Origin of the sequence: Rhodococcus sp. W8901 (genome assembly GCF_013348805.1) — a bacterium.
In the GTDB taxonomy this organism is placed as follows: domain Bacteria; phylum Actinomycetota; class Actinomycetes; order Mycobacteriales; family Mycobacteriaceae; genus Prescottella.
On record NZ_CP054690.1, the window covers coordinates 2,852,022 to 2,909,692 of the forward strand.

Consider the following 57,671-nt stretch of genomic DNA (forward strand, 5'->3'; position numbering starts at 1 on the left):
CGGGGACCAGGCCCTCGAACACCCCGACCCCGGTGGTCGCGGGCCCCTCGGCCCAGCCCGGGCCGGGAGGGCCGTCCGCCGTCAGGAGATCCATCGCGTCCTCGGCGGGCTGCGCGGCGCGGGCGGCCGCCTCCGCGGCCCGCACGACCTCGGCGACCGACCCGGCATCGACGGTGGACGACGTCACCGCACCCACCCGGGCGGACGTGCCGTCCCGGACGATCGCGATCGCCGTCCAGGACCGGGACGTCGAGACCCCGTTCGTGGTCATCGAATTGCCGGCCCAGCGCAGCGACGCCTCGCCCGCGTCGGTGACCAGCACCATCGCCTCGTCGACGGTCGAGAGCGCGAGCGCGCGCTCGACGAGTTCCTGCGCCGCGATCACCGCGGAGCCTCCGCTCGTCATCACTGTCCGCCCTCCGTCCGGGTGTTGAGCACGTTGACGCCGCGGAACAGCGCGGACGGGCAGCCGTGGCTCACGGCCGCGACCTGGCCGGGCTGCGCCTTGCCGCAGTTGAAGGCGCCGCCCAGCCGCCACGTCGAGGGCCCGCCGACCGCCTCCATCGATCCCCAGAAGTCGGTGGTGGTGGCCTGGTAGGCGACGTCGCGGAGCTGACCGTCCAACTCGCCGTTGCGGATCCGGAAGAAACGCTGGCCGGTGAACTGGAAGTTGTAGCGCTGCATGTCGATCGACCAGCTCTTGTCCCCGACGACGTAGATGCCGTCCTCGACCCGCGCGATGAGGTCGGCGGTGCCGGTGTCGGTGTCCGGATCGGGCTGGAGCGACACGTTCGCCATCCGCTGGATCGGCACGTGGTGGGCCGAATCCGCGTACGAGCAGCCGTTGGAGCGCTCCAGGCCGAGCCGCGGCGCGAACACCCGGTCGAGCTGGTAGCCGACGAGCGTGCCGTCGCGCACCAGATCCCAGCGCTGCGCGGCGACCGCGTCGTCGTCGAAGCCGACGCTCGCCAGACCGTGGGTCTCGGTGCGGTCGGCCGTCACGTGCATGATCGGGGTCCCATAGCGCAACGTGCCGAGCAGATCCGGGGTGGCGAACGACGTGCCCGCATACGCCGCCTCGTAGCCGATGGCCCGGTCGTATTCGGTCGCGTGCCCGATGGATTCGTGGATCGTCAGCCACAGGTTGGTGGGGTCGATCACCAGATCCGTGGCGCCTGCGCGCACGCTGGGTGCGGCGATCTTCGCCGCGAGCAGCGTCGGGATCTCGGCGAGTTCGGTGTCCCACTCCCAGCCGGCGTCGCCGCCGAGGTATTCCCAGCCGCGGGCGACCGGTGGTGCGAGGGTGCGCATCGTCTCGAAGGTCCCGGCGTCGGCGTCCACCGCGGTGGCCTCGAGTTCGGGATGCAGGCGCACCCGCTGCTGCGTGATGGTCGACCCGGCGAGGTCGGCGTAGAACGTCTGCTCCTTGACCTGCAGGCAGTTCGCGGTCACGTGGTCCACGCCGGGAGCCGCGAGCAGCCGGTGCGAGTAGTCGGCGAGCAGCGCGACCTTGTCCGCGGTGGCGACGCCGAACGGATCGGTCCGGTAGTCCGAGACCCACGTCGCGTCCGAATGCACCGGCTCCGGGGCAAGTTCGACGCGTTCCCGGTTGAGCGACCGCAGCGTTCGCGCCACCTGGACCGCCTCGATCGCGGTCGCCGCGGCGGTGGCCGGGGTCAGTTCGGCGTGCGAGGCGAACCCCCACGTCCCGTCGACCACGACGCGGACCGCGAAACCCGTCTCCACGCCGTCGTCGACGGACTGGACCTTGCCGTCGCGCAACCGCAGCGACTGCGTGACGAGACGGTGCACCCGCAGATCGGCGTGCTCGGCGCCCGCGGCACGGGCGACGGCCAGCGCGGCGTCCGCCAGCGCATGCAAAGGCAGGTTCGTGAACTCTGGGTCGACCGGATGGTCGGACGCGACTGCGCGCGGGACGGCGCCGTGGGTGACGATCACCGGCCCAGCCTAGTCGGCCCCCGGGCCACACCCTCGTGGCAAGCGTCGCGTTCGATCACTCCGGCCAGGCATTGTTCTGGATGATCTCGACGAAGTCCTTCCGCTGGAACGAGGGGTCGAAATGCGCCAGGACGTCGTCGTTCATGGTCCCGAACGTGGTGTCGGGACGATCGGCCATGCCGTGGTAGAACGCCTGCAGGATCCGGTTCTTGAAATCCGGGCGCGGATGCGCCGCCACGACTTCGGTGCGCTGCTGCTCGGTGATCTCGCCGAGATCGAGGCCGAGGACGTCGGTCTCCACACCCAGGGTCACCACCGCGACCTCCGGCGCGAGGTGCAGCGGCACCTCCGGAGTGGTGTGCAGCGCGATCGCCAACCAGACATTGCGGGAATCCTGCTCGGACCGGCCGTGCTCGAGCAGGAACGTTCGGGCAGCCTCGGCGCCGTCGAGCTCGAAGCGTCGATGCTTGGTGGCATAGGCCGATGTCAGGCCCAGATCGTGAAAGAGGCCACCCACGTAGGCGAGCTCGAGATCGACTTCGCGCCCGCGCGCGGCCGACTTCAACGCTCCCCAGAGGAACACTCGACGTGAGTGGTTGAAGATCGTGTCATCGGCCACGTCCCGGACCAGCGAAGTGGCCTCTCGAACCAGGTCGGTGTCGGGAATGGCGATACCTGCAATGACTTCAGGCATTGGTTGCCTCCAGAGTCGCGGATCACTTTGACGGATTCCACTGTTCCGAACTGTCCGGCGCGCACATGTCGGCCTCGGCGAACACCTGAGCCGGCCCCGCCACGTCGAGCATCTTCACGTCGTCGAACACGATGAAGACGGCTGCTCGACCATGCGCCATGGTCTCTGCCTCTCGTGTTTGTCGCTGCGATGAGTATGTCAGGAACGGTCGATGGCGAGCCGGTGTTCGTCCCGGCAGGCGCCGACCTCCTACGCTGCTCGCCATGCGGAGGTTCAGTCTGTGGCTGCGTGAACGGCCCATGGTGGCGGACTCGATGCTCGCCGGGTTGCTGTTCGCCCTCGAGATCGCGTCTGCGTTCGGCCGGACGGCGCCGGTGCTGTACGTGATCACCGGTGCGGGGCTGTGTCTGCCGCTCGTGTGCCGGCGCCGGCATCCTCGTGCGGCCGCGACCGTCGTGCTTGTCATGTCGATCGTGTGCACGATCACGCTCTACGCCACCGACGATCTCAACGCCGGCGAGAACTCGCACCCGGGCGTGTTCGCCCTCGCGATCTCGCTGTACACGCTCGTCGCCTACGTGGGCCGGCGGGCGGCCGCCTACTACGCAGTCGGTCTGGTGGTCGACACCACGGTGTCGATCCTGTTGCTGGACCAGGACGCGCTCCTGATCGGGATCTTCTCGGCGCTCGCGTACACGCTGTCCTGGATCCTCGCCGAGTTCCTCGGCGCCCGCCGCGCCTACGACGAGGAGGTCGCCGCGCGCCTGACGATCGCGGAGTTCGACCGGGACCGGCGCGCCGAGGACGCCGTCTACGCCGAACGCACCCGCATCGCCCGCGAGTTGCACGACGTCGTCGCGCACGCGGTGAGCGTGATGATCGTGCAGGCGGACGGTGCGTCGTACGCGCTGCACCGGGACCCGGAGAAGGCGGAGCGGGCGCTGTCGAACATCGCGGGCACCGGCAGGCAGGCGCTGTCCGAACTGCGCCGCACCGTCGCGTTGCTGCGCTCGCCCGCGACCCCCGACGAGATGCCGCAGCATGGCACCGCCGGCCTCGCCCGGGTGGTGGAGACGATGCGTGAGGCCGGGCTCGCCGTCGAACTGGTGCAGTCCGGCGCCATCGACGACGTCAGCCCGTCGGTCAGCCTGGGCGTGCACCGACTGGTGCAGGAGTCCCTGACGAACGTGCTCCGGCACTCGGGAGCGAACCCGAAGGCGTGGGTGCACGTCGCGCGCCGCGACTGCGACGTCCTCGTGGAGGTCGTCGACAACGGCAGTTCCCGGTACGGCAGCGCCGCGGCCCGCAAGCGGATCGTCGGCTCCGGCAACGGGCTGGTGGGCATGCGCGAACGCGTCGCGGTGCTCGGTGGCACCCTCGAGGCCGGACGCCGACCCGACGGCGGCTGGACCGTGCGCGCCGAGATCCCACTGGACCCCGACGAATGAGGATGCGACCGGGCACCGACACCCACTAGATTCGTCGGGTGCCCATCTCCGTGCTGCTCGTCGACGACCAGGAACTCATGCGCATGGGCTTGACGATGGTCCTCGACGCCCACGACGACATCGTCGTGGTGGGGGAGGCTGCCGACGGGGCGGGAGCCATCCAGGCCGCCGCGGATCTGCGGCCGGACGTGGTGTTGATGGACGTGCGGATGCCCGTGGTCGACGGGGTGACCGCCACCGCGCGGATCCTGGGGTCCGGCGGTCCCAGCCGGGTGCTGGTCATGACCACGTTCGACCTCGACGAGCACGCCCTGAGCGCGCTGCGCGCCGGGGCCAGCGGATTCCTCCTCAAGGACACACCGCCCGAGGACCTCGTCTCGGCGATCCGCAGCGTCGCCGCCGGCGACGCCGTCGTCTCGCCGCGCGTCACCCGGCGGTTGATCTCCCGGTTCCTGAACGACGACATCACGCCGTCCCGCGACCCGGCGGTGCTCGACGTGCTCACCGACCGCGAACGCGAGGTGCTGTGCCTCGTCGCCGGAGGCCTGTCGAACTCCGAGATCGCCGACAAGCTCTACCTGTCCGAGGCCACGATCAAGTCCCACATCGGCCGCGTGTTCGCCAAGCTCGGAGTGCGCGATCGCGTCCAGGCCGTCGTCCTGTCCTACGAGACTGGGCTGGTGCGGCCGGGTATGTGACAACGGGCACGGACGTCCTCATGGATGTTGCTGGTGGCGTGGCAGAGGGTGGTTGCGGGGTAGATCAGTGGTGGTCCTCCGATGAGGCATTGGACGTTGTCGACGGAGGCTTGGATGCCGTCTGTCGCGAGGTCTGCTGCGGCTTGGCTGCGGACGGCGTTCTCGATGTCCTTGGGGGCGAGTGCCCCTGTGTCGGGCCGGGGGGGCAACTGGGCGGTCGGTGGGGGTTGAAAACTGGCGGCTCACCATCCCGGACCTCCATCTCGTAGATGGGTTGGTCGGGTTCCGAGTCGCCGCACGAGGTCAGGGCCAGGGGCAGCAGGAGCGCGGCGAGGCAGACCGGTCCGAGATCGTCAGTGACAGTGCGGCATTCGACAGTGGGAAGCTCCGGCCGACGCTAGCAACGACATCGCGAGCACCGTCGCACCGACGCCGCACTGGCCGAGATCGCCGCGCCGCGCTACGATTGCGCCGATGACGACTCACTCTGATCCAAGATTGGGGGCCCAATTCGCACACGGTGAGTGCTGATGCACCATCCGACCGCGAACGGGACCAATCCCCGACTTTCCTTCTGGCTGCGCGTGCGCGAGTTCGCCGTGCCGCCGTCCATGATCGAGACCGCAACCAACCGACGCCTCGCAGATGACTGGTCCGGGGCCTGTGCCGCAGCGGGTTTCGACGACGACATCGACCTGCGGGCACTGACCCGCAGGCATGGCCGGGACATCGCGACACAGGTCCTGGCCGACCTGCGACACCTGGCACCTGACCTGCTGCGCTGGCATCTGCCGCGGGTGGCACCCGACGGACTGTTGCGCCCCGGACTGACTGTCGCGCTGGCGCGATATGGTCAGCCGGAACGCCGAAACAGTTGCAGCGAGCCCGGTTCGGTACAACTGGTGGCCCGCACCGCGCCTTCCTGGGCGGATGCCGGACAGCGGATCGTACTGACCCTGTGGGACAGCACGGGCTCCACCCACCACCCCCATCCCCGCCCCAACCGGCGGTACCGACTCGACCTCCATCGGTACCTGTGGGACGTGCGATGGGTCGGTGATCTACGAATTCGCTGCGGGACAGGGATATCACCGGCCCTCGCCGCGGCCGATCCCGCCCTGGCCGAGTCGGTACCGGAGGGCTGCGCCGTGGACCGCTGGGCGGCTGAAGCCGGAATCCTGCTCCGCGCGGACGGCCAGCGGGACGGACCCGTGCGGGTGCGGTGCGGGGGTCGGTACGACGTGGTGGTGGAGCCGATCGGCGGCGGCGCCGATCCCGCCGCGGTGCGGCTCGTGGACGACTACCCGCGAGGTCGGCTCGCCGCGCTCCCGGTGCTGCCCGATGCCGCGACCTGGGTGCTGCCCGATGTCGAGCTCCTTCGGTCGGGAGCGATCACCGCCGACCGGTTGCACCCGCTGGTTGCCGCCGCGCTGGAGCCGGGCTGGTCTCCGCCGGCTCCGTCCCGGACGCCGAATCGGGAGAACCGGATCAACTTGGTGGACTGCCGCGGTGAACGACACCGGATCGGACTGGCCGACGGTGCACTGACCGCACTCGATCACGACCCCGCCGAGGTCCGACGCGAGGAACTGCTCGTCGCACTGGGTGGCACCCCACTACCGTGCCTGCAGGCCATCGACCAGGCCCATCGCCGTCCGGACTGCCTGCCCGGCGTTCGTGAACGTCTGGAGCACGGAGACGCCGCCGGGGCGCTGGCCGTCGTCGAAGGACTGCTCGGCCCCGACGCAGTCCTTCGCGACGGCCCCCTGTTGGACGAACTCCGGGCGTCCGCGGATCGCCGGAGCACGTACGACAGGTTTCGCACCGAACCGGTGGAGACGCCGCCCGTATCGCGATCGCGGCGCTCCAGGCGGTCGCGGCGCGCCCGCTCACGCTGAGCCCTCCCTTCACATCCCCGAAATCCGCTGTCCCGCAATGCGGCCGGATGGCCGCCGTCTGCGACTCCCTCGACAACACAGGTGATGCACATGTCTTCCACGCTCCTTCCGAACCGGTCCGGGACCGAACTCGACAGTGCCGCAGCACTGTCGGCGATGCTCGGCGCGGTCACCACCGAACCCCGTCCCGACGACCAACTCGAGGCCCTCACCCTGGCCGTGTCCGCGGACCTGCCGGTACTGCTGTGGGGTGAACCGGGAATCGGCAAGACCGCCGCCCTGACCCAGCTCGCCGAGGCCGTGGACCTTCCGCTGACCACCGTCATCGCGAGCGTCCACGAGCCGTCGGACTTCTCGGGTCTGCCCGTCCTCGGGGACGACCCGGCAACACACGGTGTCCCGATGGCCCCGCCCGACTGGGCCGTCCGGCTCGTGCAGGCCGGGCGGGGGCTGCTGTTCCTGGACGAACTGTCGACGGCACCGCCCGCCGTGCAGGCAGCCCTGCTCCGGCTCGTCCTGGAAAGACGAATCGGGGCACTGCAACTCCCGCCCGGTGTCCGCATCGTGGCCGCCGCCAACCCACCGTCCTCGGCGGCGGACGGCTGGGAACTGAGCCCACCGTTGGCGAACCGCTTCGTGCACCTGCACTGGACCCACGACCACGAGGTGGTCGTCCGGGGCCTGGGCGGAACCTGGCCGCGCGCGACGTTGCCCCGTCTCGACCCGGCCAAGTTCTCCGACGCGGTGACCTTCGCCCGCCGCGCGGTCTGCGAGCTCCTCACCGCTCGCCCCGCTCTCGTGCATCAACTCCCGAACAGTCAGACCCGCCGCGGCGGCGCCTGGCCGTCCCCGCGGAGCTGGGACATGACCGTGCGGCTGATCGCCTTCGCCACCGCCGCCTCGTCGTCGACGGACGTGCTGTCCCTGCTGGTCCGGGGCAGCGTCGGCGACGGGCCCGGTTTCGAGCTGCTGGCCGCCATCGACCGCATGGACCTCCCGGACCCCGAGAGTCTGCTCGCCGATCCGACGGCCGCCGACCTCCCCGATCGCGGCGATCTGCGCCAGGCCGTGCTCGACGCGGTGGTCGCCGCAGTCCGCCGACGGCCGGAGAAATCCCGCTGGGACGCAGCGTGGATGCTCCTGGTCGCCGCGGTGCAGACCGGGCCACCGGACCTCGTGGTCGTCCCGGCGACCACACTGGCCGCCCTGCGCCGGGAGGACTGGGAGGTGCCGGCGGAGATCGACCAGCTCGCCGGGGTCGTGTCGGTGTCTCTGGCGGCGGACCGCGCCGCCGACCGCGCCTCGGCGCAGGCCCGTCGATGACGGCGGCGCAGGCGCTCGATCCGGACAAGATCTACGCCGCCCGGCTGCACGCCGCGCGCGCCCGGCCTTACCTGGCGACCGCCCTGTATGCGCTGCACATCGTCGCGTCGCCCCGGGTGCCGACAATGGGTGTGGACCGGCACTGGCGCTGCTACGCCTCGCCCGTCTTCGTCGCCCAGCGGCCGGCGGAGGAGCTGGCCTCGCACCTGGTCCACGGGGTGTCGCATCTGCTGCGCGATCACCACGGCCGCAGCGACCGCTACGCCCGCGCACACGACCTGACCGGTCGCGCGGAGCGGCTACGGATGAACCTGGCCGCCGACGCAGAGATCAACGACGACGCGTTCGGCGACGGATTGCTGATACCCGACGATGCCGTTCTGCCGTCGACCCTGGACTTGCCCGGCGGGCAGCTCATGGAGGACTACCTGCGCCAGTTCCGCCTCGGTCCCCGCACCGACGGTCTGACGTGGCTCGACTGCGGCAGCGGAGCCGACGGGCTGTGTCGGGAGTGGGAACTCGGTCCAGACGGGGCGAACGGGCTCAGCGACCAGCAGCGGGACGCTGTCCGATTCCGGGTGGCACACAGCATCGTCGGTCAGCCCGGAAATGCGCCCCGCGGATGGCAGCGGTGGGCGGAGGAAGCACTGCACCCGACACAGCCGTGGCGAGCCCTGCTGGGCGCGGCGATCCGCACGGCCACCTCGTCCTCCGGCACCGGAGAGAACTACACCTACCGTCGCCCGGCGCGGCGCTCCGCCGCCGTGCCCGGCGCGGTGCTGCCGAGCTTGCGGCGCACCCCACCCCGGGTGAGCGTGATCGTCGACACGTCGGGATCGGTCAGCGACGCCGACCTGGGCAGCGCACTGCTCGAGGTGGCCGCCATCACGCGGGCCGTGGGCGGGCGTCGCGACCTGGTCACGGTGCTGTCGTGTGACGCGGCGGCCCGGGTCGTGCACCCGCTGTGCCGGGCTGAGGACATTCCGCTGTTCGGCGGCGGTGGCACGGATCTGCGCGCCGGATTCACCAGAGCGCTACGCAGTCGGCCCCGCCCCGACGTGGTGGTCGTCCTCACCGACGGCCAGACCCCTTGGCCGAGCAGCCGACCAGGGTGTCGAACGGTGGTCGGTCTGTTCCCTCCGGCGGGTCCTCGAGGCCGGCCGGACCTCGACTCCGTTCCGGACCGGCCACCGGGATGGGCGCATGTGGTGGAGATCGGCACACCACGGGCCTGAGTGGCTCTGTGGTGCGTGTGACCCATGGGACCATGGTGGCGTGAGAGCACAGTCGGAGAGGGATCTGGCAGGGGACCGAGCCCGGACCCGCTCGGGAGGCGGGCATCCCGAGTCGTCCCGCAACGCGGAGACGGGACGATTGTCGCGCGGCGGCAGGGCGACAGGGTCGCCGCGGACTCGATTCAGGGTGTGGTCCGAGCGGCCGCTGTTCGACTTCCATGTGATCCTGAGCGTGACGGCGTTGCTCGTGACCGTCGGTCTGACGATGGTGTTGTCGTCGTCCAGCGTCGAGTCCTTCGTCTCGTCCGGCTCGCCGTATGCGCGATTCATCCCGCAGGCCATCTACGCCGCGATCGGTTTCGTCGCCTTCGTCGCCATCGTTCGGGTGAGCACCCGGACGATCCGCGCGCTGGCCCCGTGGTTGCTCGGGATCGCCGGTGTCCTCCTGGTCCTCGTGCTCATCCCCGGCATCGGTGTCGAGCAGATGGGTGCCCGCAGCTGGTTCGTGGTCGGCGGAATCTCGTTCCAGCCATCGGAGTTCGCGAAGGTCGCGCTGGCCATCTGGTGCGCGCATCTGCTCGCGACATACGTGTCGGCCGGTGTCGACGTCAACAAGGCACTCAAACCGCTGGCCCTGGTGAGCGTTCTCGTCATGGCGCTGGTCGTCCTCCAGCGCGACCTCGGCACGATGATCACCATCGGCATCATCTTGATGGCCATGCTCTGGTTCGGTGGATTCCGCACCAGCACCGTCGCCGCGATCACGATCTCCGGCGGCGTGGCGTCCCTTGTCCTCGGCCTGACCGCGGGATACCGGTCCGATCGGATCAAGGCGTTCATGAATCCGACCATGGACCCACAGGGCTTGAACTACCAGACCATCCAGGCCAAGTACGCCCTCGCGAGTGGCGGAGTGTTCGGCAAGGGGCTCGGCCAGTCGGACGCGAAGTGGAGCTACCTACCGCAGTCGCACAACGACTTCATCTTCGCGGTCATCGGGGAAGAACTCGGCTTCCTCGGAGCGTTCCTGATCATCGTGCTCTTCGCGATCGTGCTCCTGATCGGGATGCGTATCTCGCAGCGCTCGAGCGACCCGTTCCTGCGGATCCTCGCGGCCGCATCGACGACATGGATCGTGCTACAGGCCTTCATCAACATCGCCTACGTCGTCGGTCTGGTGCCGGTCACCGGTCTCCAGCTCCCGCTCATCTCCGCGGGCGGGACCTCGATGATCACCACGATGATGATGTTCGGTTTCATCGCGCACGCCGCGCTGCGCGAACCGGAAGCACTCGTCTCCCTGAACGGCGGCGGTAGCCGCTGGATGCGAACCGTGTTCGGTCGCCCCGTCGAACCGCCGAAGGCGCGGCCCGCTCGACGTGCCCGCGCCCCACGGACGCCCACCGACTCCGGCCGGACCACACGCCGGCCGTCCCAGGCACAGGCCCAGTCCGGGGCCCGGGCGCGGGACCGTGCCGACGACCAGCGACCCCGCGAACGATCGACGGCCCGCCGATCACGCAGGTAGAACCGCAACCGGATACCCCGACGTGCTGTTCGGGATCGGGAACTCGGTCCGCCTACGATCCGCGGAGGTCGGTACCCACGCAGGAGGTTGCTGTGATCAAGGTGAACCAGGTCGTCTCGCTCGCAGAGGCGGCGAAACTACGCGACGTCGATCTCGTGGGGATCTGCCTGGGCGATCCGGGGACGACCGACACGCGGGTGGTCGACGCGGGCACGTTCGTAGCCCTGCAGGAGACGGTCGGTCCTCGAACGTCGCTGTACGTCGACGCGTCGGCGGGCTACGCCCCGGACAGCGTCGTCGATGCCGTCGATTCGCTGCGGCCCACCTACTTCGAGTTCACTGCGGTGGATTCGGCCAAGATCTCGAAAGTCGACGAGCAACTGGATCTGTTGCAGCGGCTGACGGTGCCGAAGATCGCGAACGGCTTCTTCATCCTGAAGGACGACGTGTCCCTGATCGACGGTCTCGAGCATCTGGACCGGCTCGTCGACGCGGGCGTCGCCTACTTCCAGCTGGAGATCAACTCCTTGGTCGATGCCGGGTTCCGGATCTCGGCGTCGAACCGCAAACGGATGGTCACGATGTTCGCCCGATACCCGTGCATCGTCAGCGACGTCTGTGCCGCGGCTCCGGTGCCCCCGGAATTCGGTCATGCCGGGGTCTACTTCAATCTGGGGAACGGTCGGGTGCCCAGCTACGACTTCTCGGACAGGCAGAGCACTCTTCCGGGTGTCATCCGGGCACTCCGCTCGAGGTCGGGCGGCTGACCCGAAGGGCATCCGATCCGGTCCCGCCACATCGACCCATCGACATACGGCGGCCGTTACCGGGGCCAGGCTCCGTCAGCGGTGAAGGCTGGTTTGGCGAAGCGTTCCCCGATGAGGCGGTGGGTGGCGGCATCCGGGTGGAGTTGATCGGGCAGCGGCAGCTCCGCGTAGTCGGCGTCACCGTAGAGCTCGCACCCATCGAGGTAGTGCAGATGGGGGTCGTCCTCGGACCGCTGCGCAACGATGCGAACCAACTCGCTCCGAATGGCGCCGAGTGTCAGCTTCCCGGCCGCCCGTTCGGCGACACCAGCTTGGAGTTGAGCGGAGGGTTCAGTCACAGCGCTCCCGACTCTCAGGAGTCCTGGTCACGAATCCTGGACGCCCTGGACTCCCTGCTGGCCAACTGGCCCACGAACGACTCGGCTCGCTGATCTCGGGGGTGCCCCGCCGTCGGGAACGCGGTCGGTTGTGAACCGTGTTGACGGCATGTCCCGGCCGGCGGATCGGAAGTTCAGGGTGTTCCCCGATGCGTCCGCCTGCTGTGGGCGCGATGATCGGGCGATGAACATTGCCGGGTGGTGGACGCAGCTGAGCGGTGAGACGCGGGACTGGTTGGTCGAGCACAACGGGGAGCCGCTGACGCCGTCGGTCAGATCCGAAGTGGTCGCCGTGAACGACGGCGACCTCGATCCGAGCTGGTGGTCGGGGGAGTCCGTCGACGGGCAGTCGGAGCTGACCGATGAGGCAATCGACTGGATCGAGGCGCGGGCGAACGACGAAGTCCCCGGACCCTGACGATCGCCGACCACCGGATCGCGACTTCCGTCGTAGGTTGAACCTCGCACATGACGGACAGGAGGCTGAGGTGGCAGAGACGACGGTGGCCGAGGTGATGGCCGAGCTGGCCGCGCTCGAGGACCCGAAGATCCGCAAGGTGAACGAGAAGCACGGTGACGATCACGGGGTGAACCTCGGCAAACTACGCGCGCTCGCCAAGCGGCTGAAGAAGCAGCAGGAACTCGCGCGCCGGCTCTGGGGGACCGATGACACCGCGGCGAGGTTGCTGGCGATCCTGATCTGCCGCCCGAAGGCCTTCGAGCGTGACGAGTTGGACGTCATGCTCCGCGAGGCGCGCACCCCCAAGGTGCACGACTGGCTCGTGAACTATGTCGTCGAGAAGAATCCGCACGCCGAGGAGCTACGCGCGACCTGGTCGGCCGACCCCGATCCAGTGGTCGCGAGTGCCGGCTGGGCGCTGACCACCGAACGCGTGGCGAAGAAGCCGGAGGGCCTGGACCTCGCCGGACTGCTCGACGTCATCGAGGCGGAGATGAAGGACGCCCCGGACCGCCTGCAGTGGGCAATGAACCACTGTCTCGCTCAGATCGGGATCGAGCACGCCGAGTACCGCGACCGCGCCATCGACATCGGCGAGCGCCTGCGGGTGCTCGAGGACTACCCGACGCCGCCGTACTGCACATCTCCGTTCGCGCCAATCTGGATCACCGAGATGGTGCGGCGTCAGGGCGCGAAGTAGCTGGGCCCGACCGTGATCGGGCCCAGCTCGCGTTCGCCGTGCGAACTACCTTCGGCGTGATCGCACAGCGAGCCAGCCGCCGATACCGCCGACGGCGACCACAGCGGCAGCGACCGCGATCCAGACTCCGGAGAATGCGAGTCCGCTGGTCGTCGAATCCGAGTCGGCCGCGGCTGCCTCTGCCGCGGCATCGCCGTCCGCGGTGGCTTCCTCGGCGACCGTGCCACCGGCCGACGCGCCGGTGGCGGCCGAGCCCTCCCCGAAGATCCCGTCCGTGATCGCGGTCGAGTACGACGGGCCGGTCTCGGTGTCCCCACTGACGGTCAGGTCGAGTCGAATCGGCACCGGAAGGCCTGCGTCGCCGGACGGCGTCGAACCCACTTTCACCGCGATGTAGTACCAGCCCGGCACAGCCTCCTTGCGGATGGCGAGGTCCTCGGATGTGCGATTGCCGTATCGGATCGGCACCGTCGCGAACGCTGAGTCATTCGCCGGCAGTACGTACTCGGTGCCGGTGTAGGACCCGAAGTCCGAGTCGATCTCCTCGCGGGTGGGGGAGTACATGGTGGTCCGGACATTGGAGACGTTCTCCACACCGCGGCCACCGTTCGCGTCGTAGTGCACGCGGTACGCCAGCCCCTGGCCCCAGTCCAGCTTCACCCGGTAGAACACGAACTCGCCCGGCTGGAGAGTGTCGGTGTACCGGCCGCTGCCGTCGAGTTCGGTCGCGACGTTGAAGGATCCGCCTCCGGCCGCCGGGGTGCCCGATCCGACGGGTTCGACGAACGTGGTCGGCGACCCTACCGCCGCTGGGTCGGAGTCGGTTGCGGCGGGCTCGATCCCGACGAGCAGTTCGATCGGCAGCCGTTCCGGCGCCCCCTTGGAGGTCTTGTCCCAGCTGAGCGCGAAGTAGTAGCGCCCACCACCTCGGCACTTGTCGGCACCGGTGCCGTCGCCCGCGCGCTTCTCGGTCGCGCCGTCGAACGTCTCGGTAACCGTCAGCGCCGCACCGTCACTGGAGTAGACGAGCTGTTCGAATTCGTACTTGTTGCAGTCGCGGCCGTCCTCGCCGTACACGCGCATGCTCAGGACGTTCGTGTCCTCGACTCCTGGGATGCCGGGTACGCGGGGATACGACATGGTTCCGCTGACGTAGGCGGTGGCACCGTCCGGGATATCGACGGCGTAGTAGCGCGATTCCTTCTGCCCGAGGGTGTCCAGGTACTGGCCCGGTTCCGCGAGCGGCGCGGTCTCGTAGGTGGGCGCGCCAGTGATCGACGTGCCGGCGGCCTTGTAGTTGCGCAGTGCTGCGGCAGTGACCCGTGGCAAGGTCCGCTCCAGCGCCGGCCCGTCCGCGACATCGGTGTAGGTGCCGCCGGTGGCCTGTGCCATGCATGTCAGCTGAGCACGGGCCTTGTCATCGACTCCGAAGCCGATCGCGTGCATCACCAGATCGACACCCTGTGTCTTCAACTCCCTGGCGACCTCGCATGGTTCGGGCGGCGCACAGGTGTCCTCGCCGTCGGAAACCAGCACGATCGAACGCGGACCCGAGTTCGGCAGTTCCGCGGCGGCCTGGCGCAATGCGTTACCCATCGGCGTCCAACCGCTCGCTGCGATACCGTCGACCGCACTGTTCAGAGCGGCCCTGTCGAGAGTCTCCGGCTGGTGCAACACTCGGACGTCACGACAGCCGGCAGCCCTCTCGGCGTCATCACTTCCCGTGCCGGTGCCGTACACCGTCAGTCCCACCTTCGAATCTGTGGGCGCGCCGTCGACGAAGGCGTGGACGGCGTTCTTGGCGGCATCCATCATCGTGCCCGCCGGATCGGGCCGCTGCATGGAGCCGGACGCATCCAGAACGAGCATGGTCGGCGCGTATTGCGGGGCGGATTCCCCGCTCTCCTGCGCCTGAGCGGGCACTCCCGCCAAGGTCAGGCCGACAAGCCCGGCCGCAAGCCCCGCAGTAAAAGTGGTCAGTCGAACTGCAATCCTCGGCATTGTCCCCCGCCTGATTTGTGACCTCTGCTTCGATTTCGGTGCCCGACACTACAGAACCTTCGACATTGCTGACGGCCGTTGTCGCAGAACCGGTCCGACGTCGCGCCGTCCACCGCAGTCCGTTCCGGAACCCGCTCACACTCCCGACGTGGGCTCCGCTCACAGGATGCGAACGGCTTACGGCCTGAGGCGTAGACGCCCGAATCGCAGAATGAATCCATTCTGGAGAATGCTCGGGACGTTCGTGGCAGTCTGCACATCCCGGCGAGCTGCACGGCTCCGAATGTGATTGTGTGAGCACAGTTCAGGTCGTACGTCCGGTAACGAAGGGAGACGGTTCGCGATATGTCCAGAGCGCGGCGACGTCTCGGTTCCCGCGGTCTCGGATCCAGGGGAGTGATCATGAGCGGACATTTGATTCGTCGCGGCGGTGCAGCGGCGCTCGCAGCAGTCGGACTCAGCACTGCGGTGGCGGCCGGCGGAGGCGCAGTCGCGAACGCCCAGCCTGCCCCGCCCACGTCGACGACCATGACGTGCGGAAGCGCGAATCCTCTCTTTTGGGCCCCGGCGTTCACGTGGACCATCAATGCCGCGTCGGGAGAGTCGCTCCGTCCCGGTGGGGCCGCGCTGGAGCCGTCGATCCTGCTCAGCGGCGGCAACGAACTGCCCGCGCCTCCCGCCGGCCTGCTGCCGAGCTTCGGCGTCAACTGGTACGGCACACGGGTGTTGGTCGACTGGCACAACACCACGACCGGAGAGTCCGGCCGCAGCGTCAGCGACGAGGCCGCCTGGCAGCAGAATCCCGGAATCCCGGTCAACCGAACCTGGACCGGGACTGGGACGGTGGACTTCACCGTCACCGTCGAGACCGGCGCGGGATGGCGGTTCATCAATCCGCAGAACGCCGTCTGCCAGGGAACGATCTCAGTGGTACCGGGCGGCCGTAAAGGCCCGGGCGATGGTCGTGACCCCGATGTCTCTCCCGCGGCGGCGCCGAACCACGTGGGCAGCTGACTGACCAGATCCTGCTGATCCTCACCGACCCACGCGACGTGGCCGTCCGGCCGCAGCAGTGCGGCGGGCACGTCCAGTTCCTCGCTGACGTCGACGACGTGGTCGATCCGATCCGCCCATCCCGACACCGAGAGCCGGCCGGTCTGGTCCAGCAGCAGTCCACGATCGGCGTGCATCTGCCCGTAGAGGTGCCCCCGCTCGAGCCTGACGTCCCGCAGCCGCCGGCCGAGCAGTTCGTGCCCCGCGCCGAAGTCGTAGCGGATCCCGATGGCGGTGATCTTCTCGATCAGGTACCGGTTCACGTCCTCGAAGTCCATCAGTTCCGCCACCAGCCGGCGCACTGCCTGGGCGCCGGGCTCGAGGGACATCAGCTCCATCAGCACGCGGGTGGTGTCCAGCACGTCGGCGGCCACCGGGTGCCGTTCGGTGTGATAGCTGTCCAGAAGCCCCTCCGGCGCCCAGCCCCCCACCTCGGCAGCCAGTTTCCAGCCCAGGTTGAACGCGTCCTGGATGCCCAGGTTGAGTCCCTGCCCGCCGCTCGGTGGGTGGATGTGCGCCGCGTCGCCGGCCAGCAACACCCGTCCGGTCCGGTAGCGCTCGGCCAGCCGGGTCGCGTCGCCGAAGCGGGACAGCCAACGCGGTGAGTGCACACCGAAGTCGGTGCCGGCGATGGCGCGCAGTTGCTGCTTCAGCTCATCCAGGGTGGGCGGGACCGTGCGGTCCTCGGCCACTCCCGCCGCGGGCACGATGACGCAGTACACCCCGTCCCCGAGGGGCATGGCGCCGAACCGCAACTGGGTCTTGCGGACCTCGGCCATCACGGCGTCGAGGGTCTCGGTCGATGCCGTCAGAGCTACCTCCCCGAGCAGCGTCTCCACCCGGCTCGGCTCGCCGGGAAAGTCGATGCCGAGCAGTTTGCGCACCGTGCTGCGGCCGCCGTCGCAGCCGACGAGGTAGTTCGAATGCAACCGGGTGCCGTCGGCCAGCAGGGCGGTCACCCCGTGGTCGTCCTGATTCAGCCCTACCAGTTCGCAGCCGCGCCGGATCTCGACTCCGAGTTCGGCGGCATGCTCGGCCAGGAGACGGTCGGTTACAGGCTGCGGGATGCCGAGGACGTATGGGTGCGCGGTGTCGAGCCGTTCGGGTTGCGGCTTGGGGATGCCGGCGAAGAAGCCGCCGACCGGGTGCCGCCGTCCGTGCGCGAGGAACCGGTCGAGGAGATCACGCTGGTCCAGCACCTCGATGCTGCGCGCGTGCAGGCCGAGGGAGCGGACCACTTCGGTGGGCGTCGTCTCCTTCTCCAGTACGAGCACGTGCACCCCGTGCAGCCGCAACTCGGCGGCGAGCATCAGGCCGGTCGGTCCGCCGCCGGCAACGATCACGTCGATCATCGGAACCCCGTTCGAGAAGGTTGCATTTCGGCCAGCTGCTCCGCGTGGGCCGGAGGTGCGCACACCGGCACCGCGTGTCACTGATTTCCGCAGGTTCTGGCCTCGGCCGGAGATTCTGCAGCACTACCGGGGTCTTGCCGCAAGGCCCCGGGTGCGCGGTATGTCGAGAGTGGCGAGGAGCGGGTAATCCCCTCGTCTCCGTCTTTCATGGAGCGATGCATCCGTTCGATCCGCACGGCACGACGCCTTGTGCTCGCACCCGCGGCTAGGGTGGCGGGCATGATGGGGGAGAGGCGCTGGGGAGCGTCGTTGTTGCCGGCGGCCGTGGCGATCGGTGCCCTGCTCGGGTGCACAGTGAACGACGAACAGCCAACGGCCGCTGACAGGTTCACCCCTGCCGAGGGTGGCCGCGCCCTTCACCTGCCGGACGTCGGCGCGGCGGATGACTCGTGGCTGGAGCTGGGGGTGTCGTGGACCGGCCGGGTGTCGTTGCCGCAGAACGGATTCACGGCCTGCCACCACTACACGGACCCGCTGGCGGGCGGCGAGAGCTGGGGGTACGAGGTGACCACCAGCGACTTCACCGACTACGACGGTGGCGGCGAGTCGCCGGGCCAGGACTTCTCGATCCAGGCGAGTCTGAACATCCTGTTCGGGGACGGCGACGAGCGGACGAACGCGGTGTCGATCGCCTTCTCCGGCCCGGACGGCGAGCACTACCGACTCGGCGGCACCACCAGCGAGGGCCTGCGGGTCGCGGCCGGCGAGGACCACACGGCCCTGACGTTCACGATCAACGGCCTGGCCACCAGTATCGATCGCGATCCGGTCTGGACCGCGGCCGCCGGATCGATTCGGTGCGACTCGATCGAGGAGATCGCGAACGGTCGCACCTCGTGAGATCGGCTTCACCGATCGTGAAGGGTCTCCGACGGCGACCGCCGGAGACCCTTCACGATCGATCCGTCCGGGCTACGCCGTGAACTGTCCGACGGTGCCGAGTGCGGTGCAGGTGGTGCCGGAGTCGTACTTCACCTGACCGAACAGCGCCGCGAGGACCGTGCCCTCGCCGGTCTTCACCGTCTTCGACAGCGTCGGCACGTTCAGGAGCGTGTCGTCGAGCGGCACGACCCCACCCTCGAGCGTCGTCACGTTGAACCACGCCACCTGCAGACCCGATTCCTTGGGAATGGCCAGATGTGCCGGCACCGCCTGGAAGCGCAGGTTGCCGCGCTCGATCCACGGCGGCAGCGGGAAGTTCGGCCCGGCCTGCGCGCTCGCGACGGTCACCGTCATCGGATTGCCCGCGGCCCCGCATCCGAACGTGGGCGCCGGGAACATGAAGTCCTTCGCCGTGGTGGCGCCGACCTCCTGGCCGGTCGCGCCTTCGATGAGTTCGGTGACCCCGGGCGTGCCGAGCAGGCCGCCGAGGAAATCGGATGCCTGGGGAGCGTTCTTGGTGAACTGCTCGAGCAGGCCCTGCAGCGGCGGGGGCGCGGGTGCCGCCGGGGCCGCGGTCGCGACGCCCGAGAACACGACCGCACCGGCGGCCGCACCCGCGACCGCGACGGACAGGCGGGTCAACAATCGGCGTGTGGTGCTGCGGCCGAAGCGACGAGACATGTGAACTCCTCCCTGGGGATCGGCCCTCCCAGCCGATCGATACCGGTACTCGACCACGCGAGAAGTCTCTACGTCAACTTTAGGGTTAGACCGTTACGGGATCGAATCCGGGCGCGTGGGAGCATTTCGGTACCCCCGATCGTTGAGCAGACAGAGCATCCCGCCACACACCCGGCGGGCGACCCACCGAGAGGATCCACCATGATCGCGCCCCTGTTCCTCCTCTACGCCCTGGTGGAGGTCGGTGTCCTGATCTGGGTCGGCAGCACGATCGGCGTGCTGTGGACGGTGCTGTTGCTGATCGCCGGATCCGCGGTGGGCATGGTGCTGGTCAGGTCGCAGTGGCGCGTGGTGATGGACGGTTTCCGCCGGGCGACCCGCGGCGAGGCATCCCCGACCGGCGCGGTCGCCGACGGCGCGATGGTCGCCGCCGGTTCGGTGCTGATGTTCGTGCCGGGACTGGTGACGTCGGTCCTCGGCCTGCTGATGCTGCTGCCGCCGACGCGGTGGGCGCTGCGACCGGCGGCGGTCCTGCTGGCGGGCAAGCGGGCCAACGTGACACTGGCGGGCGTCGAGTTCGCGTCCCGCGCCCGGGGAGGCCGCGGAAGTGGTGGGGGAACGGTGATCGACGGCGAAGTCGTCGACGTGTACCCCGACACCCCGACCCAGGGGCCCCGCGCGCTGCCGTAACAGGCAGACTGGATGCCCGTGAGTACCCAACTGTTGGTCGACGGCCGCATCTACAGTCCCAGCGCCCCCGACGCGACCGCGATGGCGGTCACCGACGGCATCGTCGTCTGGATCGGCGAGGACCGTCCGGGCCGCGCCCTGCATCCCGACGCGGAAGTGATCGAACTCGACGGCGCCTTCGTCACCCCCGGATTCGTCGACACCCACGTCCACGTCACCGCCCTCGGTCTGCAGCTGACGGGCCTCGATCTCGGCGGGGCCCGCAGCAAGGCCGAATGCCTCGACCTGGTGCGCCGGTTCGCGCAGACGCACGACGGCGCGGTGATCTGGGGACACGGCTGGGACGACAGCCGCTGGGCCGACGCCGCGCCCACGACCGCCGAACTCGACGCCGCCGCCTTGGGCCGGTCGGTGTACCTCACCCGGATCGACGCGCACTCCGCGCTGTGTTCGACCGCGTTGCGCGCCGCGGTGCCCGACCTCGCGTCGGCCGGCGGCTTCACCCCCGACGGCGCCGTCAGCGGCGAAGCGCACCACCTGGTCCGCGCCCGGGCCCGCACCCTGCTCACCGCGGCGCAGCGGGTAGCCGCGCGCGTCGCGGCGCTCGACCACTCCGCGGCGCAGGGCGTCGTCGCCGTCCACGAGTGCGGCGGCCCCGACGTCGGTGGTCTCGACGACTTCCGGGAACTGCTCGCGCTGTCGCACGGGGTGGAGGTGCGCGGCTACTGGGGCGAGGCGGTCGATTCCCCCGAGGCCGCGGCCGACCTGCTCGCTCGCACCGGCGCGCACGCGCTCGGCGGCGACCTGTTCATCGACGGCGCGCTGGGTTCCCACACCGCGGCCCTGCTCGAGCCGTACCACGACTGCGCGGGCCACACGACGAACCCGCGGGGCAACAGCTATCTCGACGTCGACGCGGTGGCCGCGCACGTCCGGGCCTGCACGCTCGCCGGCATCCAGGCCGGCTTCCACGTGATCGGGGACGGTGCCGTCGCCACCGCGGTCGCGGCGTTCGAGAACGTCGCCACCGAACTGGGCGGGCCCGCGCTCGCCGCCCGCGGACATCGCCTCGAGCACCTCGAGATGGTCACCCCCGAGCAGGCGGCCCTGTTGGGTGGGTGGGGTGTGATCGCCAGCATGCAGCCGATGTTCGACGCCCTCTGGGGCGGCGCCGACGGCATGTACGCGCAGCGGCTCGGCGCCGAGCGCGCGCTGCGGATGAACCCGTTCGCGCCCATCGCCTCGACCGGGATGTCGCTGGCGTTCGGCTCGGATGCCCCGGTGACCCCTGTCGATCCGTGGGCGATGCTCCGGGCCGCGGTCCACCACCGCACGCCGGGCAGCGGGGTGTCGCCACGCGCGGCCTTCTCCGCGGCGACGCGGGGCGCGTGGCGGGCCGGCGGCGTCCGCGACGGCATGGCCGGCACGCTCACCCCGGGCGCGCCGGCGTCGTACGTGGTGTGGGACGCCGACGAACTCGTCGTCTCGGCGCCCAAGGACTCGGTGCAGCGCTGGTCGACCGATCCGCGTTCGCGTGTGCCGGCGCTGCCGCGGCTCGAGGACGGCGCACGCACCCCCGTGTGCGTGCGCTCGGTGCACCGCGGGGTCACCGTCCATGGGGCGTGACCGGAGCGCCCTGACCGCGACACTGCGCGACTGCGTGCTCGCGGTCGTGTCCGGCCTGCTGCTGTTCGCGAGCTTTCCGCCGCGCCCACTGTGGTTCCTGGCCCCGGTCGGAGTCGCGCTGCTGGTGGCGGTCCTCACCGGCTACGGCCGCGGGGGGCGCACACTGCGCGCCGGATTCGGCTACGGCTACCTCGCCGGGCTCGGGTTCCTGGTGCCGTTGCTGCCGTGGATCGGCGAGTACGTGGGACCGCTGCCCTGGCTGGCGCTGTCCGCCGCGGAGTCGGTGTTCATCGGGCTGTTCGGGCTCGGGACCGTGCTCGTCCACCGGCTGCGCGCGCCGGTGTGGGTGGTCGCACTGGCGGTCGCGGCGGTGTGGAGTCTCACCGAATGGCTGCGCTCGTCGGTGCCGTTCGGCGGATTCCCGTGGGGCAAGCTCGCGTTCGGTCAGCCCGACGGCTGGCTGCTGCCCCTGGCCGCGCTCGGCGGGGCGCCGCTGCTCAGTTTCGGCGTCGCGCTCACCGGCACCGGCCTCGCGGCGGTGGGACTCGTGGCCGCCCGCAACCGCAGCCCCCGGGCATTCGCGGGACCGCTCGTGGTCGCCGTGTCCGCGTCGGCGGTCGCCCTCGCGGCCGTGCCGTACGTGCACGCGGACAGCGACAGGGACCGCACCGTCACCGTGGCCGCGATCCAGGGCAGCGTGCCCCGGCTCGGCCTGGAGTTCAACGCGCAGCGCCGGGCGGTCCTCGACAACCATGTCCGCCGCACCTTCCAACTCGCCGACGACGTCGCCGCCGGCCGCGCGTCGCAGCCCGACCTGGTGATCTGGCCCGAGAACGCGTCGGACATCGACCCGCTCCGCAACGCGGACGCCGCCGAGGAGATCACCGCCGCGTCGGCGGCGGTCGGCGCCCCGATCCTGGTCGGAGCCGTCCTCGTCAACGCCGACGGCACCACCACCAACTCCGTGATCGTCTGGGACGGCGCGCAGGGGCCCGGCGAGCGGCACGACAAGCGGATCATCCAACCGTTCGGGGAGTACCTGCCGTACCGGGACTTCTTCCGGCTGTTCTCGTCGTACGCCGACCAGGCCGGCAATTTCGTCCCCGGTCACGGCAACGGCGTCGTCACCGCCGACGCCATCGAGGTCGGTGTCGCGACCTGCTACGAGGTCGCGTTCGACCGGGCACTCACCGAATCGGTCCGCAACGGCGCGGAGCTGATCGCGGTGCCGACCAACAACGCCACGTTCGGCGACACCGAGATGACCTACCAGCAGTTGGCGATGTCCCGGGTGCGCGCCGTCGAGCACCGGCGCGACGTGGTGGTCGCCGCGACCAGCGGGGTCAGCGCGATCATCGCGGCGGACGGTTCGGTGGGGCAGGAATCGGACCTTTTCGTGCCCGCGGCCCTGGTGTCGGAGGTCTCACTACGTACCGGTACTACGCTGGCAACTCGGCTCGGCCCGATTCCGGAGGTTCTCCTGTGTCTCGGTGCCGCCGCCGCCCTCGTGTTCGCTGCCGTGCGCAGCCGGCGGGGCGACGGATCGGCCGGCAAGACGACGCAGACCGACTGCGACGTACAGGACACACAGAAGGCACCGGCCTCGGCCGGCAGGGAGGATCTCGATGTCAGCGGGGACGCCGAACGGGGGCAACGCGCGACCGAGCGCACGGACCCTGGTGATCATTCCGACGTATAACGAACGCGAGAACCTGCCGCTGATCGTCGGCCGGCTGCACGCTGCGCTGCCGGCCACCGACGTCCTCGTCGTCGACGACGGCAGCCCGGACGGCACCGGCGGTCTCGCCGACGAGCTCGCCGCGGCCGACGACGCCCGCCGCATCCACGTGATGCACCGCACCGAGAAGAACGGCCTCGGTGCCGCGTACATCGCCGGCTTCCGATGGGGCCTGGAGCGCGACTACACGGTGCTGGTCGAGATGGACGCCGACGGCAGTCACGCGCCCGAGCAGTTGCACCGGCTGCTCGACCAGGTGGACGCGGGCGCCGACCTCGTGCTCGGGTCGCGGTACGTGCCCGGCGGGACCGTCGTGAACTGGCCCAAGCACCGCGAATGGCTCTCCCGCGGCGGCAACATCTACTCCCGCCTTGCGCTCGGGGTGCGGATCCAGGACATCACCGGTGGCTACCGCGCGTACCGGCGCGAGGTGCTCGAGGCGCTGGATCTGGCGGCCGTCGAATCGCACGGCTACTGCTTCCAGGTCGATCTCGCGTGGCGGGCGATCAACCAGGGATTCACCGTAACCGAGGTGCCGATCACGTTCACCGAGCGGGAGATCGGCGAGTCGAAGATGAGCGGCAACATCGTCCGGGAGGCGCTGCTCAAGGTCACCCGATGGGGGCTGGCCAAGCGTGCCGGCCAGGTGAAGGCACTGCTCGGGCGGTAGCGCGGGCGCGAGCGTGGGGCCGGCGGGGGAGCCCCACCGAGTCCCGCTGAGCGGGAAGCCGTCACAAGAGGTTGCCGTCGCGAAATACCTTCTGCTCGTGACGATCCGAAACCAGACGTTCCCGCACCTGCTCGCTCCCGGCACGATCGGGCCCATCACGTTGGAGAACCGGGTCGTTCTCCCCGCCATGGACATGAACCTCTGCGAGGACGGCGAGATCCACCAGGGCGACATCGACCACTTCGCCGCCCGCGCCGAGGGCGGTACCGGTCTGATCATCACGGGTTGCTGCGCCGTCGCGTACCCGGCGGGCTGCACCAGCCGCAAGGAGCCGGGCCTGTCCGAGGACCGGTTCATCCCCGGCCTGAAGGCGCTCGCCGACGCGGTCCACGAGGCGGGCAGCAAGCTGTGCGTGCAGATGACGCACCACGGCAAGGTCGCCCGGATCGACACCCTCGACGGCCGCCCGCAGCTGGTGCCGTCCATTCCGAAGCCGCCCGGTGACATGAGCGCGATGGCCGACTGCACCCCCGCGGAACTCGGGAAGATGGCCGCCATCCAGGAGGGCAAGAAGGCCACCTACCACGAGGCCACCCAGGACGATCTCGACTGGCTGGTCCGCATGTTCGCGGAGGCTGCGGGCCGCGTGAAGGCCGCCGGCGGCGACGCGGTCGAGATCCACTGCGCCCACAACTATGTGCTCGGCGGCTTCCTGAGCCGCTACTCGAACCAGCGCACCGACGAGTACGGCGGATCGCTGGAGAATCGGGCACGGCTGTCGTGCGAGGTGATCCGCGCGGTCAAGGCCGAGGTCGGCGACAGCCTCGCGGTCATCGTCCGTCTGGCGGGGCAGGAGTACGGCGAGTCCGAGGGCCTGACCCCCGAGGAGGCCGCGGGCGCGGCCGCCATGTTCGAGAAGGCCGGCGCGGACGCCATCCACGTCACGGGCACCGCACTGAACGCATTCGCGAACTTCACCGACGGCCCGCTGCCCGACAAGGTCGGCTACTACACCGACAACGCCGCGCTCGTGAAGCGTGGGGTGTCGATCCCGGTCATCACCGTCGGTCGCATGCTGCCCGAGGTCGGCGAGCAGATGATCTCCGAGGGCCGGACCGACTTCGTCGCCATGGGCCGCCAGCTGCTGGCCGATCCCGGCCTGGTCAACAAGCTCGAGGCCGGCCGCAGCGAGCAGGTCCGTCCATGCATCAACTGCTACGTGTGCGTGCAGGAGAACTTCTGGGACGACACCCCGCTGTGCGCGGTGAACCCGGCACTCGGCAACGAGACGCTGCTGCCGTTCCCGGCGAGCACGACCCGCAAGCATGTCGTGGTGGTCGGTGCCGGTCCGGGTGGACTGGAGACCGCCCGGGTCGCCACCGAGCGTGGTCACCGTGTCACGCTGCTGGACAAGACCGACCGCCTCGGCGGAACGCTGTGGTTCTCCACCCTCACCACCCCCGACAACGAACGCCTGCTGAACTGGCTCAGCAACGAGGTCCGGCGTCTGGGCGTCGACGTCCGGCTGAACACCGACGCCACGGCCGCGACCATCAAGGCCCTCGCGCCCGACGCCGTCGTGGTCGCGACCGGTGCGGTGCGCGCGCGGCCGAGCGTCCCCGGCGGCAACCTGCCGCACGTGCACACCGGTGACAGCCTGCGTGGCCTGATGACCGGCACCGGCGACGTCTCCGACCAATCGCTGTTCCTGCGGGTCGCGGGCAGGCTCGGTGGGCTCGTCGGCATCACCAAGAGCCCCGAGAAGATCCGCGTCCTGAGCCGCAAGTTCCTCAAGTTCCTGCCGATGAGCAAGAACGTCGTCGTCATCGGCGGGTCGCTCGTCGGTCTCGAGCTCGCGGAGTTCCTCGCCGAGCGTGGCAGCCGGGTGACGCTGATCGAGGAGGGCCAGCAGCTGGGCATCCCGATGGCGATGCCGCGCCGCTGGACCGCGATCAAGCACGCCAAGGAGCTGGGCGTGAACATCCAGCGCAACGCGACGGTCGAGCGCATCACCAAGAAGTCGGTCGAGTTCACGGTCGGGGGCAAGACGCTGTCCGTGCCGGCGACCATGGTCGTGGTGGCGTCGGGGGTCTCGGCGGCGGCGCCGCTGGCCGATGTGCTGGCCCGCGACGGCGTCGACGTCCGCGTCGTCGGTGACGCCGGCGAGGTCGACTACATCGAGGGCGCGATGCACTCGGCGTGGAAGGTCGCCACCGCCATCTGATCCCGATTCTTCGTCTCGACCCGAGCCCACCCGCGCCCTCGCCGCGCGGGTGGGATATCACGTTTTGGGACTAGCATGGTGTAACAGCCCCGGTGTGTCGCTCGATCTAAATAATGGTGTGCATCACTCTTCGTCGGAACGATCGAGAGGTGTAGTGGTGACCAACCCGTTTGACGACCACGATGCGAACTTCCTGGTGCTGGTCAACGAGGACAACCAGCATTCGCTCTGGCCCGCGTTCGCGGATGTTCCCGCCGGCTGGGCCGTAGCGCACGGGAAGGACACCCGCCGCGCCTGTGTCGACTACATCGACACCAACTGGACCGACCTTCGGCCGGGCACTCTGCTCGCCGCGCGGGAGCATGATTCGTCGCTCGATTAGGCGTCCCGAAAGGCGCCTGCGAGCCCCTCGATCCGACCCCCGACAGGGGCGCACGGACGAACCGGACCGAAGGGGCATTTTTGCCTATCTACCAGGCCATATGTCGGTCTTTCGTGCGGCCGGAAACCGTCCGGGCGGCGAAAGGATCTTGATATGGTGTGGTCCCGATGCAACCGGGGCATTCTGCTCTCAGGGGGCGAGTAAATGACGTTGTCAGGATCTCGGGAACCCGGCTCACGCGGTTCCGATCATCCGGATCTACCCACCGAGGCTTTTCCGCTGTCCTCGGTGCAGCGGAGTATGTGGTTCGCCCAGCAGCTCCGGCCGAGCGTTCCGATTTTCATCGCACAGTATGTGGCGCTACACGGCGACCTCGACATCGAGCTGCTCCGCCGGTGCGCGCTGATTACGGGGGAGGAGTTCCAGTCGCCGTACCTGCGACTGGTCGACGTCGACGGCGAGCCGTGGCAGCTGCTCGATCCCGACATCGACACGTCGATCGGGCAGGTGGACCTGCGCGAACAGCCCGACCCGATGGCCGCGGCGCACGCGTGGATGGACCACGACCACTCGGTCCCGATCGACCTGACCCGGGATCCTCTTGTCGACATGACGATCCTGCAGATCGGCGATCGAGACTATCTGTGGTACACCAGAATTCACCACGTAGCCCTCGACGGCTACAGCGGAATGACCATGGCGAACCGCATCGCCGCGCTCTACACCGCGGCCGTGGAACAGCGTGACCTCGAGCCGCCTCGCGCCCTCGATCTTCGCGAACTCCTCGCGATCGACCAGAAGTACCGGGCGTCGAGCCGATTCCAGGCCGATCGCGAGTATTGGGCCGACCACATCGCGGGCATCGAGTCCGGGTCGACGCTCGCCGAGAACGACGCGCCCGTCGAGGCCGTCAGCCGGGTCGCGAGCGCCCCGCTGCCCGCGGCGGTGATCGAGGCCCTCGACACCACCGACCGGCGCCTCGAGGCCACCCCGGCGGCGGTGCTGATCGCGGCCTTCGCGTGCTACCTGAGCCGGATGACCGGCCGCACGGACGTGCTGGTCAACATGCCGGTGTCGGCGCGGACCACCGCCCCGTTGCAGCGGTCGGGCGGCATGCTCGTCAACGTCGCGCCGCTGCGGGCGACGGTGCTGCCCAACGACACCGTCGCCGACGTCGTCGGACGGATCCAACTGGAGTTGATGGGCGCGCTGCGGCACCAGCGGTGCAGCATCGAGGACATCCGCCGCGACGCCGGGTTGACCGGCACCGCGCGAGGACTGGCCGGCCCGATGGTCAACGTGATGCTGTTCCATCAACAGATGACACTGGGGCCGATCGTCGGCGAGTATCACATCGTCACGTCCGGCCCGGTCGAGGACCTGCTGGTCAACTTCGTCCAGAGTGGAACCCCGACAAGGACATTCGTCGAATTCCGGGCGAACCCCGGGCGCTACACCGAGGATGCGCTGCGCACCCACCACCGGCGGTTCCTCGAGCTGATCGACGAGTTCGTCCTCGCGGCCCCCGAGACCCGCGTCGCCGACATCCACACGGAGAGCTCGGCGGTGGGAGCGCAGCTGCTGCGGACCGCGGCGCAGCTCGAGTTCTGGTCCCGCGAGCTGGCGGGGCTGCCCGACATCCTGTCGCTGCCGTCCGATCGCCCGCGCCCGTCGCGCCGCGCGCTGGACGGCGACCGGGTGGACTTCGCGATCGCGCCGCACGCCCACCGGGCCCTGACAGAGCTGGCCGCCGAGCGCGGGTGCACGGTGTTCGGTGCCGTGCACGCGGCACTGGCGGTGTTGCTGTCGCGTCTGGCCGACGTGGACGACATCGCGATCGGGACCCCGGTCGCCGGCCGCGCCGCGGGCGGCGAATTCGTCAACACGCTCGCCCTGCGCACCACACTGCCGCCGGGGATCACGTTCGACGAACTGCTCACCGCCGTGTGCAGATCCGACCTGGCCGCGTTCCGGCACGCCGAGACCCCGTTCGCGCAGCTGGTGGAGGCGCTGGACCGGACGCGGGAGAACGCGCACTCTCCGCTGTTCCAGGTGATGCTCGAGTTCCGCGACGGACGCACCCCCCACCTCGAGCTCGACGACCTGCTCGTCCGGGGCGCGGACGCGGGGCCCGACCTGTCCGCGCTCGACCTGCGCCTGACCGTCGAGCAGCGGTTCGATGCCGACGGCGCAGACCGTGTGCACGACGGGATGGACGCCTCGTTCGCGTATGCGACGGACATGTTCGACCGCGAGACCATCGAGGCGCTCGCGTCACGTTTCGTCCGGGTACTCGACGCGGTGCTCGACGATCCGTCCACCCCCGTCGCCGACATCGACCTGCTCGGCGACGACGAACGCCTGGCGTTGTCCGGGGTGTGGGGAGGCGACGGCGTCACACCGCGCACCCTGGCCGACCTGCTCGACGGCGCCGCACGCCGGGACCCGGATCGGGTCGCGCTGACGTACGAGGGCCGGGACGTCACCTACCGCGAACTCGACGAGCAGTCGAATCGGTTGGCGCGCATGCTGATCGCGCGAGGGGTGGGCCCCGAGACGGTGGTGGCGCTGTCGATGCCGCGGTCGATCGAGTCGGTGACCTCGGTGTGGGCGGCCGCGAAGACCGGCGCGGCGTTCGTTCCCGTGGACCCGAACTATCCGGCCGACCGGATCGAGCACATGCTCACCGACTCCGGTGCGGTCCTGGCGCTGACGGTCGCGGCGCACACCGACGCGGTCGCCGACACCGTCGCGACGCTGGTGCTCGATGCGCCGGGCTTCGCCGAGCAGGTCCGCCAGTGGCCGACCGATCCGGTCACCGACGCCGACCGGATCGCCGGCATCCGCATCGACCATCCCGCCTATCTGATCTACACGTCGGGATCGACCGGCACCCCGAAGGGCGTCGCGGTGACCCATCGGGGCCTGGCGAACTTCGCCGAGGACGAACGGGTCCGGTACGGGGTGCGGCCCGAGTCGCGGACCCTGCACTTCTCGTCACCGAGCTTCGACGCGTCGGTGCTGGAACTGATGCTCGCGGTCGGCGCGGGCGCGACCATGGTGATCGCGCCGCCGACGATCTACGGTGGCGCCGAACTGACCCGGCTGTTGCGGCAGGAGCACGTCACCCACGCGTTCGTGACACCCGCCGCGCTCGGGTCGGTCGATCCGGTGGCGCTCACCGATCTGGAGTGCGTCGTGACCGGCGGCGAGGCCTGCCCGCCGTACCTGGTCGAACAGTGGGCGCCCCGGCACCGGATGTTCAACGCGTACGGCCCCACCGAGGCGACGGTGGTGTCGAGCGTGTCCGGACCGCTCGAGGTGGGCCGCGACGTCGCGATCGGCAGTCCACCGCTCGGGACCGGGGCGCTGGTGCTCGACGGTCGGCTGCGCCCGGTGCCGGTCGGCGTGGCGGGCGAACTCTACGTGTACGGCGACGGGCTGGCCCGCGGCTACCACGACCGCCCCGGTATCACCGGCGAGCGTTTCGTCGCGAACCCGTTCGGCCCCGCAGGCGACCGCATGTACCGGACCGGCGACCTGGTGCGCTGGAAGCGATCGGGCGGACGCGAGTACACGCTCGAGTATCTCGGCCGCACCGACTTCCAGATCAAGATCCGCGGCTACCGCATCGAACTCGGCGAGGTCGAGGCCGCGCTGCGATCGCACCCCGAGGTCGGGTTCGCGCTCGCAACCGGTTTCGTGGGGCCGGCCGGGGACACCCTCCTGGTGGCCTACGTCCAGCCCGACAGCAACCAGGACCTCCACGCCGGCGGTGCCGGCAATCGGCTCGGCGGCGACGTCATCACCCACGTCGCGGACGTGCTGCCCCCGCACATGGTGCCCGCCAGCGTCGTCGTGCTCGAGTCGCTGCCGCTGACCCCGGCAGGCAAGCTGGATCGGCGCGCCCTGCCGGAACCCCGATTCGACACGGGCACCGGCGAATTCCGGGCGCCGAGCACGCTCGACGAGAAGAAGATCGCCGGCGTGTTCTCCGAACTGCTGGGCATCGAACGGATCGGCACCACCGACAGCTTCTTCGACCTGGGCGGCAACTCGCTCACCGCGACCCGCATCGTGGCCCGCATCAACGCGACCCTCGGCACCGAACTGGGCGTCCTCGATCTGTTCGAGGCCCCCACCGTCGGTGAACTCGCCGCCCGCGTCGAGGCCGCCGGCCCCGGCCACGGGGCGCGGCCGCCGCTGGTGCCACGCGACCACGACGGGCCGGTGCCGGTCTCGGCGGCGCAGCAGCGAATGTGGTTCGTCAACCAGTTCGACCCCACCTCCGCGGCGTACAACATTCCGATCGCGGTGAAGATGACGGGCGATCTCGACGTCCGGGCCCTGCGCACCGCGCTCACGGACGTGTTCGAGCGGCACGAGGCGTTGCGGACGGTGTTCCCCAACACCCCGGACGGCCCGGTCCAGTCGGTGCGCCCGACCGCGCAGGTCGCACCCGACCTCGAACCGGTCACCGTGACGGAGGACGAACTGCCGCAGCGGATGACAGCCGCCGCGACGGCGGCGTTCGACGTGACGTCGGCGCCGCCGGTGCGGGCGAACCTGTGGCGGCTCGGACCGACCGAGCACGTCCTGACGCTCGTGGTGCACCACATCGCCGCGGATGGGCTGTCGATGGCGCCGCTGGCGCGGGACGTGATGGTCGCCTACGGCGCCCGCGCCGCGGGCACACCCCCCGAATGGTCGCCGCTCGCGGTCCAGTACACCGACTACTCGCTGTGGCAGCGCGACCTGCTGGGCGCGGAGGACGACCCGCACAGTCTGGTCTCGCGTCAACTGGACCACTGGCGTGGCGAACTGGCCGGTGCGCCCGACCTGCTCGAGTTGCCCACCGACCGGCCCCGGCCGCCGCAGCAGTCGATGCGGGGCGCCGAAGCCGACTTCACGATCGCGCCGCATCTGCACCGGCGCCTGCTCGAGGTGGCCGGCGAGTACGAGGCGAGCCTGTTCATGGTGCTGCACGCCGCCCTCGCGGTGCTGCTCGCCCGATCGAGCGGCACCTCCGACATCTCGATCGGCTCCCCGGTGTCGGGCCGCGGCGAGGCCGAACTCGACGACCTGATCGGCATGTTCGCCGGCACGCTGGTGCTGCGCACCCAGGTGGAACCCGCGTCCACGTTCAGCGATCTGCTGGCCCGCACCCGCGCCACCGACCTGGCCGCCCTCGGCAACACCGACGTGCCGTTCGAGCGACTGGTCGAGGTGCTCGATCCGACACGGTCGGGCGCGTACTCGCCGCTGTTCCAGGTGATGCTGGTGCTGCAGGGCTCGGACAACGCCGACCAGAACCGACTGGAACTGCCCGGTCTCGCGGTCGAGGTCTCCGAGGTTCATACCGGCACAGCCAAGTTCGACATGCAGTGGATCCTCACCGAGAGCACCGACGAGGAGGGCCGGCCCGGCAGCATCGACGCGACGGTGTCGTACGCGACCGATCTGTTCGATCCGTCGACGGTGGCAGGGTTCGCGGACCGCTTCGTGCGGATCCTCGAGTCGATCACCGTCGACACCGCGATCCGGGTCGGCGACATCGACGTCCTCGTCGACGGGGAACGCGAACTGGTGCTCGGCGAATGGAACGCCACCGGCCACGCGGTGCCCGTGAGCACCCTCGCGGGCCTGTTCGACGCGCAGGTGCGCCGCACTCCGCACGCGGTCGCGCTCACGTTCGGCGACGAGGAACTGACGTACGCGCAGTTCGCCTCCCGCGTGCACCGGCTCGCCCGCGAACTGATCGAGCGCGGGGTGGGACCGGACACCCGGGTCGCCCTGTCGATCCGGCGCTCGTTCGACCTGCTCGTCGCGATGTACGCGGTCGTCGAGGCGGGCGGCGCCTACGTTCCGCTCGACCCGGACCATCCCTTCGCCCGCACCGAGTACGTGCTCGACAGCTCGCAACCGGTGTGCGTGCTCGGCACCCGACGGGACCGCGGGCGGATGCCCGCCGGTGTGGACGTCGTGGAGATCGACGGGCTCGACCTCGGCGACCGCGACGACAGCCCGATCCGCCCCGAGGAACGCCGCGCCCCGCTGTGCCCGGACGACGTCGCGTACGTCATCTACACGTCGGGCTCCACCGGACGACCCAAGGGTGTGGCGGTGAGCCACCGCGCGATCGTGAACCGGCTGTCGTGGATGCAGGGGCAGTACCGGCTCACCGCGTCCGACGTGGTGGTGCAGAAGACACCCGCGACCTTCGACGTCTCGGTGTGGGAGTTCTTCTGGCCGTTGCAGACCGGCGCGAGCCTGGCGATCGCGATCCCCGACGGGCACCGCGATCCCGCCTACCTGTCCCAGCTGATCGAGGATCGTCAGGTCACCGTCGCGCACTTCGTGCCGTCGATGCTCGCGGCGTTCGTCGTCGGCGGCCGGCCGGCGCAGTGCCGGTCGCTGCGGATGGTGTTCTGCAGCGGCGAGGCGCTGCCGCCCGCGACGGCGGCCGCATTCGCGGAGTTCGCCGCCGCGTCCGGTGCCGACCTGCACAACCTGTACGGCCCCACCGAGGCGGCGGTCGACGTCACGTACCGGCAGTACACCGACGCCGATCGGGTGAGCGTGCCGATCGGTGCGCCGGTGTGGAACACGCAGGTGTTCGTGCTGGATTCGCGGCTGCATCCGGTCCCGGTGGGCGTGCCCGGCGAGCTGTACCTCGCGGGTGTCCAGCTGGCCCGCGGGTACGTCGGCCGCCCCGACCTGACCGCGGAGCGGTTCGTCCCCGACCCGTTCGGGCCGCCCGGCTCGCGGATGTACCGCACCGGCGACGTGGTGCGCTGGAAGAGATCGGGGCGACTCGACTACTCACTCGATTACCTCGGCCGGACCGACTTCCAGGTCAAGCTCCGCGGCCTGCGGATCGAACTGGGCGAGGTCGAGTCGGCGCTGCTCGCGCAGCCGGGGGTGGCGCAGGCCGTCGTCGTGGTGCGCCGCGACGAGATCATCGGCGAGGCGCTCATCGGCTACGTCATCGCCGATCCGGACGCGACGGTCGACCCCGCCGCCCTGCGGGACGCGGTCGCCGAGTCGCTGCCCGCGTACATGGTGCCGGCCCAGATCCTCGTCGTCGACGAGTTCCCGCTCGGTGCCACCGGCAAGCTCGACCGCGGCGCCCTGCCCGCCCCCGAGTTCCGTTCCGCGGAAACCGAATTCGTTGCGCCGCGCACCCCGGTCGAGGAGATCCTGGCGTCGATCTTCGCCGAACTGGTCGGCGCGCCCCGGGTCGGGGTGTACGACAGCTTCTTCGACCTGGGCGGCAACTCGCTCACCGCGACCCGGCTGGTCGCGCGCGTCAACACCGCCCTCGATACCCGGGTCGGGGTGCGCGAGGTCTTCGACGCCCCCACCGTGTCCGCGCTGGCGCTGCGGATCGCGTCCGCGGGTACCCGCGGCGCCGACCGGCCACCGCTGTCGGCGGGGGAGCGGCCCACCCCGGTGCCGGTGTCGCTGGCGCAGAAGCGAATGTGGTTCATCAACCAGTTCGACACCACCTCGCCGGCCTACAACGTCGTGCTGCCGGTGCGCCTCGACGGCGACCTCGACCGGCACGGGTTGCGGGCCGCGATCGCCGACGTCCTGGACCGGCACGAATCGCTGCGCACCCGGTTCCCGATGGTCGACGGCGAGCCCACCCAGGTGGTGCTGCCCACCGCGGCCGTCGTCCCCGAACTGGAGCCGGTCACGGTGTCCGAGACCGAGGCGCCGGAGCGGATCGCGGAGTTCGGGGGCACCGGATTCGACGTCACGCTCGCCCCGCCCGTCCGGTCGATGCTGTTGCGGCTGGCCCCGCACAGTCATGTGCTCGTCATCGTCGTCCACCACATCTGCGCGGACGGCTTCTCGATGGCCCCGCTCGCGCGGGATCTCATGACCGCCTACGTGGCCCGCGCCGCAGGGGAGATGCCGGGCTGGGAGCCGTTGCCGGTGCAGTACGCCGACTTCGCGCTGTGGCAGCACCGCGTGCTCGGCAGCACCGACGACCCCGACAGCCTGCTCTCGACCCAGCTCGACTACTGGGCCCGCACCCTCGACGGGCTCCCGGAGGTGCTGGAGCTGCCGACCGACCGACCGCGGCCCGCGGAACGCTCGATGAGGGGCGCGGTCCACGACTTCCGCATCGACGACGACACGCACCGGCGCCTGGTCGCGATCGCCCGCGGCCACAATTCGACGGTGTTCATGGCGGTGCACGCCGCCCTGGCCGCGCTGCTGGCCCGGCTAGGCGACACCGACGACGTCGCGGTCGGCACCCCGATCGCCGGTCGCGGGGAGGCGGCGCTCGACGACCTCGTCGGCATGTTCGTCAACACCCTCGTGCTGCGCAGCCGGTTCGATCCCGACGCCACCTACTCGGCGCTGCTCGCCGGTGTCCGCGACTCCGACCTCGACGCCTTCCACCACGCCGACCTGCCGTTCGAGCGGCTGGTCGACGCGCTCGCCCCGGAACGCTCCACCGCGCACACGCCGCTGTTCCAGGTGATGCTCGAGTTCCGCAACACCGACCGGCCGCGACTCGAACTGCCCGGGCTGACCGTCACGACCGTGGACGCCGCGGCCGAGATCGCGAACTTCGATCTGCAGCTCACGCTGACCGAGGATTTCGCCGAGTCCGGGGAACCGGAAGGGATCACCGCCGGATTCACGTTCGCGACCGATCTCTTCGATCCCGCGACCGTCGCCCGGCTCGCCGAACGGTTCACGGCGGTGCTGCGCGCGGCCACGGCCGATCCGACCACCCGGGTCGGCGACGTCGACCTGCTCACCAGCGACGAGCGGGCGGCCCTCGCCCCGGTGAGCGGCGGCGCCGGCGTGCCCGCCCGCACCCTGCCCGAACTGTTGGCGGCCGCGACCGTCATCGATCCCGAGTCCACCGCGGTGGTGTTCGAAGGGCGCGAGCTGTCGTACCGCGAACTCGACACCCGGTCGGATCGACTGTCCCGGCTGCTGATCGAGCACGGGGTGGGCCCGGAATCGGTGGTGGCCCTCGCCCTGGCCCGGTCGCTCGAGTCGGTGACCGCGACGTGGGCGGTGGCCAAGGCCGGGGCGGCATTCGTGCCGGTGGACCCGAACTACCCGCCGGACCGGATCGCGCACATGCTCGCCGATTCCGGAGCCGCCGTCGGCCTCACCACCACCGCGCACCGCGACACGCTGCCGCAGGCCACCGACTGGATCGTGCTCGACGACAGGGACGTCCGGCAGGAGGTGCGCCGTCAGCCGGCCGGGTCGATCACCGACGCGGACCGGATCCGGCCGCTGCTCCTCGACCATCCCGCTTACCTGATCTACACGTCCGGATCGACCGGCACCCCGAAGGGCGTCGTCGTCTCGCACCGCGGCCTGGCGAACTTCGCGGCCGAGGAACGGACCCGGTTCGGGGTGACGCCGGCGTCACGGACCCTGCACTTCTCGTCACCGAGCTTCGACGCCTCGATCCTGGAACTGCTGCTGGCGATCGGTGCGGGCGCGACGATGGTGGTCGCGCCGCCGACGGTGCTCGGCGGCGGCGAACTGCGGGACGTGCTGCGCGACGGCGCCGTGACCCACGCGTTCGTGACCCCGGCCGCGCTCGGATCGGTGGACCCGACCGGGCTGGACCGGATCGAATGCGTGGTCACCGGCGGCGAGGCGTGCCCGCCGGAACTGGTCGCGCAGTGGGCGCCGGGGCGGCGGATGTTCAACGCGTACGGGCCCACCGAGGCCACCGTCGTCGCCGCCGTCAGCGAACCGCTCGCCGTCGGGGTGCCGGTCACGATCGGCCGGCCACCGATGGGCGCCGGGGCGGTGGTTCTCGACTCGCGCCTGCACCCGGTGCCCGGCGGGGTGCCCGGCGAACTGTACGTGCTCGGGACCGGGCTGGCCCGCGGCTACCACGACCGCCCCGGCATCACCGGGGAGCGCTTCGTCGCGAACCCGTTCGGCGGGCCCGGTGAACGGATGTACCGCACCGGCGACCTGGTCCGCTGGAACGGGTCGGGGCAGCTCGAGTATCTGGGCCGCACCGACTTCCAGGTCAAGATCCGCGGGTTCCGCATCGAGCTGGGCGAGATCGAGTCCGCGCTGCGCCGCCACGACGGGGTCGCGACGGCCGTCGTCACCGTCGACGGGTCCGGTCCCGCGAGCCGGCTGGCGGGCTACGTCGTGCCCGAACCCGGCGCCGAACTCGATGCCGGCGAGATCACCGAGTTCGTCGGGACGCTGCTGCCGTCGTACATGGTGCCGTCCGCGGTGACCGTGCTCGACCGGCTGCCGCTGGGCCCGGCGGGCAAAGTGGACCGCAAGGCGCTGCCGGCACCGGACTTCGGGACGCGCGTCACGACCGGCCGGGCGCCGCGGTCTGCACGCGAGCAGGATCTGGCCGGGCTGTTCGCGGATGTCCTGGGTCTCGACGCGGTCGGCGTGGACGATTCGTTCTTCGCGCTCGGCGGCGACAGCATCATGTCGATCCAGCTGGTCTCGCGGGCGAAGGCGCTGGGCCTGCGCTTCTCGCCACGGGACGTCTTCGAGCACAAGACGATCGCGGCGCTGGCCGCCGTCGCCCAGTCGGGCCCCGGCGAGACGGTGCTGACCGAACTCGACGGTGGCGGGCTCGGTGACGTGCCGCTGCTGCCGGTGGCGCACTGGTTGCTCGGCCGCGGCGGCCACCACGACCGGTTCTCGCAGGCGGCGTTGCTCACCGCGCCCGACGGCCTCGACGAGGCCGGCCTCGCGGGCGCGGTGCAGGTGGTCCTGGACCGGCACGACATGCTCCGCGCCCTCACCCGTCCCGGCGAGCACCGCATGACGGTGCCGCCGCCGGGATCGGTGTACGCGGAGTGGCTGATCCGCCGCGTGGACGTCGACGGGGCGACTCCCGGCACCGACGCGTTCGCGGAGATCGTGCGCGCCGAACTCGATGCCGCCGAGGACCGGCTCGATCCCGCGGCCGGTGAGATGGTCCAGGTGGTGTGGCTGGACTCCCGCACCGACCGCGGACGCCTGCTCGTCGTCGTTCATCACCTGGTCGTGGACGGGGTGTCCTGGCGGATCCTGGTTCCGGACCTGGCGATCGCGTGGGCGCGGATCGTCGCGGGTGAGCAGCCGGCCCCCGCGCCGGTGGGGACGTCGATGCGCCGGTGGGCGCACGGCCTCGTCGACGCCGCACCGGAGCGCCGCGGCGAGCTGGATCTGTGGCGGGGGATGCTCGCCGGCCCCGACCCGGTCCTGGGGTCGCGTCCTCTCGACCCCGCGGTCGATGTCGCGGCGACGGTCGAGAGTGTCACCGTGGAGGTGTCCCCGGACGTCACCGAGGCACTGCTGACGACCGTGCCGGACGCGTTCCGCGGCAGCGTCAACGACGGCCTGCTGACCGCGCTGGCGCTCGCGCTGGTCCGGTGGCGCCGCGGTCGCGGGGTCGACAGCGACGACGCGCTGGTCACCCTCGAGGGGCACGGGCGCGAGGACCACGTGCTGCCGGGCGCCGACCTGGGCCGGACCGTCGGCTGGTTCACCACCCTGTTCCCGGTGCGGCTGGACCTCACCGGGGTGGACGTCGACGACGCGTTCACCGGCGGTCGCGGCGCTGGCGCGGCGGTAAAGGCGGTCAAGGAACAGCTCCTCGCCGTTCCGGACCACGGCATCGGCTACGGGATGCTGCGCTACCTCGATCCGGACGGTGAGCAGGACCTCGGCGGCCTGCGCGCACCCCAGGTCAGCTTCAACTATCTGGGCCGGCTCACCGCGAGCGTGCCCGACGATCAACGCGACGCGGGCTGGGTGCCGACCGACGACGCCGACCTGGGGATCCTGCAGGACGCCGATCTGCCCGTCGCGTCGGCGCTCGACATCAACGCCGTCACCACCGACGGCCGGGACGGCTCCCGGATCCGGGCCACGTGGGCGTTCCCGGCCGGTGTGCTGACGGCCGCCGAGGTGGGGGAGTTGGCGGACCTGTGGACCGAGGCACTGATCGCGCTCGCCCGGCACGTGTCCCGGCCGGGCGCGGGCGGCGCGACACCCTCTGACCTGGATCTGGTCGCGCTCGACCAGGTCGAGATCGAGCGTCTCGAACAGCGCTTCCCCGCACTCGCCGACGTGTGGTCGCTCTCCCCGCTGCAGTCCGGCCTGCTGTTCCACGCGCAGATCGCGGAACAGTCCGTCGACGCCTACATGGTGCAGATGATGCTCGACGTGCGGGGCGCCGATCCGCAGCGCCTGCGGCGCGCGGGTCAGGCGATGCTCGACCGGCATCCCAACCTGCGGGCCGCGTTCGTGCACGCCACCGACGGGACGCCGGTCCAGGTGATCGTCGACGGCGCCGAGCTGCCGTGGACCGAGGTGGATCTCTCCGAACTCGACGAGCCGGTGCGGGCGACGGAGCTGTCCCGGCTGCTGGCCGCCGACCGGGCGCAGCGGTTCGACATGGCCGCCGCGCCCCTGATCCGGTTCCTGCTGGCGCGCACCGGACCCGACGAGCACCGGCTGGTGCTCACCAACCACCACATCCTGCTCGACGGCTGGTCGACGCCGCTGATGATGCAGGAGTTGCTGACTTTGTACGCCACCGACGGCGACGCCTCCGCGCTGCCCCGGGTGCATCCGTACCGCGACTACCTGGCATGGATCGCCGCCCAGGACTCCGCACACTCGGTGCGGGCGTGGGCGGACGCCCTCACCGGGATCGAGGAGCCGACCCTGCTCGCGCCGCTCGACCGCGCCCGCGAGCAGTCCACGATGCCGGACGCGGTGGAGACGGTGCTGGACGCGGCCGGCACCGGCCGGCTCGCCGCGATCGGCCGCCAGCTGGGTGTCACGCTCAACACGATGGTGCAGGCCGCGTGGGCGATCGTGCTCGGCGCGCTCACCGACCGCGACGACGTCGTCTTCGGCGGCACGGTGTCGGGCCGGCCGCCGCACATCCCCGGCATCGAGTCGATGATCGGCCTGTTCATCAACACGCTCCCGGTGCGGGTGCGCCTCGATCCGCGCGAGTCCGTGGGCGAGTTGCTGCGCCGGGTGCAGGCCGAGCAGGCCGGGCTGCTCGACCACCACCACGTGGGGTTGACCGAGATCCAGAACGCGGCCGGACCGGCGCTCGCGTTCGACACCCTCACCGTGTTCGAGTCGTACCCGGTCGACCGGTCCGCGGTCACCGACGCGGACATCGCCGGCCTGCGGCTGGTCCACATCCACGAGGGGACCGACGCCGCCCACTACCCGTTGACGCTGGTCGCGAACGCCGACGACCGGCTGCGGATGAAGCTCGAATACCTGCCGGACCTGTTCGACCGCGCCACCGCGCAGGCCCTCGCGGACCGCGTCGCCCGGATCCTCGCCGACATCTCCGAGGATCCGCAGTGCACGCTGGCCCGGCTGCGGTTGCTCTCCGACGAGGAGTGGGCCGATCTGGTGCCGCTGCGGGGACGTCCCGGCCGATCCGTGCGGACCCTGCCCGCGCTGTTCACCGCCGCCGCCGCCGCGGACCCCGACGCGGTCGCGCTGGTCTCCGGCGCCACCGAGGTGTCCTACCGCGAGCTCGACGAACGGTCGAACCGGTTGGCGCGCCTGCTCGTCGAGGAGGGAATCGGGCCGGAATCGTTCGTCGCCCTGGGAATCCCCCGGTCGATCGAGTCGATCGTCGCGGTGTGGGCGGTCACCAAGACCGGGGCCGCGTTCGTCCCCGTCGACCCGAACTACCCGTCCGAACGCATCGCCTTCATGCTCGACGATTCCGGCGCCGACGTCGGTCTGACGGTGACCGGGTCCCGCGACCGGCTACCGGGCACCGTGCCGTGGCACGTGCTCGACGACGCCGGGTTCGGCGCGCGCTGCGACGCGACACCGGCGGCGCCGGTCACCGATGCGGACCGGACGGTGCCACTGCGACTGGCCCATCCCGCCTACGTGATCTACACGTCCGGCACCACCGGCATCCCGAAGGGCGTCGTCCTCTCGCACGAGGGCCTGGACAACCTGTCCGAGGACTACCTGGCGCGCTTCGCGACGCGGCCGTCGTCGCGGACCCTGCACTTCTCGACGCCGAGCTTCGACGCGGCGGTCCTGGATTACCTGGTGGCGTTCGGCGCGGGCGCGACCATGGTGATCGCACCGACCACCGTGTACGGCGGCAGCGAGCTCGCCGAGCTGATCCGCGAGCAGCACGTCACGCATACGTGGCTCACCACGGCCGCCGCCGCCACCGTGGAGCCCTCAGACCTCGACGAGCTGGTCGAGGTCATGGTCGGCGGGGAGGCGGTCCCGCCGGAACTGGTGGCCCGCTGGGCGCACGGTCGACGCTTCTACAACGGCTACGGACCCACCGAGACGACGGTGATCGCGAACGCCAGCGCACCGCTGGTGACGGGGGAGACCGTCACGATCGGCGCCCCGCTGCGGGGTGTGACCGAACTCGTCCTCGACCCGAGCCTGCGGCCGGTCCCGGTCGGCGTGCCGGGCGAGCTGTACATCGCCGGGTGCGGACTGGCGCGCGGCTACCACCGTCGGCCGGGTCTGACCGCCGAACGGTTCGTAGCCAACCCGCACGGCGTGCCGGGCGAGCGCATGTACCGCACCGGCGACGTGGTGCGGGTGCGACCCGATCACACCGTCGAGTACATCGGTCGCTCCGATTTCCAGGTGAAGGTGCGCGGCTTCCGCATCGAACTCGGCGACATCGACACCGCGTTCGGCGACCATCCGGCGATCCGCTTCGCGGTCACGCTCGGCCGTCCCGGCCCCGGCGGCGACACCGCGCTGGTGACGTACGTGCTGCCCAACGCGGACGCGCGACCCGAGCCCGGCGAGCTGCGGGACTACGCCGCGGCACGACTGCCCGTCCACATGGTGCCGTCGAGCATCATGGTCCTCGACGAGCTCCCGCTGACCCCGATCGGCAAGCTCGACCGCGCGGCGCTGCCGGAACCCGAGTTCCTGCCGGCCGCGACGACGTTCCGGGCGCCGACCACCCCCACCGAGCAGACCGTCACCGAGGTGTTCGGCGAGGTCCTCGGCCTGGAGCGGATCGGTGTCGACGACAGCTTCTTCGAGCTCGGCGGCAACTCGCTGATCGCGACCCGGGTCACCGCCCGGCTCGCCGCCGCACTCGGCGTGGACGTCGGGGTGCGCTCGTTGTTCGAGGCGCCGACCGCGCACGAACTCGCCCGCTGGATCGAGCGGAACCAGGGGACGGCGGTCTCCCGGCCGGCGCTGGTGCCGATGGCGCGACCGCACCGGGTGCCGCTGTCGCTGGCGCAGCAGCGGATGTGGTTCATCAACCAGTTCGACACCGACTCGGCCGCCTACAACATCCCGCTGGCGGTGCGGCTGTCCGGGGACCTCGACGCGGCCGCGCTGCGAGTCGCGGTCCGCGACGTCCTCGACCGGCACGAGTCGTTGCGGACGTTCTTCCCGTCCCGCGACGGGGGGCCGGTGCAGCAGATCGTCCCGGCCGCCGAGGCGGCCCCCGATCTGACCGTGATCGACGTTCCGCCGGACGAGGTGCCGGCACGGGTGGCGGCGCTGATCTCCCGCGGCTTCGACGTCACCGCCGCGGTGCCGGTGCGGGCCGAACTGCTCCGGCTCGGCCCCACCGAGCACGTGCTGGCGATCGTGGTGCACCACATCTGCGCCGACGGGTTCTCGATGGCCCCACTGGCCCGTGACGTCATGACCGCGTACATGGCCCGCACCGGCGGGCACCTTCCGCAGTGGGCGCCGCTGCCGGTGCAGTACGCGGACTTCGCGCTGTGGCAGCGCGACGTGCTCGGTTCGGAGGACGACCCGGAATCGCTGGTCCACCGCCAGCTGGCGTTCTGGACCGACGCGCTGGCCGGTCTGCCCGAGGCGATCGCCCTGCCCACCGACCGACCCCGGCCGGTGCAGCAGAGCTTCGACGGTGCCCGCGTGCACTTCGAGATTCCCGCCGACGTGCACCGCGCGCTCGCCGACCTCGCCCGCCGGGGCGGCGCGACGATGTTCATGGCCGCGCACGCCGCGCTGGCGGTGCTGCTCGCCAAGCTGAGCGGCAGCGACGACATCGCGATCGGCACCCCGATCGCGGGCCGCGGCGAGGCCGAACTCGACAACCTGGTGGGCATGTTCGTGGGCACGCTGGTGCTGCGCAGCCGTGCCGCCCCCGCCGACGGGTTCGAGGAACTGCTGGCCCGGACCAAGGAGTTCGACCTGGCGGCGTTCGGGCACGCGGATCTGCCGTTCGAGCGGCTCGTCGACGTCCTGGCCCCCGAGCGGTCGACGGCGCACTCGCCGCTGTTCCAGGTGATGCTCGAGTTCCAGAACAACGAGCTGCCCCGCCTGGAGCTGCCCGGCCTGACCGCCGAACCGGTGGACGCGGAGCTCGAAGTCGCCAAGTTCGACCTCCAGCTGACGCTCGCCGAACGCCACGACGAGCGGGGCGTCCCGGCCGGTATCACCGCGGCCTTCACGTACGCGACGGATCTGTTCGACGCCGACACGGTCGCCGAACTGGCGCAGCGGTTCGTCCGCCTGGTCGAGGCCCTGACCGCCGACCCGGGCCGTCCGACCGGCGACGTCGGCATCGCCACCGACGCCGAGTTCGCCGTGCTGCTGCGGGACTGGAACGCCGCGGGGTCCCGCGCGCCGGAGGCCACGCTCGCCGACCGGCTGGCGGTGACCACGGCCCGGTTCGCGGACGCCGAGGCGCTCACCTTCGACGGGGTGACCCTCAGCTACGCCGAGCTCGACGGGCGGGCCAACCGCCTCGCCCGGCACCTCGTCGCGCTCGGGGCGGCCCCCGAGTCGCTCGTGGCGGTGGCGCTGCCCCGGTCGCTGGATCTGGTGGTCGCGCTGCTCGCCGTGATCAAGGCGGGGGCCGGCTACCTGCCGATCGATGTCACCTACCCGGCGGATCGGCTCGCGTTCATGCTCGAGGACTCCGCGCCGGTGTGCGTGTTGACCACCGACGCCGACGCCGACGCGATCCCGCCCACCGACGTGCCGCTGGTACGCCTCGACGACGCCGCGGTGATCGACGCGCTCGCTGCGCTGCCAGACCGTCCGGTCACCGACGCCGACCGCCGGGTCCCGCTGCGCCCCGACGACGTCGCGTACGTCATCTACACCTCCGGATCGACGGGGCGGCCCAAGGGAGTGCAGGTCACCCACCGCAACGTGCTGACCCTCTTCGAGAACACCGCCGCGACGTTCGGGTTCGACGAGACCGACGTGTGGACGATGTTCCACTCGTACGCGTTCGACTTCTCGGTGTGGGAGCTGTGGGGGCCGCTGCTGCACGGTGGCCGCCTCGTCGTGGTCGACTTCTACACCGCGCGCTCGCCGGAGATGTTCCTCGACCTGCTGCGCGCCGAGCGGGTGACGGTGCTCAACCAGACCCCGACCGCCTTCTACCAGGTCGCCGAGGCCGACCGGCTGGCCGGCGAAACCTCGACGGACACTGCGGAACTGGCACTGCGCTACGTCATCTTCGGCGGCGAGGCGCTGGATCTGGGCCAGCTCGGACGGTGGTACGCGCGGCACCCGGACACCGCGCCGCGCCTGGTCAACATGTACGGCATCACCGAGACCACCGTGCACGTCACCCGGCTCGACCTCGACCGCGACTACGCGGCGGAGGCGAACGCGAGCGTGATCGGACGCGCGATCCCCGGCCTGCGGGTGGTGGTCCTCGACGAACGCCTGCACCCGGTCCCGGCCGGGGTGACCGGCGAGATGTACGTCGCCGGCGACCAGCTCACCCGCGGCTACCTCGGCCGCGCCGCCCTCACGTCGGGGCGGTTCGTCGCCGACCCGTTCGGGGCGCCCGGCGAGCGCATGTACCGCACCGGCGACCTGGCCCGCTGGAACCGCGACGGCCGCCTCGAATACCTGGGCCGCAGCGACTTCCAGGTCAAGATCCGCGGGTTCCGCATCGAGCTCGGCGAGATCGAGTCGGCGCTGCTGCGGTACCCGGGGGTGGCGCAGGCGGTGGTGACCGTCCACGAGGGCGATCACGGTGGCGCCCGGCTGGTCGGCTACACGGTCCGCGAACAGGGATTCGACCTCGACCCACAGGACGTGCTCGACCAGGTCGGCGCCGAGCTGACCTCGTACATGGTGCCGGCCGCCCTCGTGGTGCTCGACGAACTCCCGCTCACTGCGAACGGCAAGCTCGACCGCAAGGCCCTGCCGGAACCGGACTTCGGGGCCCGCACCACGATCGGCCGCGCCCCGCAGACCGAGGCGGAACGGGTGCTCGCCGACCTGTTCGCCGAGGTCCTCGGGCTCGATTCGGTGGGCGTGGACGATTCGTTCTTCGCGCTCGGCGGCGACAGCATCATGTCGATCCAGCTGGTCTCGCGGGCCAAGGCCGCGGGAATCGCGTTCTCGCCGCGGGACGTGTTCGAACACCGATCCGTCGCCGGCCTTGCCGCCGTGTCGGTCGCCGCCGGCGGCGAGACACCGGTGCACCTCGAGGAGCTGCCCGGCGGCGGTGTCGGCGAGTTCCCGCTCACCCCGATCATGCGCTGGCTGCTGGGCCGCGGGCCGGGCGACGCCATCCGCCGGTACACACAGACCGCGCTGCTGGCCCTGCCGGCCGCCGTCGACCGGGATCGGCTCGAGCGGACCCTGCAGGCCGTGGTGGACCGGCACGACATGCTGCGGGCGCTGCTGCAGTCGCTCGACCACGGCGAGCCCAGCATGCAGGTCCGGCCCGTCGGCTCGGTGTCCGCCGCCGACCTCCTCACGCGGGTGCCGGTCGACGAGCTGACCGGCCCGGCCTTCACCGCCGCGGCCGCCGCGGCACTGGACGGGGCGGCGGGCCGCCTCGATCCGGCGACCGGTGTCCTGCTGCAGGCGGTCTGGTTCGACGCCGGCCCGCGCGGCGGGCGGCTGCTGCTGGTGGTCCACCATCTCGCCGTCGACGGTGTCTCGTGGCGGATCCTCGTGCCCGATCTGGCGGCCGCGTGGTCGGCCGTCGCGGCCGGGGAGGTCCCCGACCTGCCGGCCACCGGAACCTCCCTGCGGCGGTGGGCGCACGCGCTGGCCGACGCCGCGGTCGGCGGCACCCCGGGCCGCGACCGCGAGCTCGAGCTGTGGCGGTCCGCCCTGTCCACCGACGACCCGGTGATCGGCGCGCGGCCGCTCGATCCGTCCGTCGATGTCACCGGGACCGTCGACAAGGTGTCCGTCGAGTTGCCCGCCGCGGTGACCGAGGCGCTGCTGACCACCGTGCCGAACGCGTACCACGGCAACGTCAACGACGGCCTGCTGGCGGCGCTCGCGATGGCGCTCACCCGGTGGCGCCGCACCCGCGGCCACGACACCGGCACCGCACTGGTGAATCTCGAGGGACACGGCCGCGAGGACCAGGTGGTGGCCGGCGCCGACCTGGGCCGCACCGTCGGCTGGTTCACGACGATCTTCCCGGTCCGGCTCGATCTCGGCGGCATCGACGTCGACGACGCGTTCGCGGCCGGCCCGGCCGCCGGTGCGGCGATGAAGGCGGTCAAGGAGCAGCTGCTGGCGATCCCGGATCACGGCATCGGGTTCGGCATGCTGCGCTACCTCAACCCGCAGACCGCCCCCGTGCTCGCCGCGTTGCCGGTTCCGCAGGTCAGCTTCAACTACCTGGGCAGGCTCGGCGGCACGGCCGGCGCCGGTGACGTCGGGTGGCTGCCGGTGGGCGACACCGAACTCGACGACGCCCCCGACGGGTCGCTGCCCGTCGCGAGCGTCCTCGACGTCAATACGGTGGTCACCGAGACACCGGACGGACCGCGCCTGCGGGCGACGTGGGCGTTCCCACGCGGTGTCCTCGCGTCGGTCGACGTCGGCGAACTGGCGGACCTGTGGGTCCGGGCACTGTCCGCGCTGGCGCGGCACGCCGAGCATCCGGGTGCGGGCGGACTGACACCGTCGGACCTGGATCTGGTGCCGCTCGACCAGGGGTCCATCGACGCACTCGAGAGCCGTTTCCCGAACCTCGCCGACGTGTGGTCGTTGTCGCCGCTGCAGTCCGGCCTGCACTTCCACGCCGCGTACTCCGACGCGTCCGTCGACGCGTACCTCGTCCAGTTGACCCTCTCGCTGGGCGGAACGGTCGACGCCGACCGGCTGTGGCGGGCCGGACAGGCGCTGCTGGACCGGCACCCGAACCTGCGGGCCGCCTTCGTCCAGCCCGATCACCGGGCCGCGGAGGCCGTCGGCACGGTCCAGGTGATCCCGGAACGGGTGGAGCTGCCGTGGACCGAGGTGGACCTCTCGCGGCTCGACCCCGCGGCGCGCGCCCGCCGGTTCGCCGAGCTCACCCTCGCCGACCGCCTCACCAAGTTCGACCTGACGACGGCCCCGGCGATCCGGATGACGCTGGTCGACCTGGGTGACGGGGACCACCGCCTGGTCATCACCAACCACCACATCCTGCTCGACGGCTGGTCCACGCCGCTGGTGCTGCGGGACCTGCTGACGCTGTACGCCACCGACGGCGACGCCTCGGCGCTGCCCCGCGTGCACCCGTACCGCGACTACCTCGCGTGGATGGCGCGACAGGACACCACCGAATCGACCGACGCGTGGCGGCGCGCGCTCGCCGGACTCGAGGAGCCGAGCCTGCTGGCGCCGACCGCCCCCGGCGACGGGGCGACGACGGGCACCGAGGAGTTCGAACTCGCGCTGTCACCGGCGCAGACCGACACGCTGCGCTCCCTCGTCCGGGAGCGGGGCCTGACCCTGAACACCGTCGTCCAGGTCGCGTGGGGCATCGTCCTGGGCGCGATGACCGGGCGCAGCGACGTCCTGTTCGGTGGCACCGTCTCGGGCCGGCCGCCGCAGATCCCCGGCATCGAGTCCATGGTCGGCCTGTTCATCAACACGCTGCCCGTCCGGGTCACCCTCGACGCCGGGGAGACGCTCAGTGATCTCCTCGACCGCGTGCAGCGGGAGCAGGCCACGCTGCTCGACCACCACTACCTCGGTCTCGCCGACATCCAGAAGGCCACCGGGCCGGCCACCACCTTCGACACGCTGACGGTGTTCGAGTCGTACCCCGTGGACCGGCAGGCGCTCACCGCCGACACCGACATCGCGGGCATGAGGGTCACCGGCATCGACGGCCGCGACGCCGCGCACTACCCGCTGTCGCTGGTCGCGTCGGTGAACGGCAGCCTCAACCTCAAGTTCGAGTACTTCCCGGCGTTCTTCGACAGCGACACGGTGGAGTCGATCGCGACCCGCGTCGCGGTGGTGCTCGACCGCCTCGTCGCCGACCCCGACCAGCCGCTGTCGCGGCTGGATCTGCTGACCGAGCCCGAACGGCGCGAGCTGGCACCGGTACTCGGCGCCGTCGGCGGGTCCACCCGGACCCTGCCGGAGATCTTCGCCGACGCCGCGGCCCTGGACCCCGACGCGATCGCGCTGTCGTTCTCCGGCCGCGAGGTCACCTACCGCGAACTCGACACGCGTTCGTCGCGCATCGCCCGGTTCCTCATCGACCAGGGCGTCGGACCGGAATCGTATGTGGCGCTCGGCATTCCGCGGTCCGTCGAGTCGGTACTCGCGGTGTGGGCGGTCGCCAAGGCCGGTGGCGCGTTCGTCCCGGTCGACCCGAACTATCCGCTCGAACGGATCGAGCACATGCTGGCCGACTCCGGGGCCGGGCTCGGGCTCACCGTCGCCGCGCACCGGCACGAGTTGCCCGACACCGTCACCTGGTTGACGCTCGAGGATCCCGAGTTCGTGGCCGCGTGCGACCAGCACTCCGACGCACCCGTCACCGCCGCCGAGCGCACCGCCCCGCTCGGCCTGCACCACGCCGCCTACGTCGTCTACACCTCCGGGTCGACGGGCCGGCCCAAGGGCGTGGTCGTGACCCATCAGGGACTCGACAACTTCGCGCTCGACCAGCAGGAACGACTCGGGGCGACCGCGCAGTCCCGGACGTTGCACTTCTCGACCCCCAGCTTCGACGGCGCGGTGTTCGAGTACCTGCAGGCCTTCGGGGTGGGCGCGACGATGGTGATCGCCGAACCCACAGTGTTCGGCGGCGCCGACCTCGCGCACCTGCTCGCATCCGAGCGTGTCACGCACGCGTTCATCACCACCGCGGCCCTCGGCACGGTCGACCCCACCGGCCTGGACCACTTCGCCCACGTCGTCTTCGGCGGCGAGGCCTGCCCGCCGGACCTGGTCGCCCGGTGGGCGCCCGGACGGGACCTGCACAACGCGTACGGCCCCACCGAGACGACGATCATGTCGAACATCAGCGCGCCGATGACCCCCGGCGACCCGATCACGATCGGCGGGCCGATCCGCGGTGTCGGCGAACTCGTCCTCGACGGACGCCTGCAACCGGTCCCGGTCGGCGTCCCCGGCGAGCTGTACATCACCGGCCTCGGGCTGGCCCGCGGCTACCACCGTCGGCCCGGGCTGTCCGCCGAACGCTTCGTCGCGAACCCGTTCGGCAAGCCGGGCGACCGGATGTACCGCACCGGCGACATCGTGCGCTGGCGTCCGGACCACACGATCGAATACGTCGGCCGCTCCGACTTCCAGGTCAAGGTCCGCGGATTCCGCATCGAACTCGGCGAGATCGACACCGAACTGATGGCCGATCCCACCGTGAGCGTCGCGATCACCGTCGGGGTGCCCGGACCGGCCGGTGACACGGTGCTGGTGTCGTACGTGGTACCCCGCGCCGACGCGACGGTGGTGACGTCCGCACTGACCGACCGACTCTCGTCGCGCTTGCCGTCGCACATGGTGCCGGCCTCGATCACGGTGCTCGACGAGATCCCGCTCACCCCCGTCGGCAAGCTCGATCGCGCCGCGCTGCCCGAACCGGAGTTCGCGTTCACCACCGGCGAGTTCCGGGCGCCGACCAACCCGCTCGAGTACACGCTGTCCGACATCTTCTCCGAGGTCCTCGGGGTCGACCGGATCGGCATCGAGGACAGCTTCTTCGACCTGGGCGGCAACTCGCTGATCGCGACCCGGGTCACCGCCCGGCTCAGCGGCGTCCTGGACGCCGACATCCCGGTTCGAGCGCTGTTCGAGGCGCCCACCATCCACAGCCTCGCGCAGTGGATCTCGCGCGAACGCGAGACGACCGCGGCGTACGGGCGCCCGGAACTGACCCGGCGCGAGCGGCCCGACCGGATCCCGCTGTCGCTCGCCCAGCAGCGGATGTGGTTCATCAACCAGTTCGACACCGCGTCGGCGGCCTACAACATTCCGATGGCGATCAACCTGAGCGGACACCTCGACGCCGAAGCGCTGCGCGCCGCGGTGGGGGACGTCCTCGAACGCCACGAGTCGCTCCGCACCGCCTACCCGGTGGTCGACCGCGCCCCGTCGCAGCGCGTCGTGCCGGTCGGCGAGGTGCTCACCGATCTCACCCCGATCGAGGTGTCCGACGGGACCGAGCTGCGCGAGCGGATCATCGCGTTCGCCTCCGCCGGTTTCGACGTCACCGTGGCGCCCCCGGTGCGGGCGGAACTGTTGCGGCTCGGGCCGACCGACCACGCGTTGGTGATCGTCGTCCACCACATCTGCGCCGACGGCTACTCGATGGCCCCGCTCGGCCGGGATCTGATGGCCGCCTACACCGCCCGCGCCGCCGGTGCGGTGCCGCAGTGGACGCCGCTGCCCGTCCAGTACGCCGACTTCACGCTGTGGCAGCACGAACTGCTCGGCTCGGACAGCGACCCCGAGTCGCTGCTGCGCCGCCAGCTGGAGTTCTGGACCGGCGAACTCGCCGGGCTGCCGGACGTCATCCAGCTGCCCACCGACCGCCCCCGGCCGGTGCAGCAGAGCTTCCGCGGCGGGCGCATCGAGTTCCAGGTCCCCGCCGAACTCCACACCCGGATCGCCGAGATCGCGCACCGGCACGGCGCGAGCATGTTCATGGCGATGCACGCGGCGCTGGCGACGCTGCTCGCCCGGCTCGCCGACACCGACGACATCGCGATCGGCACCCCCATCGCCGGCCGCGGCGAGGTCGCGCTCGACGAGTTGGTCGGCATGTTCGTCAACACCCTGGTGTTGCGCACCCGGGTCGGCCACGGCGAATCGTTCGACCACATCCTGCGGCAGATCCGCGAATCCGACCTCGCTGCGTTCGGACACGCGGAGGTCCCGTTCGAGCGCCTCGTCGAGGAACTCAACCCGCCCCGGTCCACGTCCTATTCGCCGCTGTTCCAGGTCTCCATCGAGTTCCAGAACAACGAACGGCCGCGGCTCGAGCTGCCCGGACTCGTCGTCGAGGGTGTCGGCATCGACGCCCAGGTCGCCAAGGAGGACCTCGAACTCGTTCTCGCGGAGGATTTCACCGACGACGGCTCGCCCGCCGGGATCCAGGCCTCGCTCGACTTCGCGACCGACCTGTTCGACGAGCACACCGTCCGCGGGTTCACGGAACGCTTCGTACGGGTCCTCGAGGCCGTCACCGCCGATCCGACCCGCCCGGTCGGTGACATCGAAATCCTCGATGCCGCGGAGCTCGACGAGCTCGCGCCGGCGGCGGGGGAGACCGCGGTCTCGCCGCACGTGTGGCCCGAACTCCTGTCCGGTGCCGCCGCCGTGGAGCCCGACGCGGTCGCGCTGTCCTACCTCGGCCGCACCGTCGCGTACCGCGAGCTCGACGAGCAGTCCAACCGGCTGGCGCGGGTGCTCAGCAGTCGCGGTGTGGGCCCGGAGACCTTCGTGGCTCTCGGGATGCCCCGCTCGACCGAGGAGATCCTGTCGATCTGGGCGATCGCCAAGGCCGGTGCCGCGTTCGTCCCGGTCGATCCCAACTACCCGGCCGAACGCATCGCGCACATGCTCACCGACTCCGCCAGCAGGGTCGGCCTGACCACGTCGGCGCTGCGGGAACGACTGCCCGACACCGTGCCGTGGCTGGTCGTCGACGACGGCGAACTCGACGCGCAGATGGCGGCCGCCTCGGCGGCGCCGGTCACCGACGACGACCGGACCTCCCCGCTGCACCTCGCCCATCCGGCGTACCTGATCTACACGTCGGGGTCGACGGGTCTACCCAAGGGCGTCATCGTCACGCACCTGGGGATCGCGAACCTCACCGCGGAGGAACGGAACCGGTTCACCGTCACCCCGCAGTCGCGGGTCTCGCACCTCGCCTCGCCGAGCTTCGACGCCTCGGTGTTCGAGATGATGATGGCGTTCAGTGCCGGAGCCCGCCTGGTGATCGTGCCGCCCACCGTCTACGGCGGCACCGAACTGACCGAACTCCTCTCCCGCGAGGGCGTCACACACGGGTTCATCACCCCGACCGCGCTCGCGTCGATCGAGGACGAGGGTCTCGAATCGATGCGGGTCCTCGCCGTCGCCGGTGAAGCCTGCCCGCCGGAGCTCGTCGCCAAGTGGGCCCCCGGACGCCGGATGTTCAACGGCTACGGTCCCACCGAGACCACGATCCAGGCCAGCGTCAGCGCACCGATGCAGCCAGGCGAGGTGGTCAACATCGGCGGCCCGGCGATCGGATTCCGCGAGGCCGTCCTCGACGGCCGCCTGCGTCCGGTCCCGATCGGGGTGCCCGGCGAGCTGTACATCTCCGGCCCGGGACTGGCGCGCGGCTATCACAACCGGCCCGGTCTCACCGCCGAACGGTTCGTCGCCAGCCCCTTCTGCGAGCCCGGCACCCGGATGTACCGCACCGGCGACGTCGTCCGGTGGCGGCCCGACCACACCATCGAGTACATCGGCCGCTCCGACTTCCAGGTCAAGGTGCGCGGCTTCCGCATCGAACTCGGCGAGATCGACGCCGTCCTCACCCGGCACCCGGCGGTCACGTTCGCCGCGACGCTCGGGCACACCGGGCCGTCCGGCGACACTCTGCTCGCGTCGTACGTGCGTCCCGTCGAGGGGCATTCGGTGGAATCGCGCGAACTGCGCGCGCACGTCGCGGCGCAGCTGCCCGCGCACATGGTCCCGTCCGCGGTGGTGGTGCTGGACGAGATTCCCCTGACCCCGGTGGGCAAGCTCGACCGGCGGGCCCTGCCCGCCCCGGAATTCACGTCGTTGACCACCGAGTTCCGGCCGCCGACCACCGCGACGGAGCGGGCCGTCACCGAGGTGTTCGCCGAGGTCCTCGGCATCGAGCACGTCGGAATCGACGACAGCTTCTTCGATCTCGGCGGCAACTCCATCATCGCGACCCGCATCATGTCCGAACTGCAGTCCCGGCTCGGCCGCCAGATCCCACTGCAGACGATGTTCCTCGACCCGACACCGTCCGGGCTCGCGAAGCGGATCGACCTGCCCGTCGGCTACCTCGGACACAGCGAGTCGCCGGTCGACGACGCGCTGGGCGTGGTGATTCCGCTGCGCCCCAGCGGGGAACGCCCGCCGCTGTTCTGCGTCCACCCGGGAATCGGGCTGTCGTGGGGATACGCCGGTCTGGTGCAGTACCTGGCCAAGGACCGGCCCGCGTACGGGCTGCAGTTGCCGCTGCTGAGCGGGGGGCCGGACTTCGAGTCGGTCCAGCAGCTCGCGCACCGGTACGTCGAGGAGATCCGCATCGTGCAGCCGCACGGCCCGTACCACCTGCTCGGGTGGTCGCTCGGCGGCGTGATCGCGCACGCGATGGCCGTCGAACTCCGCCACGCCGGAGAGGAAGTCGCGACGCTGGCGATCATGGACAGCTACCTGACCGAGGACGAGGAGGAACCCGAGCACCTGACGGTGATCGAACTGCTCGAGGGCCTCGGGCTGGACCTGACGCCGTACAGCGACGTGCGCGACCTCACGTACGCGCAGGCCGTCGACCTGCTCAACGAATCACTCGGGCAGGAAACGGGTTTGACGCCTGCCCACCTGAAGCGGATCAACGACGGTTTCACCACGTCGGCACGGATCATGAACCGCTACCGGCCGGGGGTGTTCGACGGGGACCTGCTGTTCTTCACCGCCGGCCGCGGCGACGGCAGCGACCACGACGCGCCGGAGCATTCACCGCAGGTCTGGGAGTCCGCGGTCACCGGCCGGATCCGCGAGTTCACGATCGACTGCGAACACAACCAGATGATCGAGCCGACCGCGCTCGCCGAGATCGGCCCGCTGCTCGAGGACTACCTCGTGGAGCACTGAAATCGGTCCTGCCACAACAAACTTCGCATACATCCCCAACACCGCCGATTCGTAGCGGAGGAGGCGTACGGGGACTAGCGTCGAACCCACTGGACCGCCTTCCGTCCACACAGTTTGGAGAGCGCCATGAATCTTTCGAACGCCACGAAGGCCACGAAAGCCACCGTCGCATCGGGTCTCGTCCTCGTCGCACTCGGGACGGGAGTCGGCACCGCATACGCGGCACCCGCCGCCGCCCCCGGCGACGTGGCCGTCCCGCTGGCTGTGCCTGTCGTCGACAAGCAGACGGCGCAGGACAACCTTATTCGCGAGATCACGATCGGGTGGGAGACAGGCGGTCCCGCAGGCATGGCGATCGGCGCCGGTGTCGGCCTCGCGATCGGCTGCGTCTCGATCTTCCCGAACTTCGTCGCCGGCTGCATCGTGGGCACGGGGATCGGTGCCGCCGTCGGCGCCTACAACGGCATCACCGGCGCCAATCCGAACGTGCAGCCGGCGTTCTACGAGTGGCTCAACGCGACACCGTGATCGAGCGGACGTCCCCTACGAGTGGTCACCACTCGTAGGGGACGTCGTCGCTCACCCCGAGGTCGTCGCACAGGCGCCGGATCGCGCTGCAGTCCTGCACCAGTTGCTGTCGGTCGGCCTCGTGGGCGGCGTCGGCCACCATCGCCGCCCCGCCCCGCACGTTCTCGCCCTCCATCACCGCGGTCCACGTCGCGAAGTCGTTGGCACGGAACGCCTCGAGCCCGTCGGCCAGCCCGGCCAGCAGCATCCTGCGGTCGTCGCCGTCGAGGCGCTCGAACACGATCTTCAGCAGCTCCCCGGCGATCGACGAGTGGCAGTACTCGTCCCGCCGGTGCAGCACCACCGTCGCCCGGTTGACCGGTTGCACGTTGTCGTCGTCGGTCATCAGCCCCAGATAGGCGCTGATCGAGGTCTCCGCGACGGTGGTGAACGCCAGGCTCACCAGTGCCGACTCGCGGGGAGTGTCCGCCGCCGCGACGGCCGCGTGGTGCCGTCGGACGGTGGGACCGTAGGGCAGTCGGCTCTCGGTCAGGTTCCAGCCGCGCCGCCGCCGGGTCAGCGCGCTCGCGTTGAGGTGCATCAGCGTGTGGTACTGCTCGTCGACCATCGCCTGCAGCGTCGCGACGGTGAGGGTGTCGCCCAGTCCGGTGCCGAACGCGTCCTGCGACAGCAACCGGAACCCGGGATTGACGACGTACTGCTCGACGTCCATCACGTTCTTGTTGTAGGCGATCCACGCCCACGCGAGGATCCGGTTGCGGGTGGGCTCGTCCAGACCGCGGAACCGGTCGTGGTCGTGGAACGGGATCAACGTCTCCGGGTAGTCCGCCTTGGCCGGGTCGAACAGTTCGTCCAGGTCCGGTTCGGGTCGCTTCACCGTCGCCCGACGCGGCCAACTACCGGCCAGACTGTCGATGATCGCGCTCTCGACCGGGTCGGACGGATCGAACGGCGGCAGCGACGGCAGCCGCAGCAACTGCTCGTGCGCGGCGGCCTCCTCGCGGAACGGGTTGTCGGTCACCGCGTCCCCCCGTCCCCGTGCGGCGGTGCGTGCAGGCCCCCGAAGAGGTCGGCGCACAACCGGCGATAATCACCCAGCCGATCCCCGAGAGGCTCGACGGCCTCCGCCATCAGGTCGCCGAAGACACGCTCGTCGCCGTGCGCGACCGCGTCGGACAACCGGGACAGCGAGGCCGCCAGCGCCGACCGGGCCCGGTCCGCGGCCCGGTTGCCCGCCTGGACGTCGTGGTAGACCTCGGGGACGCCGGACCCGACGCGCGCCAGCAACGCCAGCAACGTGGTGTGCGGCGGGGGAGCGAGTGCGGCCGACGTGCCCGGGTCCACACCGAGCTCGGCCAACGCCAGGCCGAACGACAGGACAGTCGCGTGGGTCAGTGCCTGCGTCGCCGCAGCGATCCGGTCGTGCTCGTCGGCCCCGACCCGGACCACGCGAGCACCCCAGCCGACGACCGAGGCGAGGAACCGGTCCACCGCCGGCGCCGACTGGTGGATCACCGCGGCCACCGGCCGCCCCGGCATCCCCAGCGCCGGTGCGAACATCGGATTGATCCCCACCGCCGGTCGACCCGGCGCCCCGTCCCGCAGCGCGCCGTGGATCCCGGTCTTCACCGACAGCGTCTCGACCAGCAGCGCATCGGGTCTCAGGATCCGGTGCAGCGTGGGCACCGCTGCGATCGCGACGGATTCGGGCACCGCCAGCACCACCGTGTCGGCCTCGGCGAGGACCGCGCGCACCCCCGCGTCGGGTGCGACCGCGTCCATCCCGTCGGCCTGGTCGACGACCGTGACGTCGTCCCCGTCGAGGCGCAGCAGTTCCACGAGCATCGAACCGACCGCACCCGCGCCGCCCACCACCGCGAGCCGGGCGGTCACCGGGTCCGCCCGCGCGGTCATCGGTCCCCGCCGCTGGTCCCGGCGTCTCCGGCGTCTCCGGGGTCCGAGGTCACCGACAGGCACCGCCGCATGGTCACGGCCTTGACCATCGTCTCCTCGAGTTCCTCCTCCGGATCGGACAACGCCACGATCGCGCCGCCCACACCGAACGTGACCCGGTCGTCCGTCGCGACCATCGTGCGGATGACGATCGAGAAATCGGCCGTCCCGTTGATCGAGAAGTACCCGATGGCACCGGAATAGACGCCGCGGGGGCCCTCCTCGAGCTTGTCGATGATCTCCATCGTCCGCAGTTTCGGGGCCCCGGTCATCGAGCCGCCCGGGAACGCGGCACGCACACAGTCCACCGTCGACACGTCGTCGCGGAGTGTCCCGCGGACCGTCGAGACCAATTGGTGGACAGGGGCATACGTCTCGACGTCGAACAGTTTCGGGACGTGCACCGATCCTGGAGTGCACACCCGCGACAGGTCGTTGCGGACCAGGTCGACGATCATCAGGTTCTCGGCACGGTCCTTCTCGCTGTCGAGCAGGTCCTTACGCAGGGCCGCGTCGTACTCGGGCCGCGCGTGGCGGGGCCGGGTGCCCTTGATCGGCTTGGATTCGACGACCCGGTCCACCCCGATGCGCAGGAACCTCTCCGGCGACGCGCTGAGCACCGACACCCCCGTGAACTGGAGCAGCGCGCTGTACGGGGTGGGACTGATCTCGCGGAGCGTCTCGTAGCTCTGCAGCGGATCGATCACCCGGTCCACCGTCGCCGCGTTGGTCAGACACACCTCGTACGACTCACCGGACCGGATCTCGTCGAGGCACTGGCCGACCAGCGCCAGGTACTCGTCTCGGGCGTGCCGCAATCGCGGCTGGGTGTCGGCCTCGAGTTTGACGAGCGGATGCGGGGGAGGCGCCTCGACGGCCTCGTCCAGTGCGCGGATCTCGGCCTCGGTGGCCGCGAACCACTCCGCCACTCGCGGATCGTCGGGGTCCTCGCTGAGGGCGAGCAGATAGCAGCGGCCGCCGAGATGGTCGATCACCACCGCGCGGTCGGCGAAGACGAAGGCCGCGTCGGCCGTCGGCGACGTGTGCACCAACTGGCTGCCGGCGTCCGCCTTCAGCTCGTAGCCGAGGTACCCGACGTATCCGAGGCCGAACGCGAACGGCAGGTCCGGGACCGCCGGCACCGCTCGCTCCCGCAACTGCTCGTCGATGTAGTCGAAGAAGCGTTGGTGCACCGATTCGACGGGGCGACCGTCGCGGTGGACACAGACGGTCGTCTCGGCCACTCGATACGTGACGTACTCGGCGAGCGGACCGGAGCAGTCGCCCATGACCGAGAATTTCGACTCCGGCTCGATCGCGGCGCTGCCGTCCAGCCAGAAGCTGTTCGGTCCGTCCGCGAACAATCGGCCGTAGACGTCCTGCGGATCGACAGCGCGATCCACCCGCCGGGTGTGCACGACGTACCTGGGCTTCGCCTCCGCCGGGCCCCCGGACCTTGCACCGGAGTCGGCGCGCGGCGGCGGGGACACGGACACGGTCCGCGTCGACGACCTGCCCGAGTGCGTCGGTGTCAGATCACGGAAGTTGCCCATCAGTTCGCGCCCGTACTGCGTGCAGATCGACTCCGGATGGAACTGCACCCCCCACAGGGGATGTCGGCGGTGCTTCGCCGCCATGATCAGGCCTTCGTCCGTCCAGGCGTGCTGCTCGA

The 57,671-nt window shown here is 70.7% G+C and carries 28 protein-coding genes and 2 pseudogenes (2 of these 30 cut by a window edge); 19 read left to right on the top strand and 11 right to left on the bottom strand.

Features of this window, described 5'->3' with window-relative positions; all coding sequences use genetic code 11:
- The 4 genes in view from HUN07_RS13510 to HUN07_RS13525 are tightly spaced (at most 55 nt apart) and all read right to left on the bottom strand, a layout consistent with a single transcriptional unit that may run on beyond the window.
- Positions 1-385: the start of a metallopeptidase TldD-related protein gene (locus HUN07_RS13510; protein ID WP_174914701.1), read on the bottom strand. The gene continues 980 nt to the left of window position 1, outside the view; 385 of the gene's 1,365 nt are visible here — the first part of the coding sequence; the start codon lies at positions 383-385; its stop codon lies beyond the left edge, outside the window.
- A 20-nt stretch (positions 386-405) separates the two neighbouring features.
- Entirely contained in the window at positions 406-1,959 is a 1,554-nt protein-coding gene (locus tag HUN07_RS13515) for a TldD/PmbA family protein (protein ID WP_174910235.1), read from the bottom strand.
- Between the two features lie 55 nt (positions 1,960-2,014).
- Positions 2,015-2,653: an HD domain-containing protein gene (locus HUN07_RS13520; RefSeq protein WP_174910237.1), complete on the bottom strand. Its 639-nt coding sequence runs from the start codon at positions 2,651-2,653 to the stop codon at positions 2,015-2,017.
- A 22-nt stretch (positions 2,654-2,675) separates the two neighbouring features.
- Complete coding sequence (locus HUN07_RS13525) at positions 2,676-2,813, bottom strand: hypothetical protein (RefSeq protein WP_174910239.1); 138 nt, start codon at positions 2,811-2,813, stop codon at positions 2,676-2,678.
- 103 nt (positions 2,814-2,916) lie between these two features.
- Here HUN07_RS13525 and HUN07_RS13530 point away from each other — a divergent pair, with 103 nt between their 5' ends.
- The 7 genes from HUN07_RS13530 to HUN07_RS13560 all read left to right on the top strand — a co-directional run bounded on the left by HUN07_RS13530 (position 2,917) and on the right by HUN07_RS13560 (position 11,550).
- Complete coding sequence (locus HUN07_RS13530; RefSeq protein ID WP_174910240.1) at positions 2,917-4,101, top strand: sensor histidine kinase; 1,185 nt, start codon at positions 2,917-2,919, stop codon at positions 4,099-4,101.
- A gap of 38 nt (positions 4,102-4,139) precedes the next feature.
- Positions 4,140-4,799: a response regulator gene (locus HUN07_RS13535; RefSeq protein ID WP_174910242.1), complete on the top strand. Its 660-nt coding sequence runs from the start codon at positions 4,140-4,142 to the stop codon at positions 4,797-4,799.
- Positions 4,800-5,323: 524 nt separating this feature from the next.
- The gene (locus HUN07_RS13540) at positions 5,324-6,697 is read left to right on the top strand and encodes a hypothetical protein (protein ID WP_174910244.1); all 1,374 of its coding nucleotides are present in this window, start codon (positions 5,324-5,326) and stop codon (positions 6,695-6,697) included.
- Between the two features lie 84 nt (positions 6,698-6,781).
- Entirely contained in the window at positions 6,782-8,020 is a 1,239-nt protein-coding gene (locus HUN07_RS13545) for an AAA family ATPase (protein WP_174910246.1), read from the top strand.
- The gene (locus HUN07_RS13550) at positions 8,017-9,255 is read left to right on the top strand and encodes a vWA domain-containing protein (RefSeq protein ID WP_174910247.1); all 1,239 of its coding nucleotides are present in this window, start codon (positions 8,017-8,019) and stop codon (positions 9,253-9,255) included. Before HUN07_RS13545 ends, HUN07_RS13550 begins: the two co-directional genes overlap by 4 nt.
- A 187-nt stretch (positions 9,256-9,442) precedes the next feature.
- On the top strand, positions 9,443-10,783 hold the full coding sequence (gene ftsW, locus HUN07_RS13555) for a putative lipid II flippase FtsW (RefSeq protein WP_174910249.1): 1,341 nt from the start codon (positions 9,443-9,445) through the stop codon (positions 10,781-10,783).
- 92 nt (positions 10,784-10,875) lie between these two features.
- Positions 10,876-11,550, top strand: coding sequence for a hypothetical protein (locus HUN07_RS13560; RefSeq protein ID WP_174910251.1), 675 nt, complete (start codon positions 10,876-10,878; stop codon positions 11,548-11,550).
- Positions 11,551-11,606: 56 nt separating this feature from the next.
- On the opposite strand, the gene HUN07_RS13565 is transcribed toward HUN07_RS13560, so the two are convergent.
- Positions 11,607-11,888, bottom strand: a complete 282-nt coding sequence (locus HUN07_RS13565) for a hypothetical protein (RefSeq protein WP_441346765.1) — start codon at positions 11,886-11,888, stop codon at positions 11,607-11,609.
- 223 nt (positions 11,889-12,111) lie between these two features.
- Here HUN07_RS13565 and HUN07_RS13570 point away from each other — a divergent pair, with 223 nt between their 5' ends.
- Entirely contained in the window at positions 12,112-12,345 is a 234-nt protein-coding gene (locus HUN07_RS13570) for a hypothetical protein (RefSeq protein WP_174910253.1), read from the top strand.
- A 70-nt stretch (positions 12,346-12,415) separates the two neighbouring features.
- A complete protein-coding gene (locus HUN07_RS13575; protein WP_254622493.1) occupies positions 12,416-13,087 on the top strand; it encodes a DNA alkylation repair protein in 672 nt (223 codons plus the stop codon).
- A 45-nt stretch (positions 13,088-13,132) separates the two neighbouring features.
- On the opposite strand, the gene HUN07_RS13580 is transcribed toward HUN07_RS13575, so the two are convergent.
- Positions 13,133-14,956, bottom strand: a complete 1,824-nt coding sequence (locus HUN07_RS13580) for a vWA domain-containing protein (RefSeq protein WP_254622494.1) — start codon at positions 14,954-14,956, stop codon at positions 13,133-13,135.
- Positions 14,957-15,490: 534 nt separating this feature from the next.
- On the opposite strand from HUN07_RS13580, the pseudogene HUN07_RS27445 reads away from it, so the two are divergent.
- A pseudogene (locus HUN07_RS27445) lies at positions 15,491-16,027 on the top strand (hypothetical protein); the annotation flags it as partial.
- A gap of 41 nt (positions 16,028-16,068) precedes the next feature.
- On the opposite strand, the pseudogene rox reads toward HUN07_RS27445, so the two are convergent.
- Positions 16,069-17,493 (bottom strand): annotated as a pseudogene (gene rox, locus HUN07_RS13585) (rifampin monooxygenase); the annotation flags it as partial.
- A gap of 279 nt (positions 17,494-17,772) precedes the next feature.
- On the opposite strand from rox, the gene HUN07_RS13590 reads away from it, so the two are divergent.
- The gene (locus tag HUN07_RS13590) at positions 17,773-18,393 is read left to right on the top strand and encodes a hypothetical protein (RefSeq protein WP_254622495.1); all 621 of its coding nucleotides are present in this window, start codon (positions 17,773-17,775) and stop codon (positions 18,391-18,393) included.
- A gap of 72 nt (positions 18,394-18,465) precedes the next feature.
- Here HUN07_RS13590 and HUN07_RS13595 read toward each other — a convergent pair whose 3' ends face one another.
- The gene (locus HUN07_RS13595; protein ID WP_174910256.1) at positions 18,466-19,116 is read right to left on the bottom strand and encodes a hypothetical protein; all 651 of its coding nucleotides are present in this window, start codon (positions 19,114-19,116) and stop codon (positions 18,466-18,468) included.
- 201 nt (positions 19,117-19,317) lie between these two features.
- On the opposite strand from HUN07_RS13595, the gene HUN07_RS13600 reads away from it, so the two are divergent.
- From HUN07_RS13600 to HUN07_RS13635, 8 genes are all read left to right on the top strand, one after another.
- Positions 19,318-19,806: an FxsA family protein gene (locus HUN07_RS13600; RefSeq protein WP_174910258.1), complete on the top strand. Its 489-nt coding sequence runs from the start codon at positions 19,318-19,320 to the stop codon at positions 19,804-19,806.
- A 12-nt stretch (positions 19,807-19,818) separates the two neighbouring features.
- Positions 19,819-21,432, top strand: a complete 1,614-nt coding sequence (locus tag HUN07_RS13605; protein WP_174910260.1) for an amidohydrolase — start codon at positions 19,819-19,821, stop codon at positions 21,430-21,432.
- Positions 21,422-23,131 (top strand): apolipoprotein N-acyltransferase, encoded by a 1,710-nt coding sequence (gene lnt / locus HUN07_RS13610; protein ID WP_174910262.1) that lies wholly within the window; start codon positions 21,422-21,424, stop codon positions 23,129-23,131. Before HUN07_RS13605 ends, lnt begins: the two co-directional genes overlap by 11 nt.
- Positions 23,058-23,840: a polyprenol monophosphomannose synthase gene (locus HUN07_RS13615; RefSeq protein ID WP_114722460.1), complete on the top strand. Its 783-nt coding sequence runs from the start codon at positions 23,058-23,060 to the stop codon at positions 23,838-23,840. The genes lnt and HUN07_RS13615 overlap by 74 nt, the downstream gene beginning before the upstream one ends.
- 97 nt (positions 23,841-23,937) lie before the next feature.
- Positions 23,938-26,064: an oxidoreductase gene (locus HUN07_RS13620; RefSeq protein WP_174910264.1), complete on the top strand. Its 2,127-nt coding sequence runs from the start codon at positions 23,938-23,940 to the stop codon at positions 26,062-26,064.
- A 157-nt stretch (positions 26,065-26,221) separates the two neighbouring features.
- Complete coding sequence (locus HUN07_RS13625) at positions 26,222-26,446, top strand: MbtH family protein (RefSeq protein ID WP_114722461.1); 225 nt, start codon at positions 26,222-26,224, stop codon at positions 26,444-26,446.
- A gap of 204 nt (positions 26,447-26,650) precedes the next feature.
- The gene (locus tag HUN07_RS13630; RefSeq protein WP_174910265.1) at positions 26,651-53,518 is read left to right on the top strand and encodes a non-ribosomal peptide synthase/polyketide synthase; all 26,868 of its coding nucleotides are present in this window, start codon (positions 26,651-26,653) and stop codon (positions 53,516-53,518) included.
- Between the two features lie 126 nt (positions 53,519-53,644).
- Entirely contained in the window at positions 53,645-54,046 is a 402-nt protein-coding gene (locus tag HUN07_RS13635; protein WP_174910267.1) for a hypothetical protein, read from the top strand.
- 25 nt (positions 54,047-54,071) lie between these two features.
- Here HUN07_RS13635 and HUN07_RS13640 read toward each other — a convergent pair whose 3' ends face one another.
- The 3 genes in view from HUN07_RS13640 to pabB are tightly spaced (each overlapping or abutting the next) and all read right to left on the bottom strand, a layout consistent with a single transcriptional unit that may run on beyond the window.
- Positions 54,072-55,067 (bottom strand): AurF N-oxygenase family protein, encoded by a 996-nt coding sequence (locus HUN07_RS13640; RefSeq protein ID WP_174910269.1) that lies wholly within the window; start codon positions 55,065-55,067, stop codon positions 54,072-54,074.
- Complete coding sequence (locus tag HUN07_RS13645) at positions 55,064-55,960, bottom strand: prephenate dehydrogenase/arogenate dehydrogenase family protein (protein WP_174910271.1); 897 nt, start codon at positions 55,958-55,960, stop codon at positions 55,064-55,066. Before HUN07_RS13645 ends, HUN07_RS13640 begins: the two co-directional genes overlap by 4 nt.
- Positions 55,957-57,671, bottom strand: the 3' portion of a protein-coding gene (gene pabB / locus HUN07_RS13650; protein ID WP_174910273.1) for an aminodeoxychorismate synthase component I. It continues 427 nt past the right edge of the window; the window shows 1,715 of its 2,142 coding nt (coding positions 428-2,142); its start codon lies beyond the right edge, outside the window — the gene reads right to left on this strand; its stop codon occupies positions 55,957-55,959. The genes HUN07_RS13645 and pabB overlap by 4 nt, the downstream gene beginning before the upstream one ends.

Excerpts from the sequence above, each read along its gene's own strand:
- HUN07_RS13615 (WP_114722460.1), top strand. The coding sequence starts at position 23,058 with ATGTCAGCGGGGACGCCGAACGGGGGCAACGCGCGACCGAGCGCACGG.
- HUN07_RS13545 (WP_174910246.1), top strand. The coding sequence starts at position 6,782 with ATGCACATGTCTTCCACGCTCCTTCCGAACCGGTCCGGGACCGAACTC.
- HUN07_RS13595 (WP_174910256.1), bottom strand. The coding sequence starts at position 19,116 with ATGTCTCGTCGCTTCGGCCGCAGCACCACACGCCGATTGTTGACCCGC.
- HUN07_RS13600 (WP_174910258.1), top strand. The coding sequence starts at position 19,318 with ATGATCGCGCCCCTGTTCCTCCTCTACGCCCTGGTGGAGGTCGGTGTC.
- HUN07_RS13635 (WP_174910267.1), top strand. The coding sequence starts at position 53,645 with ATGAATCTTTCGAACGCCACGAAGGCCACGAAAGCCACCGTCGCATCG.
- HUN07_RS13570 (WP_174910253.1), top strand. The coding sequence starts at position 12,112 with ATGAACATTGCCGGGTGGTGGACGCAGCTGAGCGGTGAGACGCGGGAC.
- HUN07_RS13550 (WP_174910247.1), top strand. The coding sequence starts at position 8,017 with ATGACGGCGGCGCAGGCGCTCGATCCGGACAAGATCTACGCCGCCCGG.
- HUN07_RS13525 (WP_174910239.1), bottom strand. The coding sequence starts at position 2,813 with ATGGCGCATGGTCGAGCAGCCGTCTTCATCGTGTTCGACGACGTGAAG.
- HUN07_RS13605 (WP_174910260.1), top strand. The coding sequence starts at position 19,819 with ATGCCCGTGAGTACCCAACTGTTGGTCGACGGCCGCATCTACAGTCCC.
- HUN07_RS13630 (WP_174910265.1), top strand. The coding sequence starts at position 26,651 with ATGACGTTGTCAGGATCTCGGGAACCCGGCTCACGCGGTTCCGATCAT.
- lnt (WP_174910262.1), top strand. The coding sequence starts at position 21,422 with ATGGGGCGTGACCGGAGCGCCCTGACCGCGACACTGCGCGACTGCGTG.
- HUN07_RS13645 (WP_174910271.1), bottom strand. The coding sequence starts at position 55,960 with ATGACCGCGCGGGCGGACCCGGTGACCGCCCGGCTCGCGGTGGTGGGC.
- HUN07_RS13520 (WP_174910237.1), bottom strand. The coding sequence starts at position 2,653 with ATGCCTGAAGTCATTGCAGGTATCGCCATTCCCGACACCGACCTGGTT.
- HUN07_RS13580 (WP_254622494.1), bottom strand. The coding sequence starts at position 14,956 with ATGCTCGTTCTGGATGCGTCCGGCTCCATGCAGCGGCCCGATCCGGCG.
- HUN07_RS13590 (WP_254622495.1), top strand. The coding sequence starts at position 17,773 with ATGATGGGGGAGAGGCGCTGGGGAGCGTCGTTGTTGCCGGCGGCCGTG.
- HUN07_RS13530 (WP_174910240.1), top strand. The coding sequence starts at position 2,917 with ATGCGGAGGTTCAGTCTGTGGCTGCGTGAACGGCCCATGGTGGCGGAC.